The sequence below is a fragment of the Lawsonibacter sp. LCP25S3_E2 genome (genome assembly GCF_052117285.1).
GTDB lineage: Bacteria > Bacillota > Clostridia > Oscillospirales > Oscillospiraceae > Lawsonibacter.
In genome coordinates, this window is the sequence record NZ_JBQKJL010000001.1 from 1 (window position 1) to 55,218 (window position 55,218).

56 protein-coding genes, 1 pseudogene, 1 riboswitch and 1 other annotated feature (1 of these 59 only partly in view) are annotated in these 55,218 nt (G+C 59.5%); of the genes and pseudogenes, 19 read left to right on the plus strand and 38 right to left on the minus strand.

The features are described 5' to 3' along the window. Positions 1 to 382 precede the first annotated feature (382 nt). Positions 383 to 1,303, plus strand: coding sequence for a homoserine O-acetyltransferase MetA (metA, locus tag ACTQ3R_RS00005; RefSeq protein WP_441777742.1), 921 nt, complete (start codon positions 383 to 385; stop codon positions 1,301 to 1,303). Between the two features lie 223 nt (positions 1,304 to 1,526). Here metA and ACTQ3R_RS00010 read toward each other — a convergent pair whose 3' ends face one another. Beyond that, positions 1,527 to 2,048: a QueT transporter family protein gene (locus tag ACTQ3R_RS00010; RefSeq protein ID WP_441777741.1), complete on the minus strand. Its 522-nt coding sequence runs from the start codon at positions 2,046 to 2,048 to the stop codon at positions 1,527 to 1,529. 331 nt (positions 2,049 to 2,379) lie between these two features. On the opposite strand from ACTQ3R_RS00010, the gene ACTQ3R_RS00015 reads away from it, so the two are divergent. Next, on the plus strand, positions 2,380 to 2,820 hold the full coding sequence (locus ACTQ3R_RS00015; protein ID WP_441777740.1) for an SseB family protein: 441 nt from the start codon (positions 2,380 to 2,382) through the stop codon (positions 2,818 to 2,820). Between the two features lie 39 nt (positions 2,821 to 2,859). Here ACTQ3R_RS00015 and ACTQ3R_RS00020 read toward each other — a convergent pair whose 3' ends face one another. The 4 genes from ACTQ3R_RS00020 to ACTQ3R_RS00035 all read right to left on the minus strand — a co-directional run bounded on the left by ACTQ3R_RS00020 (position 2,860) and on the right by ACTQ3R_RS00035 (position 7,242). Further along, the gene (locus ACTQ3R_RS00020; RefSeq protein ID WP_441777739.1) at positions 2,860 to 4,152 is read right to left on the minus strand and encodes a M56 family metallopeptidase; all 1,293 of its coding nucleotides are present in this window, start codon (positions 4,150 to 4,152) and stop codon (positions 2,860 to 2,862) included. Between the two features lie 51 nt (positions 4,153 to 4,203). Beyond that, positions 4,204 to 5,499, minus strand: a complete 1,296-nt coding sequence (locus ACTQ3R_RS00025) for a M56 family metallopeptidase (RefSeq protein WP_441777738.1) — start codon at positions 5,497 to 5,499, stop codon at positions 4,204 to 4,206. Between the two features lie 81 nt (positions 5,500 to 5,580). Then, positions 5,581 to 6,885: a M56 family metallopeptidase gene (locus ACTQ3R_RS00030; RefSeq protein WP_441777737.1), complete on the minus strand. Its 1,305-nt coding sequence runs from the start codon at positions 6,883 to 6,885 to the stop codon at positions 5,581 to 5,583. A 3-nt stretch (positions 6,886 to 6,888) separates the two neighbouring features. Next, entirely contained in the window at positions 6,889 to 7,242 is a 354-nt protein-coding gene (locus ACTQ3R_RS00035) for a BlaI/MecI/CopY family transcriptional regulator (RefSeq protein WP_441777736.1), read from the minus strand. 347 nt (positions 7,243 to 7,589) lie between these two features. Between ACTQ3R_RS00035 and ACTQ3R_RS00040 the strand changes: the two genes are divergently transcribed. Beyond that, positions 7,590 to 8,534, plus strand: coding sequence for an L-lactate dehydrogenase (locus ACTQ3R_RS00040; RefSeq protein ID WP_441777735.1), 945 nt, complete (start codon positions 7,590 to 7,592; stop codon positions 8,532 to 8,534). Between the two features lie 85 nt (positions 8,535 to 8,619). Here the strand turns inward: ACTQ3R_RS00040 and ACTQ3R_RS00045 are convergent, their stop codons facing one another. Next, positions 8,620 to 9,054: an ACT domain-containing protein gene (locus tag ACTQ3R_RS00045; protein ID WP_441777734.1), complete on the minus strand. Its 435-nt coding sequence runs from the start codon at positions 9,052 to 9,054 to the stop codon at positions 8,620 to 8,622. 15 nt (positions 9,055 to 9,069) lie between these two features. Beyond that, on the minus strand, positions 9,070 to 10,371 hold the full coding sequence (locus ACTQ3R_RS00050) for a phenylacetate--CoA ligase family protein (RefSeq protein WP_441777733.1): 1,302 nt from the start codon (positions 10,369 to 10,371) through the stop codon (positions 9,070 to 9,072). 128 nt (positions 10,372 to 10,499) lie between these two features. Further along, positions 10,500 to 10,573: riboswitch (Fluoride riboswitch) on the plus strand. Between the two features lie 56 nt (positions 10,574 to 10,629). Here ACTQ3R_RS00050 and ACTQ3R_RS00055 point away from each other — a divergent pair. Beyond that, positions 10,630 to 11,826 (plus strand): cation:proton antiporter, encoded by a 1,197-nt coding sequence (locus ACTQ3R_RS00055; protein WP_441777732.1) that lies wholly within the window; start codon positions 10,630 to 10,632, stop codon positions 11,824 to 11,826. Between the two features lie 4 nt (positions 11,827 to 11,830). On the opposite strand, the gene ACTQ3R_RS00060 is transcribed toward ACTQ3R_RS00055, so the two are convergent. From ACTQ3R_RS00060 to ACTQ3R_RS00070, 3 genes are read right to left on the minus strand one after another with little or no spacing between them, the layout of a single operon-like run. Then, positions 11,831 to 12,403 carry an indolepyruvate oxidoreductase subunit beta gene (locus ACTQ3R_RS00060; RefSeq protein ID WP_441777731.1) on the minus strand — a complete coding sequence of 191 codons (573 nt, stop codon included), beginning with the start codon at positions 12,401 to 12,403 and terminating at the stop codon, positions 11,831 to 11,833. 3 nt (positions 12,404 to 12,406) lie between these two features. Further along, positions 12,407 to 14,149 (minus strand): indolepyruvate ferredoxin oxidoreductase subunit alpha, encoded by a 1,743-nt coding sequence (gene iorA, locus ACTQ3R_RS00065; protein ID WP_441777730.1) that lies wholly within the window; start codon positions 14,147 to 14,149, stop codon positions 12,407 to 12,409. Between the two features lie 32 nt (positions 14,150 to 14,181). Beyond that, positions 14,182 to 14,496 carry a YerC/YecD family TrpR-related protein gene (locus ACTQ3R_RS00070; protein ID WP_441777729.1) on the minus strand — a complete coding sequence of 105 codons (315 nt, stop codon included), beginning with the start codon at positions 14,494 to 14,496 and terminating at the stop codon, positions 14,182 to 14,184. 127 nt (positions 14,497 to 14,623) lie between these two features. Then, positions 14,624 to 14,879, minus strand: a binding site (T-box leader). A 201-nt stretch (positions 14,880 to 15,080) separates the two neighbouring features. Here ACTQ3R_RS00070 and ACTQ3R_RS00075 point away from each other — a divergent pair. Continuing rightward, positions 15,081 to 16,715, plus strand: a complete 1,635-nt coding sequence (locus ACTQ3R_RS00075; RefSeq protein ID WP_441777728.1) for a class I adenylate-forming enzyme family protein — start codon at positions 15,081 to 15,083, stop codon at positions 16,713 to 16,715. A gap of 64 nt (positions 16,716 to 16,779) precedes the next feature. On the opposite strand, the gene ACTQ3R_RS00080 is transcribed toward ACTQ3R_RS00075, so the two are convergent. The 21 genes from ACTQ3R_RS00080 to ACTQ3R_RS00180 form a co-directional block, all read right to left on the minus strand. Continuing rightward, positions 16,780 to 17,343: a DUF2313 domain-containing protein gene (locus ACTQ3R_RS00080; RefSeq protein WP_441777727.1), complete on the minus strand. Its 564-nt coding sequence runs from the start codon at positions 17,341 to 17,343 to the stop codon at positions 16,780 to 16,782. Beyond that, positions 17,340 to 18,395, minus strand: coding sequence for a baseplate J/gp47 family protein (locus tag ACTQ3R_RS00085; RefSeq protein ID WP_441777726.1), 1,056 nt, complete (start codon positions 18,393 to 18,395; stop codon positions 17,340 to 17,342). Before ACTQ3R_RS00085 ends, ACTQ3R_RS00080 begins: the two co-directional genes overlap by 4 nt. 16 nt (positions 18,396 to 18,411) lie before the next feature. After that, positions 18,412 to 18,753 (minus strand): hypothetical protein, encoded by a 342-nt coding sequence (locus ACTQ3R_RS00090; RefSeq protein ID WP_441777725.1) that lies wholly within the window; start codon positions 18,751 to 18,753, stop codon positions 18,412 to 18,414. A gap of 12 nt (positions 18,754 to 18,765) precedes the next feature. Next, a complete protein-coding gene (locus ACTQ3R_RS00095; protein ID WP_441777724.1) occupies positions 18,766 to 19,155 on the minus strand; it encodes a hypothetical protein in 390 nt (129 codons plus the stop codon). 11 nt (positions 19,156 to 19,166) lie between these two features. After that, positions 19,167 to 20,117, minus strand: coding sequence for a hypothetical protein (locus ACTQ3R_RS00100; RefSeq protein ID WP_441777723.1), 951 nt, complete (start codon positions 20,115 to 20,117; stop codon positions 19,167 to 19,169). After that, entirely contained in the window at positions 20,114 to 20,689 is a 576-nt protein-coding gene (locus tag ACTQ3R_RS00105; protein ID WP_441777722.1) for a LysM peptidoglycan-binding domain-containing protein, read from the minus strand. Before ACTQ3R_RS00105 ends, ACTQ3R_RS00100 begins: the two co-directional genes overlap by 4 nt. Positions 20,690 to 20,707: 18 nt before the next feature. Continuing rightward, on the minus strand, positions 20,708 to 21,259 hold the full coding sequence (locus ACTQ3R_RS00110; protein WP_441777721.1) for a hypothetical protein: 552 nt from the start codon (positions 21,257 to 21,259) through the stop codon (positions 20,708 to 20,710). Then, entirely contained in the window at positions 21,256 to 21,516 is a 261-nt protein-coding gene (locus ACTQ3R_RS00115) for a molybdopterin oxidoreductase (protein ID WP_441777720.1), read from the minus strand. Before ACTQ3R_RS00115 ends, ACTQ3R_RS00110 begins: the two co-directional genes overlap by 4 nt. Next, positions 21,510 to 21,893 (minus strand): hypothetical protein, encoded by a 384-nt coding sequence (locus ACTQ3R_RS00120; protein ID WP_441777719.1) that lies wholly within the window; start codon positions 21,891 to 21,893, stop codon positions 21,510 to 21,512. Before ACTQ3R_RS00120 ends, ACTQ3R_RS00115 begins: the two co-directional genes overlap by 7 nt. Positions 21,894 to 21,896: 3 nt before the next feature. Beyond that, positions 21,897 to 22,286: a hypothetical protein gene (locus tag ACTQ3R_RS00125; protein WP_441777718.1), complete on the minus strand. Its 390-nt coding sequence runs from the start codon at positions 22,284 to 22,286 to the stop codon at positions 21,897 to 21,899. 24 nt (positions 22,287 to 22,310) lie between these two features. Beyond that, positions 22,311 to 23,369: a phage tail sheath C-terminal domain-containing protein gene (locus ACTQ3R_RS00130; protein WP_441777717.1), complete on the minus strand. Its 1,059-nt coding sequence runs from the start codon at positions 23,367 to 23,369 to the stop codon at positions 22,311 to 22,313. Next, entirely contained in the window at positions 23,366 to 23,866 is a 501-nt protein-coding gene (locus ACTQ3R_RS00135; protein ID WP_441777716.1) for a hypothetical protein, read from the minus strand. The genes ACTQ3R_RS00130 and ACTQ3R_RS00135 overlap by 4 nt, the downstream gene beginning before the upstream one ends. After that, complete coding sequence (locus ACTQ3R_RS00140) at positions 23,863 to 24,186, minus strand: hypothetical protein (RefSeq protein ID WP_441777715.1); 324 nt, start codon at positions 24,184 to 24,186, stop codon at positions 23,863 to 23,865. The genes ACTQ3R_RS00135 and ACTQ3R_RS00140 overlap by 4 nt, the downstream gene beginning before the upstream one ends. Next, on the minus strand, positions 24,183 to 24,530 hold the full coding sequence (locus ACTQ3R_RS00145) for a hypothetical protein (RefSeq protein WP_441777714.1): 348 nt from the start codon (positions 24,528 to 24,530) through the stop codon (positions 24,183 to 24,185). The genes ACTQ3R_RS00140 and ACTQ3R_RS00145 overlap by 4 nt, the downstream gene beginning before the upstream one ends. Position 24,531: 1 nt before the next feature. Beyond that, entirely contained in the window at positions 24,532 to 25,545 is a 1,014-nt protein-coding gene (locus ACTQ3R_RS00150; RefSeq protein WP_441777713.1) for a phage major capsid protein, read from the minus strand. Positions 25,546 to 25,567: 22 nt separating this feature from the next. Continuing rightward, the gene (locus ACTQ3R_RS00155; protein WP_441777712.1) at positions 25,568 to 25,903 is read right to left on the minus strand and encodes a hypothetical protein; all 336 of its coding nucleotides are present in this window, start codon (positions 25,901 to 25,903) and stop codon (positions 25,568 to 25,570) included. Positions 25,904 to 25,970: 67 nt separating this feature from the next. Beyond that, positions 25,971 to 26,894 (minus strand): hypothetical protein, encoded by a 924-nt coding sequence (locus tag ACTQ3R_RS00160; RefSeq protein WP_441777711.1) that lies wholly within the window; start codon positions 26,892 to 26,894, stop codon positions 25,971 to 25,973. Continuing rightward, entirely contained in the window at positions 26,891 to 28,057 is a 1,167-nt protein-coding gene (locus tag ACTQ3R_RS00165; protein WP_441777710.1) for a serine/threonine protein phosphatase, read from the minus strand. Before ACTQ3R_RS00165 ends, ACTQ3R_RS00160 begins: the two co-directional genes overlap by 4 nt. A 30-nt stretch (positions 28,058 to 28,087) precedes the next feature. Next, a complete protein-coding gene (locus ACTQ3R_RS00170) occupies positions 28,088 to 28,339 on the minus strand; it encodes a hypothetical protein (protein WP_441777709.1) in 252 nt (83 codons plus the stop codon). Positions 28,340 to 28,354: 15 nt separating this feature from the next. Further along, positions 28,355 to 29,617 (minus strand): PBSX family phage terminase large subunit, encoded by a 1,263-nt coding sequence (locus ACTQ3R_RS00175; protein ID WP_441777708.1) that lies wholly within the window; start codon positions 29,615 to 29,617, stop codon positions 28,355 to 28,357. Between the two features lie 3 nt (positions 29,618 to 29,620). Further along, positions 29,621 to 29,923, minus strand: a complete 303-nt coding sequence (locus ACTQ3R_RS00180) for an XRE family transcriptional regulator (RefSeq protein WP_441777707.1) — start codon at positions 29,921 to 29,923, stop codon at positions 29,621 to 29,623. Positions 29,924 to 30,177: 254 nt separating this feature from the next. On the opposite strand from ACTQ3R_RS00180, the gene ACTQ3R_RS00185 reads away from it, so the two are divergent. The 6 genes from ACTQ3R_RS00185 (at position 30,178) to ACTQ3R_RS00210 (ending at position 40,283) form a co-directional block, all read left to right on the plus strand. Further along, positions 30,178 to 31,323 (plus strand): D-alanyl-D-alanine carboxypeptidase family protein, encoded by a 1,146-nt coding sequence (locus ACTQ3R_RS00185; protein WP_441777706.1) that lies wholly within the window; start codon positions 30,178 to 30,180, stop codon positions 31,321 to 31,323. Positions 31,324 to 31,561: 238 nt separating this feature from the next. Beyond that, positions 31,562 to 33,685, plus strand: coding sequence for a 1,4-alpha-glucan branching protein GlgB (gene glgB / locus ACTQ3R_RS00190; protein ID WP_441777705.1), 2,124 nt, complete (start codon positions 31,562 to 31,564; stop codon positions 33,683 to 33,685). An 80-nt stretch (positions 33,686 to 33,765) separates the two neighbouring features. Next, entirely contained in the window at positions 33,766 to 34,974 is a 1,209-nt protein-coding gene (locus ACTQ3R_RS00195; RefSeq protein ID WP_441777704.1) for a glucose-1-phosphate adenylyltransferase, read from the plus strand. Beyond that, positions 34,971 to 36,083 (plus strand): glucose-1-phosphate adenylyltransferase subunit GlgD, encoded by a 1,113-nt coding sequence (glgD, locus tag ACTQ3R_RS00200; RefSeq protein WP_441777703.1) that lies wholly within the window; start codon positions 34,971 to 34,973, stop codon positions 36,081 to 36,083. Before ACTQ3R_RS00195 ends, glgD begins: the two co-directional genes overlap by 4 nt. Before the next feature lie 79 nt (positions 36,084 to 36,162). Then, positions 36,163 to 37,599: a glycogen synthase GlgA gene (glgA, locus tag ACTQ3R_RS00205; RefSeq protein ID WP_441777702.1), complete on the plus strand. Its 1,437-nt coding sequence runs from the start codon at positions 36,163 to 36,165 to the stop codon at positions 37,597 to 37,599. Between the two features lie 248 nt (positions 37,600 to 37,847). Next, positions 37,848 to 40,283 (plus strand): glycogen/starch/alpha-glucan phosphorylase, encoded by a 2,436-nt coding sequence (locus tag ACTQ3R_RS00210; protein WP_441777701.1) that lies wholly within the window; start codon positions 37,848 to 37,850, stop codon positions 40,281 to 40,283. A 50-nt stretch (positions 40,284 to 40,333) separates the two neighbouring features. Here ACTQ3R_RS00210 and nrdG read toward each other — a convergent pair whose 3' ends face one another. The 3 genes and pseudogenes from nrdG to ACTQ3R_RS00225 form a co-directional block, all read right to left on the minus strand. Beyond that, the gene (gene nrdG, locus ACTQ3R_RS00215; protein ID WP_441777700.1) at positions 40,334 to 40,858 is read right to left on the minus strand and encodes an anaerobic ribonucleoside-triphosphate reductase activating protein; all 525 of its coding nucleotides are present in this window, start codon (positions 40,856 to 40,858) and stop codon (positions 40,334 to 40,336) included. Continuing rightward, a pseudogene (gene nrdD, locus ACTQ3R_RS00220) lies at positions 40,839 to 40,980 on the minus strand (anaerobic ribonucleoside-triphosphate reductase); the annotation flags it as partial. The gene nrdG and the pseudogene nrdD, both read right to left, overlap by 20 nt. A 57-nt stretch (positions 40,981 to 41,037) precedes the next feature. Continuing rightward, positions 41,038 to 43,314 carry an anaerobic ribonucleoside triphosphate reductase gene (locus ACTQ3R_RS00225; protein WP_441777699.1) on the minus strand — a complete coding sequence of 759 codons (2,277 nt, stop codon included), beginning with the start codon at positions 43,312 to 43,314 and terminating at the stop codon, positions 41,038 to 41,040. Between the two features lie 238 nt (positions 43,315 to 43,552). On the opposite strand from ACTQ3R_RS00225, the gene ACTQ3R_RS00230 reads away from it, so the two are divergent. Then, complete coding sequence (locus ACTQ3R_RS00230) at positions 43,553 to 44,329, plus strand: polysaccharide deacetylase family protein (protein WP_441777698.1); 777 nt, start codon at positions 43,553 to 43,555, stop codon at positions 44,327 to 44,329. A 47-nt stretch (positions 44,330 to 44,376) separates the two neighbouring features. Here the strand turns inward: ACTQ3R_RS00230 and ACTQ3R_RS00235 are convergent, their stop codons facing one another. Continuing rightward, positions 44,377 to 45,195, minus strand: a complete 819-nt coding sequence (locus tag ACTQ3R_RS00235) for a histidinol-phosphatase (RefSeq protein WP_441777697.1) — start codon at positions 45,193 to 45,195, stop codon at positions 44,377 to 44,379. A gap of 275 nt (positions 45,196 to 45,470) precedes the next feature. On the opposite strand from ACTQ3R_RS00235, the gene ACTQ3R_RS00240 reads away from it, so the two are divergent. Then, complete coding sequence (locus ACTQ3R_RS00240; RefSeq protein WP_441777696.1) at positions 45,471 to 46,799, plus strand: acetyl-CoA hydrolase/transferase family protein; 1,329 nt, start codon at positions 45,471 to 45,473, stop codon at positions 46,797 to 46,799. Positions 46,800 to 46,858: 59 nt separating this feature from the next. On the opposite strand, the gene ACTQ3R_RS00245 is transcribed toward ACTQ3R_RS00240, so the two are convergent. Both ACTQ3R_RS00245 and ACTQ3R_RS00250 read right to left on the minus strand, forming a co-directional pair. Beyond that, the gene (locus ACTQ3R_RS00245; protein ID WP_441777695.1) at positions 46,859 to 47,443 is read right to left on the minus strand and encodes an ANTAR domain-containing response regulator; all 585 of its coding nucleotides are present in this window, start codon (positions 47,441 to 47,443) and stop codon (positions 46,859 to 46,861) included. 42 nt (positions 47,444 to 47,485) lie between these two features. Beyond that, positions 47,486 to 48,700, minus strand: coding sequence for a glutamine synthetase family protein (locus tag ACTQ3R_RS00250; protein ID WP_441777694.1), 1,215 nt, complete (start codon positions 48,698 to 48,700; stop codon positions 47,486 to 47,488). A 338-nt stretch (positions 48,701 to 49,038) separates the two neighbouring features. On the opposite strand from ACTQ3R_RS00250, the gene asnB reads away from it, so the two are divergent. The 6 genes from asnB to ACTQ3R_RS00280 all read left to right on the plus strand — a co-directional run bounded on the left by asnB (position 49,039) and on the right by ACTQ3R_RS00280 (position 54,943). Beyond that, positions 49,039 to 50,616, plus strand: coding sequence for an asparagine synthase B (gene asnB / locus ACTQ3R_RS00255; RefSeq protein WP_441777693.1), 1,578 nt, complete (start codon positions 49,039 to 49,041; stop codon positions 50,614 to 50,616). 16 nt (positions 50,617 to 50,632) lie between these two features. Then, the gene (gene purC, locus ACTQ3R_RS00260; protein WP_441777692.1) at positions 50,633 to 51,346 is read left to right on the plus strand and encodes a phosphoribosylaminoimidazolesuccinocarboxamide synthase; all 714 of its coding nucleotides are present in this window, start codon (positions 50,633 to 50,635) and stop codon (positions 51,344 to 51,346) included. A 24-nt stretch (positions 51,347 to 51,370) separates the two neighbouring features. Continuing rightward, on the plus strand, positions 51,371 to 52,984 hold the full coding sequence (locus ACTQ3R_RS00265) for a CTP synthase (RefSeq protein ID WP_441777691.1): 1,614 nt from the start codon (positions 51,371 to 51,373) through the stop codon (positions 52,982 to 52,984). 99 nt (positions 52,985 to 53,083) lie between these two features. Further along, complete coding sequence (locus ACTQ3R_RS00270; protein WP_441777690.1) at positions 53,084 to 53,599, plus strand: DUF6512 family protein; 516 nt, start codon at positions 53,084 to 53,086, stop codon at positions 53,597 to 53,599. Positions 53,600 to 53,673: 74 nt separating this feature from the next. After that, positions 53,674 to 54,288, plus strand: coding sequence for a 4'-phosphopantetheinyl transferase family protein (locus tag ACTQ3R_RS00275; RefSeq protein WP_441777689.1), 615 nt, complete (start codon positions 53,674 to 53,676; stop codon positions 54,286 to 54,288). Further along, on the plus strand, positions 54,278 to 54,943 hold the full coding sequence (locus tag ACTQ3R_RS00280) for a trimeric intracellular cation channel family protein (RefSeq protein ID WP_441777688.1): 666 nt from the start codon (positions 54,278 to 54,280) through the stop codon (positions 54,941 to 54,943). The genes ACTQ3R_RS00275 and ACTQ3R_RS00280 overlap by 11 nt, the downstream gene beginning before the upstream one ends. A 50-nt stretch (positions 54,944 to 54,993) precedes the next feature. Here the strand turns inward: ACTQ3R_RS00280 and ACTQ3R_RS00285 are convergent, their stop codons facing one another. Next, a protein-coding gene (locus tag ACTQ3R_RS00285; protein ID WP_441777687.1) for a nucleotidyltransferase family protein crosses the window boundary here: on the minus strand, positions 54,994 to 55,218 show its final stretch. 372 nt of this gene lie beyond the right edge of the window; the window shows 225 of its 597 coding nt (coding positions 373-597); its start codon lies beyond the right edge, outside the window; the stop codon is at positions 54,994 to 54,996.

Here is a 55,218-nt window from a genome sequence, read left to right on the forward strand (position 1 = left end):
CGCTGCCCTCGCGGACAGCTTATAGAGGATATCACTGTCGGAATCATTTGTCAAGCACTTTTTTCAAGTTTTCCAAACTGATTTTCAAGTGCCGGACCGGTTTGATTCCCTACCGAAATCCTCAAACGCCTCTCTCCCAGGACTTTCAAGGCCCCGTGCCGGAAGCGCTCGCTTATAATAGCAAAATCTCTTCCGCTTGTCAACACCTTTTTTCAAGTTTTTTGATTTTTTTCCACATTCTTCGTGTTTCAGACAGTCCCACCTGCGAAATTCCACGGCTGGCGGACATTTGCCCGCAGGATTTCCTCTTGCGGAAGCACATTACTTGTGATACCCTTATTTTATCCACATTTATATATGTAAATCGGCAGGAGGGACCACCATGCCCATCAAGATTCCCGACTCTCTGCCCGCCAGAGCGACTCTGGAAGGGGAGAACATCTTTGTTATGACTGAGTACCGGGCCATCCACCAGGATATGCGCCCGTTAAATCTCTTAATTTTAAATCTCATGCCCACCAAAATCGTGACGGAGACTCAGCTGCTTCGAAAGCTGTCCAACACCCCTCTTCAGATTCAGGTAGAGCTGCTCCAGATGTCCAGCCACACCTCTCGCAACACCGACGCGGATCATCTCTCTTCCTTTTATACTACCTTTGACCAGATTCGGGAGCGGCGCTTTGACGGCATGATCATCACCGGTGCTCCGGTGGAGAACATGGATTTTACTGACGTGGATTACTGGCCGGAGCTGTGTGAGATTATGGAATGGACCCGCACCCATGTCCACGCTACTCTCCATGTGTGCTGGGGGGCCCAGGCCGGGCTTTATTACCACTATAATATTCCTAAATACTCCCTGCCCAAAAAGCTCTTTGGCGTATTCTCCCACACGGCGGTAAAAAAGCAGTCCCCCCTGTTCCGCGGCTTTGATGACGAGTTCTTTATCCCCCACTCCCGTCACACAGAGAACCATGTGGAGGATATTTTAAAGGTGCCTGAGCTGGAGCTGCTGGCTGTGTCCAAAGAGGCTGGAGTCTTTGCCGTGAAGAGCGAGGACAACCGCCGCTTCTTCATCACCGGCCACCCGGAGTATGACCAGGACACCCTGGCAAGGGAATATTTCCGGGACAAGGACAAGGGGCTGCCCATTGATGTGCCCAAAAACTACTTCCCCAACGATGATGCAGGTCAGGAGCCGGTGGTCCGCTGGCGCTCCTCCGGGCAGCTTTTCTACACCAACTGGCTCAACTACTACGTATATCAGACCACGCCCTACGACCTCAACCAGATCTCCGGCTGATCGCTGCCGTTCCAGCGCCCGTGCAAAGCAGACCCCGAACGGCAGGGCCAGCGCGGCATTCACCCCCACAAGGGAACAAACGAATTTTAGAAAACCAGGAGAGGCACCGCACAAGCGGTGCCTCTCCGATTATCATTTAAATCTTTTGCCAGGGGCTTCGTACGGCCCATGCAGTCCAAAGTCCGTACAAACTGCCGGCTGGGTAGTTTTTGTAACTTGTTCTTTACCGTAAGACAGCATGCAGCCGCTTTTCCGGAATATAGGGGCGCAGGGACTCCACTCTGGGCAGGGCGGACAGCAGCAGCTGGCCCAGGATAAAGCAGGCGGCCAGCTCACCCACGCCAACAGTCACAGCGTTAAAGGCGTAAGCAGACCAGAAGCCGGGGCCGAATCCAGTCTCAAACCAGGCAATCTCCGCACCCACGATGATCATATTGAACACCACCGGAGGCAGGGAGGCCAGATAGCGGTTGGGCATGCGCTGGGTGACCATGCAGGCCAGCAGGGTGGCCATGGAGCCGCACAGGATGTCCAGAGGATAGGGAGAAAACAGGTTGGCGATGAAGCAGCCCACAAAAAGCCCCGGCGTAGCGGCGGGGAACAGGAAGGGCAGTACCGTCATGGCCTCGGCCACCCGCAGTTGGATGGCTCCATACTGGGGAACCGGGAGGGCTACGGTCAAAACGGCGTATACCGCCGCCAGCACCGCGGCCAGGGTCAGGTTGCGAAGGGACATTTTGGACATAAAAAAACCTCCATTTTTTATTTAGAGAACGGCCCGTGGGCCGAACGAACACGCGGGGTTCTCCCCCGGTCACGCCTCACCTGCTCGCAACGCTCCCCTTCCCTCCGACTCAAACCAAAACCGGTCCGCCCCGGCGGCCCTGGGTTTTGGTTTTCGCTTCGGTCCAGGCTCGCTGCTCGCAACGGCTCAGACGCTTCGTGCTTGGACGAGATGGTATAAACTCGTCGCAGGTATCTTACCACAGCCAGCTCCCCTTGTCCAGGGGAAAATGGTTGTCCCAGGGCTCATTTCGTAGTACAATAAGGAAAAATCATCGTTGGGAGGTCCATTTATGGAGCAAGCAAAGCCCATCACCAACCCGGAGCTGCTAAGTGCCGTGGCGCGGATGAACCAGGAGCAGAGCCGGGAGAGCCGGGAGGCGGTACTGGATCTGGTCATTTCCACCGCCCGTTTTCTCGCCCCGGTGACCATCACCCCCGCTCCTGGGGAAGAAGCCCCCGGCCAGGAGGCCACCATTCAGTTCCAGCTGCTGCCCAACCAGAGCAATCAGCCCTTTTTCCCCGCCTTCACCAGCTGGGAGGAGCTTCGGAAGCTCTGTGGGCCCAGAAATCAGCAAACCCTGGTCCTCTCCTTTCTGGACTACGCCAAAATGGTCCTGCAAGACGGCCGGGCAGCGGGCTTTGTGATCGACCCCTTCGGCTGCTGTCTGTCCTTTGACCGGGCCATGATGGAGCACCTGGTCCAGCGCAGGCAGGAAAAATTCCCCGAATAACCAAGAAAGTCCCGAGAACCTATGGTTCTCGGGACTCTTTTATTCGTTTTGGCTCCACACAGCCGGGACACACCCCTCCAGCTCCGGGGCGCCGCTGCAACGGCTCAGGTGGGCCTCCACGCCGCCATGATAAAGGTATCTGCGCACCAAAGCCTGCCACCAGTTTCCGGCGCTGTCCGGAAAGTAGAGCGTGACAAAGACATGATCCCCCTCCATCCACACTGGGGTATTTTGCGCCAGCACAGCTCCCTCTTCCGCCAGCTCCTGCTCCAGCACGCTCCAGGCCCCAATCTCACGTAAATCCATCCACACATCCTGGGGCAGCACCTTGTCCCTCGGACTGCCCAGCGTAAGGGCAACGATCAGCGTGATCACTACCATCCAGCCGAAGATCCGCCGGGGTTCCAGCTTATCGCGCTCGTCCTCCGGCTCCCACCGGGTCACCTCCTTGACCCGCAGGGCAGCATCACACTCTCCAAAGGTGGTCAGCCCGCCGAACACAGGCTTGTCGCTGGCCAGCTCCACCAGAGTGCGGGCGTAGACCCGCCGCTCCTCCTCTTTCAAACGGCGGAGCACCCGCCGGTCGCAGGCCAGCTCCATGTCCCGCCGGGTGAAGTAATAGGCCGCCCAGAGGATGGGGTTCCAGAAGTAGAAGGACAGGGAGGTGGTCATCAGTCCCTGGAGCCAGGGGTCATGGCAATTCACATGCTCCCACTCGTGGAGGAGAACCAGGCGCATCTGCTCCCGGCTCAGCTCCCGCTGGAGGGCAATCTCATGTCTTCCCAAGCTGCGGATGACAAAGCTGGTGGGCAGGTTCGGGCACAGGCGGACGACGATATCATGGTCCTTTTCCATCCCCAGGCTGTCGTATTGTTCCCGGCTTAACGGTTCTCCCGACCGGGCCAGCCGCCGAACCCGCATGTCAACCCGGATGGAGCAGGCCAACACCCCCACCATGTAGAGGATTCCCAACACCCCCAGTACCAGAATGGTCCTGTCAGAAACGGAGACGGGCACCGCCGCTCCCCCAGGAAAAGCCACATGGTAGTCCCCAGCCTCCCGGATGAGGGGCAGAAACATGGGATATCCATTCTCCGCTCGGGGCACCACCAGGTCCGGAAAGGTGGGAAAGGGCAGTGGGAGCAGAGAGTAGATCAGCACCGAGTTTGGTGCAAAGCCCATAAACCACCCCGCTCCCCACAGAAAGGTGCGCTGTCCAGGGGTGAGCAGCCGCACTGTCACCGGCCGCAGCAGGAGCAGCACCCCCATGACCATCCCCACCAGCAAGCCGCAGTTCACGCACAGAATCAAAAACCATGAAAAAAACGCCACAGCCGTTCCCTCCTTATTCCTCGGAATCGTCTCGCACCCTGCGTCCCTTGTTCAGGCGATCCGGGTATAGCCCTCCAGGGAGGGCTGCTCTATCGGGGCGGTCTCAATGCGGCGGTAGTACTGTCCAGACCACCAGGAGAAGGTGACCGTATACCACTTGTCATCCTCCCCCAGTACCACCAGCTGCCGGTCCATGCGGCTCCAGACCTCCTTGGGGTCTCCCACCTGGTCGGGCACCGCCTGGGCCCAGACCCCTCCGGCTAAAAAGTCCGACCACGCCGGTTCCGCCGTTTTCTCCTCAATCCGTCGGTCATAAGAGGGGCTGCCGCAGAAGAAAAACACCGCCAAGACAACAGCCAGAATCAGGGAAGCATTCTGAACGAAAATCCCGCTGGGCTTCCAGTTCACCGCCCGGCGTACCCGCAGGGCGGCATCACACTCTCCGAAGGAGGTCACGCTCCCCCACAGGTGCCGCCCCGACCCCAGCTCCACCAGGGTACGGGCGTACTCCCGGCGCTGAGCGGGCTCCAACTCTTCCAGCACCGCCTCATCACAGGCCAGCTCCATATCCCGGCAGGTGAGCCGGTAGGCCAGCCACAGCACAGGGTTCCACCAGTAAAAAGCGGTCAGCACCGCCACGATGATCGTTTTGTACCAGGTATGGTGGAGGCGGATGTGTTCCATTTCATGGAGCAGCACCAAGCGGAGCTGCTGCTCCGGCAGCTCCTTCTGCAGGCAGATTACATTGCTCACCTTGTCTCCCCAGCCGGTGTCATGCCCTGCGCGGACAAAGCTGGCGGGCAGGCCCTCGCACAGGCGCACCGCCACCCGTTCTTCGGTAATGCCATACCGCTTCATGGTCTCCGGGTCCATCCGCTCCCCCTGTCGGCTCAGCCGCCGCAGCTTCCGCCCCTGTATTGTGTACCAGACCATAGTCGCAGTCAATGCGGTCACCCACACCACACCGACCACTGGCAGCAGCCGTTCAAAGAGGTCGGAGGACAGGGGAAACTCTGCGCCGCCGGGCAGCATAAGGGAGGGCGGTTCATTCCTCCCAACGGAAATATACATGGGGTAGTTGTAGAATCCCTGCTCCGCCACGCGTGGGGTCACCAGTGCCCGGAAGGTATAGGGGATGGGGAGCCACGAGCCCAGCGCATCAAACAGCGTAAACATATATCCCATATACCACCCCACAAACCACAGCCAAACCTGGTGCCGGGGCCGCAGGAGCCGCCTCGTCACCGGCCGCAGCAGGATCAGGGCTCCGAAGGCAAAACCCATGAACAATCCCACATTCACAATGGTAATTCCCATCCTCCCCACAGAGGAAAGCACGATGATCACAGCCTATCCCTCCCTGCGTTCCTGTGCCGGCGAATTGTACGGTTTCCTTGTTCCACCTTACTCCACAGCCTTACGCGCAGTTCACCCAAGCCGGGTATAGCCGTCGTGGAAGGCCCGCTCCATGGGATTGGCCCGGCCCAGGTAATATTCCTCCCCGTTCCAATAAAAGCCCAGGGAATACCACTGATCCTCTGTATCCAGCACCAGCAGCCGCTCCTCGGCCCGGCTCCAGATCTCCTTGGGCTGCCACTGGGGGTTTTCCAAAAACTCCTGTGTCTCTTCCACCCATACCATACTCTGGTAATAGGCGTTCCAGTCTTCCGTGGTGGCATCCACATACCCGCTGACGCTCACCGGGCCGCCGCAGTAGAAAAACAGCATCAGAGCCACCACAAGCATCGCGGACAGCCCCGTGCGGTTTTCCCCCCAGCGCTTCCAGACGGCCGCCCGGCGCACCCGCAGAGCGGCGTCACACTCCCCAAAGGAGGTAAGATTTCCCCACATGTGCCGTCCCGACCCCAGCTCCACCAGGGTGTGGGCATACTCCCGGCGCTGGGCAGGTTCCAACTGCTCCAATACCGCCTCGTCACAGGCCAGCTCCATGTCCCGGCAGGTGAATCGGTAAGCCAGCCATATCACAGGGTTCCACCAGTAAAAAGCGGTCAGCCCTCCTACGATAATAGATTTGTACCAGGCATGATGGAGGCGGATATGTTCCATCTCGTGGAGCAGAATCAGGCGGAGCTGCTGCTCGGGCAGCTCCTTTTGCAGACAGATGACAAAGCGCACTCCGTCTCCTATCCCCTTTTCATGGCCAAAGCGGACGAAGCTGGCAGGCAGGCCTTCACACAGGCGCACCACCACATTGTCCTGGAAAATGCCGTATTTGGCCATGGTCTCCCGGTCCATCTTCTCCCCCTGCCGGCCCAGCTGCCGCAGCCTCCGGTCCTGTACCGTGTACCAGACCGTGGCAGCCACCAAAACCACAAGCCAAATCACTCCGATTACAAGCAGAAGTGTTTCAAATACATCGTCCGGAAGGGATGCCTCCACCCCACCCGGCAAAACCAGCGTGGGCCCCTCCCCCGCTTGTTCCGCTATGTATAACGGCATCGCCCGGTCTCCGCCCCGCACCTGTACCCGTGGGATCACCAGGTCCCGGAACGAAAAGGGAAGGCGCACTCTCCGGCCCAAGATATCATAGAACTGAGCCAAAAAGCCCACATACCATCCCGCGAACCACAGCCACACCTGATGTTTGGGCCGCAGCAGCCGCCCGGTTACCGGCCGCAGCAGGATCAGGGCCCCAAAGGTAAACCCCAGGACGATCCCCATGTTCAGATAGGCAATTCCAAGCTGTCCCATAAACTGAAGAAAAGCCGTCACGGCCTAACCCTCCCCCATTTTTTCATCAATGAGGTTTTTAAGCTCCTCCGCCTCTTCTTTTGTCAGCTTTCGCCCGCTCAGAAAGGCGGTCATAAACAGGGACAGGCCGCCTACCCGCTCCACCAGCTCCTCCCCCTGGGCCTGGATGGCAGCCTGACGGGTGAGGACCGGGGTAACGGTGGCGTCCTCGTGGCGCACCGCCCCCTTGTGCTTGAGCTTGCGCAGGACGGTGTAAGTGGTGGACTTGTTCCACCCCAGCTTTTCCCGGCACAGCTCCACCAGACGGGTGGAATTCACTTCCCCGCTGTCCCACAGCACCTCCATGAGCTTATATTCCCCTTCAAAGAGCTTCTCCATGGTTCCACCTCCTCTAAGTTTATCCCAATAAACCTCTTGTTGCTTGAAGTTTATCAGAATAAACCTATTCTGTCAAGAGGAGCCAGCTCCGGGAGCTTCCAAATTTCGCCAGTCTTTTTTGTACACTCCCACATAACCCATCAAAATAGTAGGAAATTTTTGTAGGCTTTTTTCTGTATTTTCTCTTGCTAATTACCCACCATTTTGATAGGATATTTACAGAAAAGAATGAGCCGGAAAAAACCGGACAAACTAGATCAAACTGTACTATTTTTGTTTGCTTTGGACCATTCTGTAAGCGGACACACAACGTGACCGTAGGTTTACTTTAAAAGGAGCTGGGTACTATGGTAAATGTGAGAAAAGCGGCAGTCATTGGCTGTGGATTTGTGGGGGCGTCCATCGCCTTCAGTCTTATGCAGCGGGGCCTCTACTCCGAGCTGGTGCTCATCGACGCCAACCGGGAAAAGGCCGAGGGCGAAGCCATGGATTTAAGCCACGGCCTGCCCTATGCCGCCTCCATGAAGATCTATGCAGGCACCTATGACGACGTGGCCGACTGCGCCATGGTCATCCTCACCGCCGGAGCCAACCAGAAGCCCGGCGAGACCCGCCTGGACCTGATTGGCAAGAATGTGGCTATTTTAAAGAGCATTCTCCCCGAGCTCACCAGCCGGAACTTCCAGGGTATCCTTCTGGTGGTGGCAAACCCCGTGGATGTGCTCACCTACGCCGCCTGGAAGCTCTCCGGCTTGCCCGCCAACCGGGTGATCGGCTCGGGCACCGTGCTGGACACCGCCCGGCTCAAGTACCTGCTCAGCCAGGAGCTGGGAGTGGACAGCCGCAACGTCCACGCCGCCGTCATCGGTGAGCACGGAGACAGCGAGCTGGCCGTGTGGAGCAGCGCCAACATCTCCAGCATCGACCTGGACCAGTTCTGCCGCCTGAAGGGCATCGAAAACCGCAAGGAGCTGCTGGACAAGATCTACCACGAGGTGCGGGACAGCGCCTATGAGATCATCCAGCGCAAGGGGGCCACCTACTACGGCATCGCCATGGCCGTGGCCCGGATCGCCGAGTGCATTGTGAAAAACGAGCATGCCATGCTCCCCGTTTCCGTTCCCCTCTCCGGCCAGTACGGCCTGGAGGGTCTGTGCCTGAGTATCCCCTCCATTGTGGGCAAGGACGGAGTGGAGCAGGTGCTGGAGATCCCCCTGGACCGGGACGAACACCAGGCTCTTTTGGCCTCCGCCGCCCAGCTCAAGGAGGTCATTACCTCCATCGGGCTGTAAGCAAAACATAAAAGACGGCCGCCGGATCATCCGGCGGCCGTCTTTATGCTCTTAAACAAGTGGCTTGGCACTCATCTCAAATGATTTACAGGGTGTCCATTTCCTCCTGCTCCACGGTCTTAATGCCCCGTGCAGCCAGGGCGGCGGTGGCCGCCTCGTTGTTCTCCACCCGGAAGACCATGTAGGCGTGGTCGGCCTTCTTGCCCCCCAGGAAGGCATACATATACTCCACATTCACCTTCGCGTCCGTGAGCACCTGGAGCACCCGGTTGAGCCCACCGGGCACGTCGGCAATGGCCACCCCCAGCACAGGGGTGATGGAGTGGATGTAGCCCGCCTCCTTGAGGACGGTGGTGGCTTTGTACACATCGTCGGCGATCATACGCACGATGCCGAAATCTTTGGTCTCGGCCACGCTCAGGGCCCGCAGGTCTACCTGGTTCTGGGCCAGCACACCGGTCATGGCGTACAGGGCGCCGGGCTTGTTCTCCAAAAAGACAGAGATCTGCTTGATATTCATACTCGCTCCCCCTTTTTAAATCTTGCGCTTGTCGATGACACGAACGGCCTTGCCCTCGCTTCGGACAATGGACTTGGGAGCCACCAGGGTGACCTTGGCGGCCAGACCCAGCATGGAGCGCAGGCCGTCCACCAGCTCCTTCTGCCGGCGGTCGATCTCGCCCAGGTTGTCGGTGAACATCTCGGGGGTCATCTCCACCTGGACGTCCAGGGTGTCGGTGGACTTCACCCGGTCCACGATGATCTGGTAGTTGGCGGGATAGCCGTGGTTCAGGAGCACCGTCTCGATCTGGGACGGGAAGACGTTGACGCCCCGGATGATGAGCATATCGTCGGAGCGGCCCATGGGCTTGCACATCTTCACATGGGTACGGCCGCAGGAGCACTTCTCCCGTGTAAGCATGCAGATGTCGCGGGTGCGGTAGCGCAGCAGGGGGAAGGCCTCTTTGGTGATGGAGGTGAACACCAGCTCACCCTTGCTGTCCTCAGGCAGCACCTCCCCGGTCTCGGGGTCGATGATCTCGGCAATGAAGTGGTCCTCGTTGATGTGCATGCCGCTCTGGGCGGAGCACTCGAAGGCTACGCCGGGTCCGGACAGCTCGGTCAAACCGTAAATATCATAGGCTTTAATCCCCAGAGTATTCTGGATGTCCTGGCGCATCTCCTCGCTCCAGGCCTCGGCGCCGAAGATGCCCGCCTTCAGGGGGATCTGGTCGGGGGTGAGGCCCATCTCCTTCATGGTCTCGCCGATGTAGGCGGCATAGGAGGGGGTGCAGCAGAGGATGGTGGCGTTCAGGTCACGGATGAACATGATCTGCCGCTCGGTGTTGCCCGAGGAGGTGGGGATGGTGAGGCAGCCCACCTTGTGGCTGCCGCCGTTGAGGCCGGGGCCGCCGGTGAACAGGCCGTAGCCGTAGGACACCTGGCACACATCCTCGTCGGTGCCGCCGGCGGCCACGATGGCACGGGCGCAGCAATCCTCCCACAGATCGATATCGTGCTGGGTGTAGAAGGCCACTACGCGCTTGCCGGTGGTGCCGGAGGTGGACTGGATGCGCACGCAGTCCTTCAGAGGCTTTGCCACCAGTCCATAGGGATAAGCTTCCCGCAGGTCGGCCTTGGTCACAAAGGGCAGCTTATAGAGGTCATCCGTGGATTTGATGTCGTCGGGGGTCAGCCCCTTCTCCTCCATCTTCTTGCGGTAGTAGGGCACGTTGTCCCACACGTGGCGCACCTGCTTGACCAGGCGCTCGTCCTGCCAGGCTTTAATTTGCTCCCGGGAGGCGCACTCAATTTCAGGCTGGTAATATCTTTCCATGGGTATCAGTCCTTTCGGAATGGTTTATATATGTTCAGACCCCTTTTCGCTGGGAAACAGGATCCAAATATCCGTATTTCTGTTTGCCGGAAAAATAGGCTTGCTTTTTGCTTTGCTCCACGCTATAATGAAGCCTCGGGAATGAAGTACTCCCTTGGGAAACCTAAACCGCTTGCAACAAGCTGATGACTTCTGCGATGAAAATCGTGGGGTTATCAGCTTTTTTGTTTGCATTTTTGGAAAAAGGAGAACGAATCTATGCTTACTTCACTGGCCTTTGTCTTTCTGGCGGGACTGGCCGCCGCGGCCCTGTGCCAAAAAATCAAGCTGCCCCGGATCATCGGAATGCTCTTTGTGGGCATCCTCCTGGGGCCCTACGCCCTCAATCTGCTGGATGAATCCATCCTATCCATCTCCCCGGATTTGCGGCAGATGGCTCTGGTCATCATCCTCATCAAGGCCGGGCTCTCTCTCAATCTCACGGATCTGAAACAGGTGGGCCGGCCGGCGCTGCTCATGTCCTGTCTGCCCGCCACCTTTGAAATCGTAGGTTACACGCTGCTGGCCCCTGTGATCTTCGGCCTGAGCTGGGTGGAGGGGGCCGTCATGGGTGCCGTGCTGGGAGCCGTGTCCCCAGCGGTGGTGGTGCCCCGGATGGTCTCCCTCATGGAGGGCCGGTGGGGCACCCAAAAGAGCATCCCCCAGATGATTCTGGCGGGGGCCTCCATGGACGATGTGTATGTGATCGTCCTGTTCTCCACCTTCGCCGGAATGGCCCAGGGGGGCTCTCCCTCCTTGGGAAGTTTTCTGAGCATCCCGGTCTCCATTCTTCTGGGGCTGGCCGTGGGCGGCGGGGCCGGGGTACTCCTGGCCCAATTCTTCGAGGCCAACTATGCCCACAAGAACCCCATCCGCAACAGCACCAAGGTCATCATCATTCTGGGACTTGCCTTCCTGCTGCTGGCCGTGGAGGACTGGCTGGAGGGAATCGTCCCCTTCTCCGGCATCCTGGCGGTGACCGCCCTGGCCTGCGGCGTCCACCTGAAGGCTCCCAAGCCGGTATCGGACCGGCTGTCCCAGAAGTTCGGCAAGCTGTGGCTGGCCGCGGAGGTCATTTTGTTCGTCCTGGTGGGGGCTGCGGTGGACATCCGCTACACTCTGGAGGCCGGAGCCGGTGCGGTGGCCATTATCTTTGCCGCCCTGGCCATCCGGGCCCTGGGCGTGACTCTGGCCACCGCCGGAACCGCTCTCAATAAAAAGGAGCGGCTGTTCTGCGTCATTGCTTACCTGCCCAAAGCCACCGTCCAGGCGGCCATGGGCTCAGTGCCCCTGGCCATGGGGCTGAGCTGCGGAAAGCTTGTGCTGTCGGTAGCGGTGCTGGCCATCCTCATCACCGCGCCTCTGGGCGCCTTTGGGATGGACGCTACCTACCGGCATCTGCTGGAGAAGGAATAGCCCCTCAGGCGTTTTTGCCCAACTGGAAGGCCTTCTTGTTGAGCTCCAGGAACTTGGGGGGCACCATGGCCTCCAGGGAGGCCTGCCAGGCCTCCTCGGGCAGGTCAAAGTAGTGGGACAGCCGGCCCATGAGCACGATGTTCACCGCCTTGGAGGACCCGGCCTCCTCGGCCAGTTTCAGGCAGTCCAGGGCGTCTACCTTGGCTCCGGCGGCCTTCATCTTCTCCACCAGGTTCTCAGGGTACTGGGCGGCCCCGGTGATGACGGGCATGGGGTCGATCTGCTGGGTGGAGGTGACGATCTGTCCGTCCGGCTTTAAGTACTCCAGCCACCGGGCGGCCTCCAGCAGCTCAAAGGAGACGATGTAGTCGGCCTCTCCCTTGTCGATGACCGGGGAATTGACCTTGTCTCCGTAGCGCACATAGGTGACCACGCTGCCGCCCCGCTGGCTCATGCCGTGGACCTCAGATACCTTCACATCATAGCCCTGCTCCATCAGCAGGTGGCCCAGCAGCTTGCTGGCCAGCAGGGAGCCCTGGCCCCCCACGCCCACGATCATAATATTTTTGGTTTCCATCTCTTAACCCTCCTTGCCGGTACTCTCAAAGGCCCCCACGGGACACAGCTGCTCACACACGCCGCAGCCCACACACAGGGTGCTGTCCACATGGGCCTTGCCCTCCTTCATGGAGATGGCGGGACAGGCGATCTTCATGCAGCTCTTGCAGCCCACGCACTTGTCCACGTTGACCTTCAGGGGGGCGCTGTGCTTGACGTACTTGAGCAGAGCGCAGGGCCGGCGGGAGATGATCACCGAGGGCTCCTTGGCTGCCAGCTCCTCCTTCACCGCCTGGTCACAGGCCTTCAGGTCATAGGGGTCCACCACCCGCACCCGGTGAAAGCCCATGGCCTTGCACAGCTGCTCCAGGTCGATCTTGCCGGCGGGGTCACCCTTGATGTTATAGCCGGTGGTGGGGTTCTGCTGGTGGCCGGTCATGCCGGTGATGGAGTTGTCCAGGATGATGACGGTGGAATTGGACTGGTTGTAGGCAATGTTGGCAAGGCCGGTCATGCCGGAATGCATAAAGGTGGAGTCGCCGATGACGGCCACCGTCTTGCCCTCGCTCTCCTCCCCCAGGGCCTTGTTGAAGCCGTGGATGGCGGAGATGGAACCGCCCATGCACAAGGTCATGTCCATGGCGGACAGAGGGGCCACCGCACCCAGGGTGTAGCAGCCGATGTCGCCCAGGACAGTGCACTTGTTTTTATTTAAGGTATAGAACAGTCCCCGGTGGGGGCAGCCGGCGCACATGACCGGGGGCCGGGGCGGAATCACATCGGCGAGAGCCTTGCCGGTGTGGACTGTGCCGCCCAGCTTCTGGGCTACCAGATTCTGGGAGAACTCACCCTCCATAGGCAGGGCGTCCTTGCCGGTGACCTCCAGGCCCAGGCTGCGGCAGTGGGTTTCAATGATGGGGTCCAGCTCCTCCACCACCACAAGCTTCTCTACCTTGCTGGCAAAATCCCGGATAAGCTTCACAGGCAGAGGGTTGGCCATGCCCAGCTTCAGCACGGACACGCTGTCGCCGAAGACTTCCTTCACATACTGGTAGGAGGTGGAGGAGGTAATGATACCCATCTTCGTGCCGCCCATCTCCACGCGGTTGATGGGGGCGGTCTCCGCCCACTCCTGAAGCTTCCGGGTGCGCTCCTCCACCACCGGGTGGCGGCGGATGGCATTGCCGGGCATCATCACATACTTGGCGATGTTCTTCTCATAGGTCTTTACCGCCCGCTCCACACGGGGAGAAGTCTCCACCAGGGACTGGGAGTGGGCTACGCGGGTGCACATCTTCAGCAGCACAGGGGTGTCAAACTCCTCAGAGAGCTCATAGGCCAGCTTGGCAAACTCCAGAGACTCCTCAGAGTCGCTGGGCTCCAGCATAGGCACCTTGGAGGCGATGGCGTGGTGGCGGGAGTCCTGCTCGTTCTGGGAGGAGTGCATGCCCGCATCGTCGGCCACACCGATGACCATTCCGGCGTTCACACCGGTGTAGGACATGGTGTACAGGGGGTCGGCAGCCACGTTCAGACCCACATGCTTCATGCCGCAGAAGGAGCGCTTGCCAGCCAGGCACGCGCCAAAGGCCGCCTCCATGGCCACCTTCTCGTTGGGAGCCCACTCGCAGTAGATCTCGTCGTACTTGGCGGCCTCCTCGGTGATCTCAGTGCTGGGGGTGCCAGGATAGCTGGAGATCACACAGCACCCCGCCTCATACAGGCCTCGGGCAACGGCGGCGTTGCCCAACATCAGTTCTTTCATCTTGCTTCCCTACTTTCTAAACATCCGCAGATTTATTCCTCTTCCGTCTTGTTTCCTAGGCCCTCCCGAATGATGACCTCCTGCATGACCCCGCCCGCGCCGTTGTCCAGCATAGACCGGCGGACCCGGCTGATGGTGGCGCTGCTGGCGCCGGTCTTTTCCAGAATATCCAGATAGACCAGCCCCTGCTGGAGGTAGACTGCCACGTCAAAGCGCTGCTCTAAGGAGCGCAGCTCCGTGGGGGTGCACAGGTCGTCAAAAAACCGGCAGCACTCGTCCAGGTCCTTCAGCTTCAAAATGGTCTCATACAGGGCCATGCTTCTGGGGCGCTTATCCAATTTCGCCATGGTACCACTCCTTTTTCCCCTAGGGGTAATTTACTCCCTTAAAGTGTAGCACACAAAAGCGTAAAGGTAAAGGCCCTTTCCCGAAAATGGGTACAAAAAAACCCCTGCCTGATCCGCCATGGATCAAACAGAGGACGAGAAAATCCGTTCCCGCGGTACCACCTCTATTTGCCGCCCACTCACGAAGGCGACCTCAGCGGGTATCCAACAATACCCTGCCCCTGTAACGGGAGGCCCCGTTCCGCTCTACTTAGCCATCTGGCCGTTCCTCGGACAGCTCGGAAGATGAAATTTCAAACACACAGCCGCGCCCCTCGCACCAACCGGGAACTCTCTGATCAGCTGAATACTGCGTTCTACTTTGTCTTCGTCAACGCTTTTGATGGTTGCATTATACACCCCCAAAGTCATTTGTCAAGAAAAAATTTTAAATTTTTTTCGTGGGTACCGTCTTTTTTCCCTCAGTTTCTTCTCCAGGGGGCCTTGACATTTTGGAAAAAATCAGTTATGATACTTCAACGGTTTAAAGCTTAAACTCAGCGAAGTGTTTCCGGGCTCGCCCGGTTTGAAAGGAAGGATCGGCTATGCCTATTACCGATTTGCTGGAGCGCAACAGCAAGCTCTACGGCGAGGAAAGCGCCCTGGTGGAAATCAACCCCGAAATCCAGGAGCAGCAGCGGGTCACCTGGAAGGAGTACGAGCTCATCCAGCCCACCTCCTCCGCCCCCTACCGCCGGGAGATCACCTGGTCCGTCTTTGACGAAAAGGCCAACCGGGTGGCTAATATGCTTTTGAGTCGGGGCATCCGCAAGGGACAGAAGGTAGCCATTTTGCTGATGAACTGCCTGGAGTGGCTGCCCATCTACTTCGGTATTTTAAAGTCCGGGGCCATCGCGGTGCCCCTCAACTTCCGCTACACCTCCGAAGAAATCGACTACTGCCTGAAGCTGGCGGATGTGGACGTGCTGTTCTTCGGCCCGGAATTTATCGGCCGTGTGGAGACCATTGTCCCCAAGATCTCCCACCAGATGCTGCTCTTCTTTGTGGGCGACACCTGCCCCTCCTTTGCCGAGGATTACCACCGGGCCACCGCCAACTGCTCCTCCATGGCTCCCAAGGTGCTCATTGACGACGAGGATGAGGCCGCCATTTACTACTCCTCCGGCACCACCGGATTTCCCAAGGCCATTTTGCTCAAGCACCACGCCCTGGCCCAGTCCGCCCGGATGGAGGCCATCCACCACGAGACCTCCCACGAGGATGTATTTTTATGCATTCCACCCCTCTACCACACAGGGGCCAAAATGCACTGGTTCGGCTCCCTGTTTACCGGAAGCAAGGCCGTGCTTCTAAAGGGCAACTCCCCCCAGGCCATCTTTGAGGCCGTCTCCTCCGAACGGTGTACCATCGTGTGGCTGCTGGTGCCCTGGTGCCAGGACATCCTGGCCGCTCTGGACCGGGGGGATCTGAAAATTGAGGACTACCAGCTCTCCCAGTGGCGGCTTATGCACATCGGCGCCCAGCCGGTGCCCCCCTCCCTCATCAAACACTGGATGGGCTACTTCCCCCACCACAAGTATGACACCAACTACGGCCTGTCCGAGTCCACCGGTCCGGGCTGCGTCCACCTGGGCATGGATCACATTGACAAGGTGGGTGCCATCGGCGTACCCGGCTATGGCTGGAAGGTCAAGATCGTAGACGAACAGGACGTTCCCGTTCCTCAGGGTGAAGTGGGCGAGCTGTGCGTCAAGGGTCCGGGCGTGATGGTGTGCTACTACCACAACCCCGAAGCCACCGCCGAGGTCCTGAAAGACGGCTGGCTCCATACCGGAGATATGGCCCGCCAGGACGAGGACGGCTTCTACTTCCTGGTAGACCGGAAGAAGGATGTGATCATCTCCGGCGGTGAGAATCTCTACCCCGTACAGATCGAGGATTTTCTCTCCGCCTACCCCAAGATCCACGATGTGGCCGTCATTGGCCTGCCAGACAAGCGGCTGGGTGAGATCGCCGCTGCCATCATCCAAATCAAAGACGGCATGACCTGCACCGAAAGCGAAATTAACCAATTCTGCATGGACCTGCCCCGGTACAAGCGCCCCCGGAAGATCATTTTTGCCGACGTCCCCCGCAACCCCACCGGCAAGATCGAAAAGCCAAAGCTGCGGGAGCAGTACTGCGGTGTGCGTCTGGTGGAGGCCCAGAACAAGGCCTGATTTCTCTACATACAAAAATCCCGTGGAGCCCATAGCTCCACGGGATTTTTTCATAGAAAGGTGCTCAGTCCACGCTGGTCTCCAGATCATTCCAGCTAAACTTTTTCTCCTCAATGGACTGCCAGGTGGGGAATTTTTCTTCCAGCTCCTCCCAGGTGATAAACCAGAACTTATAAACAATCCCCAGATGGGCGGGCAAAATGTCCTCGATGATCACCTTCAGCTCCTGAAAGCCAGGAGGTTCTCCGGCAATCCCAGGGAAAAAGACGGCCACTTGCCCCACTCCCAGTTCCTTCACCAGGGCGGGCACCCCACAACCGGAGATCGTGTCGTTGATGGCCTCCAGGGTAAAGCTGTCCCCGCCAATGCGCAGCAGTGCAGCCAGAGCAGCACCCAAGGCACGGGGATCGGTGGCCACCGGCCGGCGTACCAGAAGCCGGGCAATGTGTTCCAGCCCCCAATCCTGGGCCGTCATCAGGGAGCTCTCCCTTTGGATCTCCTCCAGGCGCTGCATACACTGGTCCAGTGCCTCTCCCTGGGCATCCAGTTCCCCGCCGTTAAAGGGCGCGCTCAGGTCATAAACTCCCAGGGGGCGCAGCAGCTCCCGCAAATAAGCGGCGTGGCTCATGGCATCCCCTCCACCTGCAGCGTACCCAGTGTGGGCAGCACGTCCTTCTCCACCGCCAGATCGGCAGCCGGAGAAAGGATCGTATAATTTTCCACTCCTTCGCAATTATATACAATATTGCCCAGCCGGGCCAGCAGGATATCCTGGCCCAGAAGTGTTCCATCAAACCAGCTGCGCAGGGTCTGCTCTACCTGGGTTTTCACCTGCTGGCTGTCCCAGCCCCCTTTGGCGGCCACCTGAACGGACACATTCACCTGCTTTACCTGGGGGGCACGTACCTGAACATCCACGGCGATCTCCCGCCGCTGCTCAAAATACTCCTGGAGCTGCCCCAGAAGCTCCTCATCCGGCACCCCCGTCAGTGTGGCGGCCACCACGTCTACCGATCCCACACCGCGGGGTCTGGGGATGGCTACTGCTGCGGCCACCTGATCAAAAGACAGGGCACTCTGCTCATAAAAGGCGGCGTTGGCCCCGTTTGGCAGGCGGCGGAAGGTGTCCAGCACCCGCTCCCGCAGGACCGCATCCTCCTCTCCATCCGCTCCTCCGGCACAGGGCTGGGGATTGGTGCAGGCAGAGATGCCCACGGGTGCAATTGCCATGGATACAATGGTTCCCGCAGCTACATTGCCGGCCTCACCGGCCTCCAGGGCCCGAACAGGGGCCTCCACCGTCAGCTCCCCGGCGGACAAGATCACAGGTTTTGTGGTCTCAAAGCGGATCAGTCCCGCCGTCATGCATACCGTTCCCTGGGGGATCTCCCGGTCCGACTCTGATGCCTCCCCGGCGGAAAAACGCACCGTTCCCTGGGCGGCCACCGGAGCCTTTCGCTCCAAACTGCGCAGCTGGGCATGATAGTCCAGATATGCCCCTTCCGCCGTCTGGGGAAAGGCCTGCCTCACCACCCAGTCCGCCTGAATGTACAGCGAATAGATCTGGGCCGCCAGGGCATACATCCGGGCGGACAAGTCCGTCCCTTCCTTTGGCTCCAGGCCGGTGTATTCTTCAAAGCTGTTCAAAAGTTCTTGATAAATTTCCTCAATGGTTTTCACGCACTCTCTCCTCCCCTTACAGGGCCACCTGGCCAGTGAGGGTTTCCCCACGCCAAAGAAGCTTTACCGTCAGCAGTCCGCCCTCGCCTTGCTGCTGAAGCTCCACCGACTGCACGCTTACGTTCTCCTCCCCTAGCGCCTCAGCCACATACTGCTCGGCCAGGGCCTGTCTGACAGAAGGTTTTTCCCGGCAAAGCTCATAAAGCCGGCTGCCCAGCCCAGGCAGGAAGGGAAGCGCCCCCCTCCGGGCGGTCAGGCAAAACAGGGCTCGGGCCAGGACCTCCTCCCCGCCGCTGACGCTCCCCAGGCCGCCCGCCCCGTTGGGAACATAGTCCCCGTTTTCCAACATGCGCTCCATGCCATTCCCCCCTTATCCCACAATTTCCAGTACAATTTGGGTGATGATATCCTCCAGGGTCCGCCCGTTGATGATGACCTGGCCCTCCAGCTCCAGCTGTTTGGTTCCCAGGTGCAGGGAACAGTCCACCCCGCTCAGCTTTATTTCTCCCGGCCCCAGCTCGTCCATGTGCTGCTGTGTGCCCAGAATGCAGGGATTTTCCCTCTGGCCGCCTGTTTTTAATACCAGTACCTTGTCCCCTGCCGTGGGCCTCCAGCTGTAGCCTCCCGGTGTAAATACAGGTAGCCACCGCCGCTCGCCGCCCATCGTTACCCCAGCGGGATCACCCCCCAGGGTGACGGTGCCCAGCTCTGCGGGTGCCTCCCCTACGGGCTGCTTTCCACTCCGTTCCGATGTCCACATATGCCCTCACCTCATACTGTAAAATCCGGGTCTGCCAACTCCAGCCGGCTCCAATAGCCTCCTTCGTCCATACCTACACTCACCTGCACCGCCCGGTAAAGCCCGTTCCAGTCCCAGTGGCTGCGCTGCACCCGCACCAAGTCCCCCGGCCAGGCACAGAAGGGCTGGGCCACCGTAAGCTCCAGGCGCTGAAGCTCTGAGGCGGACTTATCCAGCTGAAACTGGCCGGAATACCGCATGGCCTGATAGCTGCTGCGCTCGGGCATGGTGATGACCCGCCTGGCCTGGCCGCCCTTGGCCAAAAACTCAGAATTATCTATGCGCTCCACCTGGCCGCTCCACCGGTCCCGGACCAGCATTTGGGACAGCACCCCGTACCGCCGGTCCCGCCGGACGAGAGCGGTGACAGGAGCCCCATCTCCCACCAGCCGCTCCTGGCTGTCTGACCATCCGGTAAGCACCAACCGCCCCAGCCGGTCAAACCGGGGTGCCACGCCCCCGTAGTACCGGGCAAACTCATAGACCACGGACCACTCACTGCTGCCTGTGGCCACCGAAAATTGCGACACCGCAGGCAGGCTCGCCCCCGGTGCCGTTTTGATCCCATACACTGTCACATGGTCCCGGAGAATATCTGCCTGGGTGGCGCAGATATAGTCCTGGCCCAGAGCCTCGTTATCCAGCAGCAGGGCAGCCATTCCCCGGCCCGACACCTCCAGCAGCCTTCCCTGCTGGGAGAGGGTGACCTCACATTCGTCCACCACCCCGCAAAAGACCTGTTCCCCCTCATGGAAGGCCTCAAAGCGCACCCAGTCTCCCGGATGGGTGGTGTTCTCCTCGTCCCAGGTACAGCGAAGCCAAAAGCTGTCACAGGGCACCCCGGCGGTGTAATCCAGCCGCCAGGCCATCAGATTGGGCAGCGTCCAGCGCGTTCCCTGGGCATCCGTTACATAGCCGGTCAACGCACCCGCACCTCCTCTCCCACCCGGATGAGGTTGGGATTTTTGATCTGAGGATTGAGGGCAATGAGCTCCGCCAGGGACAGGCCGTAGCGCAGCGCCAAATCCCACAGGGTATCCCCCTTCACCACCCGGTGATAGGCCGCATCTTCTGCCCCCGAAGCCGTCTGGCCGCCGCCGGTCTGGCTGGCGGCGGTATCCTGTACGGCAAGGCCGGTGTACCAGCTATCATCCTCCCAAAAGGCAAAGGAATAGCGCACATAGTCTGGTCTGGGCTCCTGTTCCAGCCGAAGGGAGACAAAGTAGGCGTTGGCCGCCTGCCACAGGGGATGGATCAAAAGTCCCGGCCCTCCCTCATAAAACACATTGGCCAGCTGGCCAAACTGGGCATAGGCTCCTTCTCCTACAAACTCCCCCTCGCCCTCCATGATTCGGTTGGTCCGGCCCAGATCCTGCAGCCGGAACAGGCCGAAGGGGGTTTTGTGTACCGCCATCTTTCGCTCGTAGTCGATGGAATACACCCTGGGGTTGTGGGGCCAGGTATAGCCCTTGTACCGCATGGGTGACAGGTCCATGGGCCTCTCCTCCTTTTCTTAATAGAGATAAAATCCGCTGTCATACCGGCGGCTGTCCCGGCGGAAGGCCCGGTCCGCCTGCTCTGCCCAGGTTAACGCACCACCGGATGGAAGGGGGCTTGGTTGTCTGAAAGCAGGATAGGATTCCCTTTGTGTCCCGGACAATAAGGCATCTGCAGCAGAAAGCCGGCCCGCCGCAGGAAGGTCGGAAGGCTTCCGTCCCGGTGTTCTTTCGATCATCTGAGCGGCAGGCTCCTTCCATCCCATATCACCCGCTTCCTCCATCCGCCCCCAGGTCCCATCCATTTGTCTCAGCTGGCCAAGCAGCGGGAGCTGCTGATTTTTGTCTTGCCGCTGCACCTGGGAGAGGAGGAAATCCTCCGCCGGGCCCCGGTCCGCTTCTTCCCCGCCGTTCCAGCTTTCCTCCCTGTGCTCCATCTGTTCCGCGGCACCCTCTGGGCCCTCTCCATTTCCCCGGACCGCCAATGCGGCCAGGGCCCGTTCCAGGCGCTTTGCCTGCTCCAGCAGGGCATTTTCCTGCTTCTCCGTCCCTTCCAGATAATCCGTCATGTACCGCCCCCTCCTTTCAGCTGCTCAAACCGTACCGGATCAAAGGAAGGATTCACCATCGCTTCTCTTTCTCCATGTTCCGGCTGGCCGCACACAGGGCATCGCTCCTCCAAGGCCCGCTGACGGCAGGCAGGGCAAAGCCGTTCCAGCCGCTCCTCCCCGTCCAGCAGCTCATTGACCAGGCACCAGAGGTAGTCCCGGTGTTTCATTTCCCTGGCGCGGGCTTCGGTGGGCAGGGCATGGAACGCCTTCAGCACCCGCCACCGAAGCCGCTCTTCCGGATCATCCCGGAGTTTTTTTTTAGCGTCTCCAGCTCCTCCTCCCCCAGACCGGGGCCTGGGTCGGATTCCCGGCTGAAGCAGCTCCATTTCTGGGCCAGCGCGGCAATCTCCTCCGCCGTCAGACCCGCCAGCACCGCTCGCCCATCGGGAAAGACGGGGGTGTGGTCCTCACTTTGCTCCAGGGCTCTGGCCAATAGGCAGGCGTTGGAACAAAGGGCACGCTCTCTCTCCTCCTGGGCCAGTTCCCCGGCCTCCCGCCGGGCCTGAAGGACCTCCAGGGCAGAGAGAAGGCGCAGATCCATGCCGTTTCCCAGACTCACACGGTCCCGACCGGCCAAAATGGACCAGGCCATCGCTTACACCTCCGTCTCAATGCGCCGGGAAGCTACCAGGGTAACCTTCTCCAGCACCATACTGCCGATGGTGGCGTTCTCCTGAATGGAGCTCCACTGGCAGTCGGAGTAAATGATCTTCCGGTCAGGCTTACAGATGACCAGGGAGAAGCCGTCCAGGGAATAAAAATCCACTCCATCCCGAATGGCCTCATCCGTGGCATACAGTCTGGTCAGCTCCACCACATGAGTAGCCTGGCCAGGGACAGTGGCCACCGGCTCCGACTCGCCAAAGGCCTCCACGGCAATGCTGCTCTTGGTGGTCTTGGCCGTGTAGCTCTGCACCACCGCCAGACGCACTCCGTCCGCCTCCAGATAGATATCGCTGCTGGTGGGAAATCCTGCAATGCTCATACGTTACCTCCTTCGTTTTCCGGCTTATACCGTAATGTGGGCCGTCAGCCAGATCTGGTTGAGGCCGTGGGCCACCGTGAAGGAGAACTCCACCAGGCATCGGGTGGCATCCTCCGGGTCCGCGTTTACCGCTACATTTTCATAGCCGGTGATGATCTCCCGGCTGAGCTTGTTTTCCAGCTCCAGCACCACCTGGGAACGGATGGCACCCCGGCTCTGCTGGGTATTTTTGGCCCGGCGGAACTTGCTGCGCAGGGCGGCGCGCAGTCCTGGGATCACATCGTCCACCACCCGGATGGTGGTCAGGTCCCGCCAGGTGCTGTCCGCGCTCTCCCCCGTCTGTGTGCGGGTGGTCACGCCCCGCACCACACTCACCGTGCCTCCCATGCTCTCCACGGGGGTGACGCCGCCCAGAATGAGCAGATCCAGATCGTTGTCCTCATACCGCTGGGAAAGGCCATACAGTCCCCTCAGCTCCGCTCCCCCCAGGGGAATGGCCGGGTCGGTCTCCCCGGCGATGGTTCCCGCCACCGCCGCTGCCAGGGAGAGGCCCGTGAGGCTCTCCCCCTCCCGGTCCACACAGCCGGGAGCCACCAGAATCATCCGCTCACAGTTTAGGTTTTTGGCCCGTTGGGTAAGCTCCTCCACGCTCTCACCCTTTCCTCCGGCTACCACGCCCAGCCGTTCCCGGCGCAGCTCCGAGGCGGACATGACGCTCTCCCTCAGTTTCTGCTGTACGTTCTCCTGGGTGCTGTCACAGACGATCAGAGCCAGATCCTCCATGCCCGCAAGCAGCTCAAAGGCACCCTCGTAGCCGCCCTCCTCTTCTACAGGCACTGCCACCACGCCGGAAGCGCCGTTTTTCAAAATCAGACGGATGAGCTCCGCCATATCCTCCCCACCGGCGGAGCCAAAGACAGTCACCGCCTTATCATAGCTGGTAATGGTCTGGGCTTGCCCCGCCTGGGCCACCGTATTGATGGCCACCAGGCCCACCAGTCTGCCGCTTCCGCTGCCGCTGACTGCCGTGGACGCGTCATAGGAGGAATAGACCCCTGGACGCTGATGTATCGTAATGCTCATGGTTTCACCACACCTCGCAATTCAAAGTCAACAAATTCGCCGCCGCTCTCTTCCACCGCGCTCAGATACACAGTACACACCGCCTGAACGGGCCGCCGAAGCCGCCGGCTCTCCCCGTCATACTCCGTCTGGCCGCAGGAAAATTCCTCCACCCGCATCCCCTGGGGTCCTCCCAGGATCAGTGCTCCGGCCAGTTGGTCAAAGGCCGTTTGAAGCTGTTGTCCGTCACCCCGCTGCGTGGCGTAGAGATCGAGGCCAAAGGTGATGTCCGCCTTTTTCCCAAACAGCTCCTCCCATTGGCCTGTCTGCTCATTGAACCGCTCTCCCAAATAGTCCTGGAAGCCGGCGCTTTTGGCCTGACAGCCCCGCAGGGACACCACCGCAACAGGCCCCTCCTCTTTCCGCAGAGTCTGAGGAAAGGCGGTGGCAGCCAGCACTCCGCATCTTGTCAGGTACTCTACCATCGCCTGGCACAGCTGCTGCGTTCCTCCGCTCATGCCCCCACCTCATCTCTGGGGCACAGCACCGCCCACCAGTAGGGGCAAATTCCCTGCCCAACGATATGGGCATTTCGTACCCGGTACTGCCTGCCCCCATATTCCACTAGGGTGTCCAAGTCCACCGGCTGATCCGGAGGCCCCAGATACAAAAGCTTCTCCTGGCTGCTCAATCCCAGGGCGGTAGGCAGCTGCTGGACCTTATGTTCCTCCCGCACCGGCTGTAAAATGGCCCGCAGGGGGACTTCCTCCTCCCCCCGGTACAAAATGACCTGCTGGCCATAGCGGTTTAAAATCCCCCGCCACTCCCGCTCCATCATCCTCGCACCCCCCGGAAGAAGAAGCCCGTGTCCCCCAACCAGGGAGACAGCAGGTTCAAAGCCTGTTGACTGCGCCCTTGCCCAGCCTTAGGCTCTCTATGGATGGTCAGCTCCCCGGCGGTAAAGGAGGTCACATCCCCGCTTCCGCCGCACTCCTCCAGCGCGTCCATCACCAGCATAGCGGCGGCCAGGGGAAAGGCGGCGGAGCAATCCTCGGGTGTCACCCCCGCCTTCAGCCGGCCCGCCAGCTGTTCCTCCACCGCCTGGGCCAGGAGGAGCAGCAGCTCCTCCCGGTCCTCCGGTGCGCCCATGGCCCTGCACAGGGCAATGATCCGCTGGGTCATGTTAAACCTCCAACACCCGGCTGGCCTCCGGGAATACTTTGGCAAAGCCGGCGATGGTGGTGATGGCTGCCCGCTCCAGCTGGCGGTCAATGAGCTTGTCGTACTCCACCATCACATCGCTGCCCTGCACCATCTCCAGGGCAAAGCGCTTGTCCAGACCGATGCAGGTGTTCTCCGGCAGCACGCTGGTGCGCAGCAAGGTGGCTCCCAGGGGGGTAGTCAGCTTGCCGGTGCCCTGGAAGTTCAGGCCGGTGAGGGGGTTCTGGAACTCGGTGAGCTTGAGAAGCTTCACCATCACGTCCCCGGACACCAGCAGGGCGTTCATCTCATAGGGGTCAAATTTGGCCCAGAAATTCACCAGGTCGTCATAGGTAAGGGTACCGCCGGCGGCCACATTGTCCACGGAAGCGGCGTTGTCGTTGCCGTCGCCGTTCATCAGTACATCCACCGCATCGGCGAGCAAAGTACGGGAGATGTGGGCGCCCATCTGGCGCAGGGTGACCGAGAAGAGATCCAGCTTCTGGTAGCGCACCGCCTCATAGCTGGCCACCAGCATTCTGCCCCGCTTGCGCAGCTTCACCAGGTTGGACTGGACCTTGATGGTAGTGGAGGGAATCTGAGCGCCCTCGTCCACATACCGCAGCTCCTTCTCCTCCCCACCGGCCTGGGCGGTAATGGAGCGGTAGTCCATGCCGTCAAAGCGGGTGGTGGCGGCAGTGATGTGGGGCAGCAGGTCCCCCTCCTCCATGCCCTGTCGGACGGTTCGGGCGATGTACTCAGGGAAAAGGACGGCGGAGTCGGCGGTGCGGAAGAACTTCTCCACCACGTCGCTGCCCGCGCCCTTCACCTTAATGTCAAAGCGCTTGAGCTGGCGCTGGAAGGCGTCCAGGCCCTCCAGGCTGGTACCCTTGTAGCGCTCACTGGGGTCCTGGCTCTCCAGCACCTGGGTAAAGGTGCGGCCAGCCTCCTGATACATCCCCTTGTCCAGCTTCAGATTGTCATAGGAAAAAGCCATGTTTCTTCGCTCCTTTCCGAATTTACAGACAGATGACGGCGCTGCCGTCCTCGTCTACGCTGATCACGGTGGCGCTTACACCCTCGGCGGCAGTCTTCACGCCGCCCTTGCCATCGGCAGCCAGGGTGGCCGCACCCAGGGACAGGCCGGTACCAGCCACTGTCATAAAGCCCTTCACCTGCACCCCGGCGATGCCTGCACGGGGCTCCAGGGCCACGCCGCAGAATTTGTCGCTGTCGGTACAGGGGCCCACCTGGCCGTTGCCGGTCAGCTTTACCACCTGGCCGCCCTTTACCCCCTCATCCGCGAGAAAGGTGGCCACCACGGCGCCAATGCCGTCAAAGGAACAATTGCTCATTTCATTACCTCCCATTGTTCATTTTGAGAATAACCGCCCTTTTTTCTTCCACGGGCGGGGCCTCACATCACACTAAAAAAGCCCGGTCCGTCTCCCGGAGCCGGGAATTCTTATCCCCGTAGGACAGTTGAGTCTTGATGGGGTAGCGCTCCTCCACCCGGCGGGCAAAGGATTTTCCAAACGCTTCCAGCTCCTCCGGGCTGAGCTTGGAACAGGCGGACTTGACCACCGCCTCCTCCAGGGTACCGTCGGCCAGCAGGGCCAGGCGCACCAGCTCCCCCCGGAGGTGTTCCAGATAGGTCCGGCCCAGTCGGGCCTCCCGTTCCAGCTGCTCCAGCTCACGCTCCCCGCCGGGGCAGCCCTTGGCCAGCTCCCGCCAGCTCCGGGCACTTTTTACCACCCCGGCCAAAGGCTGGGCCGGTACCGCTACAAAGGAAAACTCATAGGCGTCCTGCGCCCCCTCCAAGCTGGCATAGCACAGCTGTCCGCCATACTCCTGGCCCTTCTGGTGACCGCAGTCCCCCTGGTTTCGGTCGGCGCCGCATACCGAGCACACCGCCCGCTCTACGCTGCAGCCCACACTGACTTCCTTTTTGATGCCGCCCTCGATTTCAGCCACCAAATCACGGGTGCTGTGGGTACGCAGCATATAGGCGTAGCCCTTCAGCCAGCAATAGGGGTCCCCGGCGCGAGTCAGCCGTTCCTGTTCCCAGACCACTTCGGTTTTATAAATTCGGGCCGCCTGTCCTCGGGCTGACCACTGGTGGTCAAAGATGCCGCTCTTCCCCACAAAAAGCTCCGCCAGTTTTTCCAGAGTTTCAGGGGCAAAGCACTCATAGTCCCGGTCAATTTCGTTGTCGCACAGACGCACGGAAAAGGTATAGATCTCCTCCTCCTTAAGGGGTTTTCGGGCCAGGGCCCCGATCCGCTCCAAGTCTCCTTGCTCCAGGGCCGAGCTCTGTCCACCCTGAGCCTGCTTCATGACATTCATACCGTTCCTCCTTGTGTTGTGTCCTGAGCCGTTTCTTGTTTCAATTTTTCCGCCTGGGCCCGGTACAGCTCCGCCCGAGCCTCCTCCGTCAGGTCCTGGAGGTTAATGTCCTCCCACAGGATCTCCGCTCGGGGGTCATAGCCGTGGAGCTTAAGCCACAGCTCCGCTACCCGGCACAGGGCCGGCTCCACACTGCGGCGGATGGCGGTAATCTCGCTGGTGAGCAGGTCCGCCTGCTGGGTACTCATGCGCTCGGTGGAGGACCAGGACAGCCCCAGCATAAAGGGCGGAATTCCCGTGCGGGACACCAGCTGTTCCAAAATCTGCCGTACCGGCACCTGACTGTCCAGCACCTGGCTGTCCGCTCCGATGACCTTGATGTCCACATCGCCCACCGCCACAAAGTCTCTTACGCTTCCAGCCCGCCCGGCCTGCATAGCCTCGCTCCACTCCTCCGCCAACAGGCGGCAGCGCTCCTGGGCAAAGGCCTCCTCCCCCTCGCCGGGCTTGCATACCACGGCAAAGCGCAGGTTCCCCGCCCGCTCCCAGTTCTGCCCGGTGGCCTGAAAAATTTTCAGCAAAATTCCAGTCAAAAAGGGCATAGAGCGGAGCAGTGACACCCCGCAGGGGGCATCGCTGGTGGGCTGAAAGGGGGTAAAGAGGAGCAGCTGCTGCCAGGGCAGCTCCCGTTCCTCCCCCACGCCGGTCCGGCACAGCCGGAAATCCAGGGGACTGTCCCCCACCTTCACCTCCACCTGCTCCGGGTCGGCACACAGCAGCGCGGCAATGTCCCTCCCCGTCTGATCCAACACAATTTCCCCCAGAGCGTGTCCGCAGGTAAACAGGTCGTCCAAATACCGGTCTAAAAAGGACTGCACGCCCCGCTGCCCCCAGCCGGTATCCACCGTCCGGAAAAACTCCTCCAGGCCCTTTTGGGCCCGCCCATCCCGACAATGGACGCGGAAACCTCCGCACAGTCGGGTCAGCTTCCAGATGGCAGCGTCCACGATCGGGACTCCCTCCCGGATGGCCCGGTACAATGCCATTTCCCCGGTGTGCAGAGGAATGTACCTCTCCAGCACCCCAAAGGGGTGCCCGGAACTTTGCCGCACCTGGACCACCGGCGCAGCAGGCTCCTTTCGCCTGCGTTCCCACCACTTCATTGCCTTGTCTCTCCCTTCCATGTTTCTTGCTCAAAACCGTCCCCGCTCCACTGTCCCGGCGTAAATTCCCCCGGCCAGCTTCCCCTTTGCCGCCACCGTGGCGGCAAAGTAGCGGATAAACGTCCATAGCGTGGTCGTATCTCCCCACCCGGCAAGCCGGGCGGGGGCCCCTTTTCTTTTTCTTCCTCGGGCGGAGTAAATCCGCCCTGCGGAAATTCTCCGGGTCACGCCCGTCGAATTTACGGCGCTTATCGCGCCGCCCCGCTCAAAGCGGGGTCCCAAAGAACACGCCCACGCTTAAAAGCTTCTCCGTTCCACCGTCCCGGCGTAAATTCCCCCGGCCAGCTTCCCCTTTGCCGCCACGGTGGCGGCAAAGTAGCGGATCTCGTCCATAGCGTGGTCGTGTTCTTTTTTCACCTTGTCCTGCCCCTGGCTGTCCTCGTCCCAGCGGTAGAGACCAAATTCCCGGACCGCGTCCCTGCAGCCCTCACAGATCACCATCCGCCCGCTTTTCAGCATCTGGGCGGTAAGGCGGATGCCCGAGAGCACCTGGTTGTCCGCCTTTTTTACCCGCCAGCCCCGGCGGCGCAGGGTTTCGCAGAAGCTGGCCGCCGAGGGGTCGGCCACCACCGCCTGAATGTCTCTCCCTCCGGCCAGATGTTCCAGCGCGTCGGCATACTCCTCGTCCGTTTTCTGCCTGTGCTGCTCCCGTGCGTCGTAGTAGTACTCCGCCACACGGTACCACACGTCTTTCTGAAGTCCCCAAAGTCCCATAGAGGTGGGGTTGGAGGTGCCGTAGTCACAGGAGATGTACCACCGTTCCATTTCCCCTCCCGGTTCCGGTTTGACAAAGCTTTCGTCAAAAAAGTCATATACCAGCCCCTCGGCCGCCACCCACTCTCCCAGCACAAACCGCCGGTAGAAGGTCCCCTGAAAGGTGTTGGCATAGCGCTCCCGCACCTGTGGGGACAATCCGGGGTTATCCAGCATGGTAAACTGCAGGCGCAGGGTGTTTTTTTCCTCCGCCTTGAGCACCCACTCCTGGTAAAACCAGTGGGCGGGGGACTCGGGGTTGCAGGAAAACCACAACCGGCTCCCCGTCACCGAACACCGGGCCGCCGTCTGTTCCACAAAGGAGCGTGGCATAAGGGCCACCTCGTCCAGCAGCGCCCCCGCCAGCGTCATGCCCTGAATGAGGGCAGCGGAACTCTCATCCTTGCCGCCAAAGAGATAAAACAGGTTTTTGCGTTTCCCCAGCCGCACCTCGATGAGGTTTTTGGATAGCTTCTGCCTGCAGGAAAACCCCATAGCCTCCAGCATAGGCAGCAGCTCCGAGAGAAGATTTCGCCGCACCGACTGGATCGTCCGGCCGCACAGGGCGAAATTTTTCTCCCGAAAGCTGCTCATGGCCCAGCAGAAAAAGGAAAGGCCGGTGCATAGGGTCTTCCCGCTGCGCACCGCCCCATCGCAGATGATGGCCTGCCTGTCCCGATCCGGGGACGTGGGCCGCCACCAGGTGAGCACCCGGCGCTGCTTGGGGGAAAATACCATTGCCCCCATTTCTTATCCCTCCTGCTGCTCCATGGCCTGGAGGAAGCGGTCCACCTGCTCCTCTCCGCTGCGGTCCACCGCATCCAAAAGCCGCTCCAAAAGCCTGGCCCGGTCGGCAAATTTCAGCTCAATGACCCCGTTGCTTCCCCGCTTGAATTCCGTCAGCGCATCCAGATCGAGGCCGTCCAGCCCGCTCCACTCCTCCTGGGGAAAGCAGGCCAGCTTCACCGCATCTCCCGCCCCGGCGTTGGCCAGCTGCCACATTCGTCTTAAAATCTGCTCCCGGTCCGGGAGCTTCCACCCTCTCTTCACCATATCCCTCCTCGCCCTTAGGCAGCTTTTGGGGAAAAGTTGTACGTTTGCGTCCTCCTAACCAAAAATTTTTTCGACGGCCGGTGGAACAGCTCGTCCTTTTTCGCCTGGTTTTTCTCCTTTGCCGTATTACACTGTGGCTGTTCCGGGTAAAAGAAAAATTTACCGCCCAAATTTTCGCATAGAAAACCTTCCCGCTCCACATGCTGGCCATATCCACATAGCCCAACCAAATGGACGAGGAGGAACCCTTTGCTATGAAACGATTTTTATCCCTGCCGCTGGCCCTGCTGCTCTTGGTAGGGGCCGTTCCCGCTGCCCACGCTCAGGGGGACAGCCCCCTGTCCCTGTCCTGTGCCTCGGCGGTCCTTATGGAGAAAGAAACCGGCACCCTGCTGTTTGAGCAAAACGCCCACGAAAAGCTGGAGCCTGCCAGCGTTACCAAAGTCATGACCCTGCTGCTGGTCATGGAAGCGGTGGACTCCGGCCGTATCACTCTGGAGGACACCGTCACGGTCTCCGCCTATGCCGCCGGAATGGGTGGCTCCCAGGTCTACCTGGAGGAGGGGGAGCAGATGTCGGTGGGTGAAATGATCAAGTGTGTCACGGTGGTCTCGGGCAACGACTGTGCCGTGGCCCTGGCCGAGCACCTGGCGGGCAGTGAAACCGCCTTTGTCACCCTGATGAACCAGCGGGCCCAGGAGTTGGGCATGGCAGACACCACCTTTCTCAACTGTACCGGACTGCCTGCCCAGGGACATGTGACAAGCGCCTATGACATCGCCCTCATGTCTCGGGAGCTCATCCGGAACCATCCCTCCATCCGCCAGTACACCACCATCTGGATGGACTCCATTCGTAACGGTGAATTTGGCCTGACCAACACCAACCGGCTCATTCGCTTTTATCCAGGGGCCACCGGACTAAAGACCGGCTCCACCGACGCGGCCCTTTACTGCATGTCCGCCACTGCAGAGCGGGATGGGATGGAGCTCATCGCCGTGGTGATGAAGGCCCCCTCCACCAGCCAGCGGTTTGAAGATGCCAAAGCCCTGCTGGACTATGGTTTTGCCAACTACGCCCTGGCCAGCGTCTACCCAGACGAGCCTCTGGCCCCGGTGGACGTGATCCTTGGCGATGCAAAACAGGTCCAGCCTCAGCTTCAGCGGGAGTGCCGCCTGCTGGTGAGCAAGGGAGAGGAAAAGCAGATCTCCACCCGTCTCAGCCTGGCCGAAAACGTGGAGGCCCCGGTGGACGAAGGGCAAATCCTGGGCGAGCTCCAGGTCTATGTGGGGGACGAGCTTCGGGACACGGTTCCCATCTTGGCCGCCCACGGGGTGGACCGGCTGTCCGTTCCCGGTATTTTCTCCCAGCTTCTCAGCCAATTATTTATGGGAAACTGACCAAAAATTTTTACCCCGCCTCCCAAAATTTCCCTTTGAGGAGGCGGGGCTGATTGTTCCAAAACGGCCTGAAATTTGCCCGGATTTAACCTGGATTTCCGGAGAGTTTTCTAGTATTTTACTTGACGCTCGTGCAAGCCCGTTGTATAATTTATACGAATATCTGAAATTACTTTCGGCACCCACTTGTTGGTTTTAGCCGATGCCCATACCCAAATGATATCTTGAGGTGATGAAAATGTCTAAATACCAGGAAAAGCTTTCCCCTTCCGATCTCTTTTTAGAGTTGGAGTCCTTTTCTGAGGGCCGTTCCACCCATGCGTGGAAGTGCTTTGGCGCTCATCCCGCCAAGGCTCCCGACGGGACCGAGGGTTATCTCTTCCGTGTCTGGGCTCCCAACGCCCCCAAGGTAACGGTCATCGGCGATTTCAACGGCTGGGACCTGGAAGCCACCCCCATGGAGCGGGTAGAGGGGGGCATTTGGGAAGCCTTTGTCCCTGGCCTCAAGCGCTATGATGCATACCAATACGCCATACATAGAGAGGACGGCACCTTTGTGGGCAAGGCCGACCCCTACGGGTTCCATGCTGCCACGCGGCCGGACGTGTCCACCAAGATTTATGACCTGGATACGGGCTATCAGTGGGGGGATCAGGACTGGCTGGAGTACCGCTCCAAAAATCCCCCCTATCGCCGTCCCATGAATATTTATGAGTGCCACCTGGGCTCCTGGCGGCGCACGGGAGAAGGGGAATTTCTCAGCTATCGGGATATTACCTCCTATCTGGTGCCCTATGTGAAGGAGATGGGCTTCACCCATGTGGAGTTGCTCCCCGTCACCGAGCATCCCCTGGATGCGTCCTGGGGCTATCAGTGCACCGGCTACTTTGCCGCCACCAGCCGCTTTGGTATCCCTGACGATCTGAAGTACATGATCGACCAGCTCCACCAGGCGGGCATCGGCGTCATCATGGACTGGGTCCCCGCCCATTTCCCGCGGGATGCCTTTGGCCTTTATAATTTTGACGGCACCCCCACCTATGAGTACGCCGACCCCCGAAAGGGCGAACATGCTGACTGGGGCACCAATGTCTTTGACCTGGGCCGCAACGAGGTGCGCTCCTTCCTCTTCTCCTCCGCCATGTTCTGGCTGGAGGAATACCATATGGACGGCCTGCGGGTAGATGCGGTGTCCTCCATGCTCTACCTGGACTACGGCCGGCAGGATGGGGAGTGGATGCCCAACATCAACGGCGGCAAGGAGAATCTGGAGGCCATCGAATTTTTTCAGAAGCTGAATACCGCCATCTTCGCGGCCCATCCCGATGTCCTCATGGTGGCCGAGGAATCCACCGCCTGGCCGAAGGTGACTTATCCTGTGGATCAGGGCGGTCTGGGCTTCAACTTCAAGTGGAACATGGGCTGGATGAACGACATCTGCCACTATATCAAGCTGGACCCCTACTTCCGGCAGTTCAACCACCGGGATATTACCTTCTCCTTGATGTACGCCTTCTCGGAAAACTACATTCTGCCCCTCTCCCACGACGAGGTCGTCCATATGAAGGGCTCCTTCTTCGGGAAGATGCCGGGGGACAACCCCATGAAGTTTGCCGGTGTCCGGGCCTTCTATGCCTACATGATGACCCATCCCGGCAAAAAGCTCACCTTCATGGGGGCGGAGCTGGGCCAGTGGAACGAGTGGCACTATGAATACTCTCTGGACTGGCATCTGCTCCAGTACGCGCCCCACCGCCAGACCCAGGAATTCTTCAAGGCCATGAACAGCTTCTACCTGGAGCAGCCCCCGCTTTGGGAACAGGATGACTCCTGGCAGGGCTTCCAGTGGCTGTGTGCCGATGATAACCAGGCCAATACCGTGGCCTTCCTGCGCTGGGACCGGAAGGGTCAGCCTCTCATCGTGCTGTGCAACTTCTCTCCCGAGCACCGCAATGGCTACCGGGTGGGCGCTCCCTTTGCGGGCACTTGGGCCGTGGCCTTCAATACCGATGATGCAGTCTTTGGTGGCAACGGCTTTGGGGACAAGGCTCCTTTGAAGACAGAGAAGATCCCCTGCCACGACCAGCAGCAGTCCTTCGTGGTGGACCTGCCTCCCATGTCCACGGTCATCTACCGCTGCACCCGGAAAAACCCGGTGCGCAAGCCCAAGGATGACTCGGGCAAGGCCAAGAAGGCCCCGGCCAAAAAGGCCGCCGGAAAAAAGGCTCCCGCCAAAAAGGACGAAACCACCGCTCTCGTAAAGGAAACGGCCGGCCGTTCCCTGGTCAAGGCCGAAGTCCCCAAGACCCCTGCCGTACGCAAAAAGCCTCAGGTTCCGGCCAAAAAGGCCGAGGCAAACTAAAGGGATATCTCGGGACGCAAGTCCCGGTTCCATAATCGCGTTTTCCCGCCCCCGTTGAAATAGACAAGAGGTGAAGTAACATGAAAAAAGAAGTTGTGGCCATGTTGCTGGCCGGTGGACAGGGCAGCCGTCTCTATGCCCTCACCAGCCATGTGGCCAAACCCGCCGTTCCCTTCGGCGGAAAGTACCGTATCATTGATTTCCCCCTCTCCAACTGTGTCAATTCCGGCATCGACACCGTAGGTGTCCTGACCCAGTATCGCCCCCTGGAGCTGAACAGCTACCTGGGCAACGGCCAGCCCTGGGATCTGGACCGCTCCGATGGCGGCGTACATATCCTGCCCCCCTACCAGAGGGAAGGCGACCAGGGTACCTGGTACAAGGGAACCGCAAACGCGATTTATCAGAATATCGGTTTTTTGGATCTCTACGATCCTGAGTATGTGGTAGTCCTGTCCGGCGACCACATCTATAAGATGGACTACTCCGAGATGGTGGCTCAGCACAAGAAGACGAAAGCCGCCTGCACCATCTCCGTATTGGAGGTCACTCTGGAGGAGGCCAAGCGCTTTGGCATCATGAACGCCAATGCCGACGGCCAGGTCTATGAGTTTGAGGAAAAGCCCCAGCACCCCAAGAGCACCCTGGCCTCCATGGGCATCTATGTCTTCACCTGGTCTAAGCTTCGCCAGTATCTCATTGACGATGAGGCCGACCCCAACTCCTCCAATGACTTTGGCAAGAACATTATCCCCAATATGCTTGCCGCTGGGGAGAAGCTCATGACCTACCGCTTCTCCGGCTATTGGAAGGACGTAGGCACCATCGACTCCCTGTGGGATGCCAACATGGACATGCTGGCCCCCAACAGCAGCATTGACCTCTACTCCACCGAGTGGCCCATCTACGCCCGCACTCCCATCAAGCCCCCCCATGTGACCGGCCCCAACGCCCATATCTCCCACTCTCTGGTCACCGGCGGCTGCAAGGTGGACGGCAAGGTGGAAAACTCCGTCCTCTTCCACTCCGTGGTGGTGGAGGAGGGGGCCGAGGTGGAATATTCCATCCTCATGCCCGGCACCGTGGTCAAGGCCGGTGCCAAGGTCTCCTACGCCATTGTGGCGGAGGATGCCGTGGTGGAGGCCGGGGCCGTTGTGGGCGCGCCTCCCAGCGATGACCCCAAATGGGGCATTGCCGTGGTAGCCGGCGGCGTCACCGTGGGTGAGAAGGCCACGGTCGCTCCCAGCGCCATGGTCCGCGAAGATGTGAAAGGAGGTGAGCAGGCATGAATGACCTGCACGGCATTCTCTTTGCCTATCGCTCCAACACCAATCTGGGTGAGCTGACCCGTCCCCGGAACACCTGCTCCCTGCCCTTTGGCGGGCGGTATCGTCTGGTGGACTTTATGCTCTCCAACTATATTAACGCCGGCATCACCGACGTAGGCATCATCGTCCACGAGAGCTATCAGTCCCTTTTGGACCACCTGGGCTCCGGCAAGGACTGGGAGCTCAGCCGCAAGCACGGCGGCCTGCGTATTCTGCCCCCCTTTGGCTATGAGGGCAAGGGCGGCGGCGAGTACCGTGGCAACATGGAGGCCCTGTCCGGGGTCTACTCCTATCTGCAGAATATCCGCCAGGACTATGTGATCCTGGGCTGGGGTGATATGGCCGTCAACCTGCCTGTGGCCGAAATCTACCAGCAGCACCTGGACACCGGCGCGGACATCACCATGGTCTGCACCACCCATTATTGCAGCACTCCCGGCAACTGTGAGTATGTCACTCTCAGCGACAACGGCCAGGTGAATGACCTGGCCATCCACCCCGCCACCGCTTCCGGGCTGGAATCTCTGGAGCTGTATGTGATGTCCAAGCAGCTTCTGCTGGACATTGTGGAGTACTGCACCACCCACAACATCTATCACTTCAGCCGCGGCGTGCTTCAGCCCCGCCTGCACACCATGAAGATCATCCCCTATGTCCACAAGGGGTATGTGGCCCGCTTCCCCTCTGTCAGCGGCTACTTCAACGACTCCATGGACCTGCTGGACGAAAAGGTGCGCAACGATCTCTTCAACCCCGACCGTCCCATCCGCACCAAGGACCAGTCCAACCCCTCCACCTACTACGGCCCCGGTTCCGTCTGCAAGCACTCTCTGGTGGCGGACGGCTGCTTTATCGAGGGTGAGGTAGAAAATTCCATCCTCTCCCGTGGGGTCATTGTGGAAAAGGGCGCCAAGGTGTCCAACAGCGTGCTCATGCAGGGCACGGTGATCAAGGCGGGGGCCTCCCTGTCCTACGTCATCACAGACAAGAATGTGAAGGTGAATGAGGACCGTATGCTCATGGGCCACAGCACCTATCCTCTGGCCATCTCGAAAAATTCCATCGTCTGACCGATCCCCACAGACGCCTTCCCTCCCAGGGGGGAGGCGTCTGTCCCCACATTGAATTGTCTTGGAAAAGAGGTACACTATGAAAATTTTATTCGCTTCTTCCGAGGTAGCCCCTTTCATCAAAACCGGCGGTCTGGCCGACGTGGCCGGCTCCCTGCCCCAGGCCCTGTCCGCGGCGGGGCATGAGGTCAAGGTCATCCTGCCCCTTTACGAGGGAATTGGTCCGGAGTGGCGGGAGCAGATGACCTTCCTGCAATATTTCAACGTCACTCTGGCCTGGCGCCAGGTCTACTGCGGCATCTTCCAGTTGGAGCGGGATGGGGTCACCTACTGGTTCGTGGACAACGAATACTACTTCAAACGCTGGCAGATTTACGGCCACTTTGACGACTGCGAGCGCTTTGCCTATTTCTCCCGCGCCATCATCGAGACCCCCGGCCACCTGAACTGGGCGCCCGATATTATCCACTGCAACGACTGGCAGACCGCACTGGTCCCCGTCTACCTGCTGGAGGAAAAGTACCGCATTCCTCAGCTTGGCGGTGCCAAGAGCGTATTTACCATCCACAATATCGAGTATCAGGGCCGCTACGGCGACCAGGTCCTGCAGGATGTCATCGGCCTGGATAAGAGCTACTTTAACGAGGGGATGCTGGCCTACCACCGGGATGTAAACCTGATGAAGGGCGCCATTATGGCCTCCAACTTCGTCACCACCGTCTCCCCCACCTACGCCCAGGAGCTGCGCACCCCCTTCTACGCCCACGGCCTGGATGGGGTGATCAACCAGCAGAGCTTTAAGCTGGAGGGTATCCTCAACGGCATCGACACCGCTCTCTATGATCCGGCCACCAACCCCAGCCTGGCCGCCAACTTCTCCGTCAAGTCACTGGTCAAAGGGAAGGCCGCCTGCAAGCAGGCCCTGCAGCAGGCGGTAGGCCTGCAGGAGAATCCGGACGTGCCCATCATCGCCTGCGTCTCCCGTCTGGTGGGGCACAAGGGCTTCTCCCTGGTCACCGACGCCCTCCACGACATTATGGGCATGGACGTGCAGATGGTGGTGCTGGGCACCGGCGACTGGCAGTATGAGGAAGCCTTCCGCCACGCCCAGGGTCAGTATCCCGGCCGCTTTGCCGCCCAGCTGACCTACTCCGCCCCTCTGTCCAATATGATCTACGCCGGCGCGGACATGTTCCTCATGCCTTCTGTCTCCGAGCCCTGCGGTCTCTCCCAGATGATCGCCATGCGCTTTGGCACCATCCCCGTGGTGCGGGAGACCGGCGGACTGAAGGATACCGTCACTCCCTACAACAAGTTCGAGGGTACCGGCCGGGGCTTTACCTTTGCCAACATCAGCGCCGGGGATATGACCTGGGTGCTCCGGGAGGCTGTGGATCTCTTCTACAACAACAAAAAGGCCTGGCGCGGCCTGCAAAAGGAGAGCATGACCGCCGACTTCTCCTGGGACAACTCCGCCAAGCAATATCTGGACATCTACCAGCGCATCCTGGGCTGAGTAGCGCCGTATCCCGCTGTTTTTGGAAACACTTTTTCAATCGGACGGGCGGCCTCCGTCACATGGGACGGAGGCCGCTTTTCTCTGCTTTTCTTGTGAAAACCGTAGGGAAATTCCCTGTTCCGCAGACATCTTAATGGGTTTTTACAATTGACGGACATTGGGAAATCTGCTAGAATTGAAACGGTTTCCAATTGAATTTTGCAAGTTTTCCTTCGTGAACTTGCTTTGATTTAGGAGGCATCCCAATGGCTGAATATACCAAATCCCAGCTGACTGAGATGATCATTGGAAAGCTCCAGCGCAACTTTGGCCGCACCGTGGACGATGCCACGCCCACCCATATGTTCAAGGCCTGCGCCTTGGTGCTCCGGGACATCATGTCTCAGCGTCAGATTGAGACCAGCAATCAAATCTGGGAGGAGCAGCAGCGCCAGGTCCACTACCTGTCCCTGGAGTTCCTCATGGGCCGTTCTCTGGAAAAGAACGCCTTTAACCTGGGGCTTCTGGGCACCCTGCAGGACGCTCTGGAGGGTCTGGGCTTCTCCGCGTCCGATCTCTTCGAGCTGGAGCCTGATGCGGGCCTGGGCAACGGCGGCCTGGGCCGTCTGGCGGCCTGCTACCTGGACTCCATGACCACCCTGGAGATCCCCGCCACCGGCTATTCCATCTGCTACGAGCTGGGTATCTTCAAGCAGAAGATCATCGACGGCAAGCAGGTAGAGCTGGCCGACAATTGGCTGGGCCTGGGCGACGCCTGGCTCATCCCCAAGCTGGATGAGACTGAGGAAGTCCGTTTTGGCGGCAAGATCGAAGACCGCTGGGATGAAAATGGTATTAACCACCCCGAGCACGTGGGCTACACCACCGTGCTGGCCATCCCCCGTGACATGGAGATTGCCGGTTATAAGACCAAGCACACCAACACCCTGCGTCTGTGGGACGCCAAGAGCCCTGTGCCCGTGGATATGTCCCTCTACTCTCGGGGCGAATATCTGAAGGCGGTGGAGCAGCAGGCTATGGCCGAGGTCATCGCCAAGGTCCTCTACCCCGATGACAACCACTACGAGGGCAAATCCCTGCGTCTCAAGCAGCAGTACTTCTTCGTCTCCGCCACCGTGCAGTCCATCGTGCGCAAGCACCGGGCCCAGTACGGTACCCTCCGCAACTTCCACGAGAAGCACGTCATCCAGATCAACGACACCCACCCCACCCTGGTCATCCCCGAGCTCATGCGCATCTTGCTGGATGTGGAGGGCTACAGCTGGGATGAGGCCTGGAACATCGTCACCCACACCGTCTGCTACACCAACCACACCGTCCTGGCCGAAGCCCTGGAGCGCTGGCCCCAGACCCTCATCGAGACGCTCCTGCCCCGCATCTGGCAGATTCTGAAAGAGATCGCCCGCCGGTATCAGGAGGAGCTGCAGTACCGCTACGGCAACGACATGGGCAAGATCGCCCATATGGCCATCATCTGGGGCGGCGAGGTGCGCATGGCCAACCTGTGCATCTGCGCCTGCCAGGCCATCAACGGCGTGTCCGCCCTTCACTCGGAAATTCTCAAGCGGGAAGTGTTCTGTGACGCCTATCAGGCCCAGCCCGATAAGTTCAAGAACGTGACCAACGGCATCGACCACCGCCGCTGGCTGTCCCAGATCAACCCCAAGCTGGACGCCCTGATCCGGGACTGCACCGGCAAGGATAAGTACCTCCTCCACCCCGAGGCCCTGCGGGACCTGGAGAAGTACCAGAACGATAAGTCTGTCCTGAAGCAGCTGGAGACCATCAAGCAGGAAAACAAGCGCCGCTTTGCCAGCTATCTGGCTCGGGAGTCCGGCGTCATCCTCAACACCGACGCTATTTTCGATGTTCAGGTCAAGCGCCTGCACGAGTATAAGCGCCAGCTTCTGAACGTGCTGCACATTGTCCACCTCTACAACCAGCTGCGGGACAATCCCAACATGGACTTTGCCCCCCAGACCTTCCTTTTCGGCGCCAAAGCCGCCCCCGGCTACCATGTGGCCAAGGAGATCATCCATCTCATCAACTCCCTGGCTGACCAGATCGCCAAGGACCCCATCTGCAAGGATAAGCTTCAGGTGGTCTTTTTGGAGAACTACCGGGTCTCCCTGGCCGAGAAGCTCATGCCCGCCAGCGAGCTCTCCGAGCAGATCTCCACCGCCGGCAAGGAGGCCAGCGGCACCGGCAATATGAAGTTTATGATGAACGGCGCTCTGACCATCGGCACACTGGACGGCGCCAATGTGGAGATGCATGAACAGCTGGGCGATGAGAACATCTTCCTCTTCGGCCTCACCGCGGAGCAGGTGAACGACTGCAAGCGCCAGGGCTACCGTCCCCTGGAGATCTACCAGCACAACCCCGCCCTCAAGCGGGTCATCGACCAGATCTCCGCCGGTTTCAGCGATGGTGTGTCCTACAGCACGCTGACCAACCGCCTGCTCTTTGGGGCCGGCGGCAGCATGGCCGACGAGTATATGCTCCTGGCCGATTTCGACAGCTATTGTGCCGCCCACAAGCGCTCTCTGGAGGCCTACGCCGACCGTCCGCGCTGGGATCAGATGTCGCTCATTAACATTGCCCGGTCCGGCATCTTTGCTGCCGACCGTTCCATCCGGGACTATGCCAACGATATCTGGCACGTCCCCACCCGGAAATAAGTTCTGCCATAAAAATGCCCCCGGAACCAACTTGGTTCCGGGGGCATTTTTTAAAGATATTCCAGATCAAGCAATATGATTTCTCCCGCTTCACGGGTCTTGTTCAGGTCGATGACCCGCTGGTTCTCGCTGCCCCGGAAGAGAAGGGTCAGGTCCCGCAAGCTCTCCTCATACCGGCCGTCCACCAGAACGTCGGACACTTCCAGCAGCTCCTTCACCTGGGGGTCCTCCATCTCCTGAAGCTGTTCCAAAGTATAGCCGGTGTAGGTCATCACCGTTTTCCCCAGGGACTTGACCTTCCGGCCCAGCTCCGCCAGGGCCCCCGGCTGGCAGAAGGGCTCTCCGCCGGAGAAGGTCACCCCCGCCAGATGGGGGTTCTCTTTCACCGCCTGGAAAAGCTCATCCACACTCACCTCATAGCCTCCCTCAAAGGGGTGGGACTGGGGGTTATGGCAGCCGGGGCAGTGGTGGGGGCAGCCCTGGGTAAACACCACAAAGCGGAAGCCGGGGCCATCCACGATGGACTCCGGCTCCGTGCCGCAAAGACGCAGTCTGTCAGTGGGTAAGGGTGCCATTTTTGCTCAGTCCGTGCTTCACACGGTCCTCCACCTCGGCGCGCTTGGCATCGTTAAAACGGTCCAGTGTTCCCACCAGATAGCCAGTGATCCGGCGGATGCGCTCAAAGTCCATACCTTCGCCCACTTTTCCGTTGATATTCTTCACTTGTGTATTCATCGCTCATTTCTCCTTTTCCTTAGTGGTTGCAGTCGCAGGGGACCGGCATATTGGGATATTTCTTTCTCAGCTCATTGAGCCGTTCAATGCTCACAGGCTCTCCCGCCCGCCGTCCGCACCGGGGGCACACGTCATCAATGACGCCGGTATAGCCGCACACCGGATCCCGGTCTACCGGGTGGTTCACTGAGCCATAGCCAATGCCGTTTTCCTTCATGCAGCGGATGATCTCCTCAAAAGCCTGGGGATTCTTGCAGGTATCCCCATCCAGCTCCACATAGCTGATGTGACCGGCGTTGGTCAACGCGTGGTAGGGGGCCTCGATCTCGATCTTGGCAAAGGCGCTGATGGGGTAGTAGACGGGCACGTGGAAGGAATTGGTGTAGTAGTCCCGGTCCGTGACCCCAGGGATGATGCCGTACTTCTTCTTATCAATGCGGACAAACCGGCCGCTCAGGCCCTCGGCGGGGGTCGCCAGGAGGGTAAAGTTCAGTCCTGTCTCCTCGGACTTTTTGTCGCAGAACTCCCGCATGTGGGTGATGATCTCCAGTCCCAGCTTCCGGGAGGCCTCGCTCTCGCCGTGGTGCTTGCCGGTAAGGGTTTTCAGGGTCTCAGCCAGGCCGATGAAGCCAATGCTCAGCGTCCCGTGCTTCAGAACCTCAGCCACACTGTCCTCGGGCCCGATTTTGTCCGAATCGATCCAGACTCCTTGTCCCATAAGGAAGGGATAATTTTTCCCCTTTTTGGAGCACTGGATCTTAAAGCGGTGGAGCAGCTGCCGGGAAACCAGCTCCATCATCTCATCCAGCTTCTTATAAAAGACCTCCAGGTCCCGGTGGGCCTCAATACCCAGGCGGGGCAGGTTGATGGAGGTAAAGCTCAGGTTGCCCCGGCCGCAGGTGACTGCCTTGGAGGGGTCATGGTGGTTGGCCATCACACGGGTCCGGCAGCCCATATAGGCCACCTCAGTGTTGTAATCACCGGGCTTATAGAAGGGGAGGTTAAAGGGGGCGTCGATAAAGCTGAAGTTGGGGAACAGGCGCTTGGCACTGGTGCGGATAGCCAGCTTAAACAAGTCATAGTTGGGGTCACCGGAATTGTAGTTGAGCCCCTCCTTGACCTTGAAGATCTGCACCGGGAAAATAGGCGTCTCGCCGTTGCCCATGCCCGCGTCGGTGGCCAGCAGGAGATTGCGCACCACCATCCGCCCCTCGGCGGAGGTGTCGGTGCCGTAGTTCACCGAGCTGAAGGGCACCTGTGCCCCCGCACGGGAATTCATGGTGTTCAGGTTGTGGACCAGTGCCTCCATGGCCTGATAGGTGGCCTTGTCAGTTTTGATGTAGGCGGTCTTGGCGGCATTCTTGTGGCCGGAGAGCAGGACCTCCTTGTCCGCCCCGTAGTGATCCAGCGCCTCATCATACCACTTCTCCAGCTCCTGGGCATAGTTGGCGGCGTTGCTGATGGTGGGGTTGGGAACCTCTTTGGCGATCTTCTTGGCCATGTCCATCGCCTCATCATAGGGAAGTCTCTGCTTCAGGGCGATGATCTGGGCCAGAGCATCAAAGTACTCCTTGACAAAGGTCTTGGCCACACCTGGAGCCATGGCATAGTCAAAGTTGGGCACGCTCTGTCCGCCGTGCATCTCATTCTGGTTGGCCTGAATGGCAATACAGGCCAGGGAAGCGTAGCTCATTATGGACTGGGGGGTACGCAGATAGCCATGCCCGGTGCAAAAGCCGTTTTCAAACAGCTTGATGAGGTCGATCTGGCAGCAGGTCTCGGTGAGCATGTAAAAGTCCTTGTCGTGGATGTGGATGTCTCCGTTGATGTGGGCCTTGGCAATATCCTTTGGAAGGATATAGTTGTCCACATAGTACTTCGCACCTTCGGAGCCATACTTCAGCATGGTGCCCATGGCGGTGTCACCGTCAATATTGGCGTTCTCCCGCTTCAGATCCGCATCCTTAGACTCGGAATAAGTCAGCTCATTGTAGATGTGCATAAGGTCAGACTCTGCCTCGCGGATCTTGGCATGCTCCGCCCGGTAGAGGATATATGCCTTTGCGGTCTTCTCATAATCATAGCGGATCAGCATAGACTCTACAATATCTTGTACCCGCTCCACAGTGCAGTCATCGTCGGGAATGGCGGCGCACACCTTTTTGGTCAGGTACTCAAAGTCAATGCTGACCATAGGCTCGTCCTTGACCGCCTTGTTGGCCGCATAAATGGCGTTATAGATCTTGGATTCATCAAAGGGAACCAATTCCCCATTTCTCTTACGGATCTGCTTCATGCCGCTACCCCTTCTCGACTACACCTCGCAGAAAACTGCAATATCTTGTGTCGTATTTTTTCATGCGTGACTATATATAGTTATAGCTCCAAACATCTTGTTTGTCAAGGCAAACAATGGAAGCTTTCCATGCCGTTTTTTTCTGCCCCGATCGGATTAAATGGTCGAAAAATCTCCGTATGTTCCCGTCCGGCGGCACATATAGATGGAATATCTTACATAACGGGAGTTGCTAGCCATGTTCCGATTGAAAAAAGGCATCCGTTTTTTCTGTGTCAAAAAGGCCTGGTGGACCGGAGCAGCCTGTCTGTGCGCGGCGTGTCTGATGTTCTACGTGGTCAATTATCCCGCCGCCGTGGGGGCCTCCGCCACCACCCGGCAGCTGCCCATCTACTGTGTCCAGCGGGAGCAAAAATTGGTTTCCATCTCTTTTGACGCCGCCTGGGGCAATGAGGACACCCAGCAGCTCATTGACATTCTGGGCCAGTACCAGGTACCCGCCACCTTCTTTGTGGTGGGGGAGTGGGTGGACAAATACCCGGAATCCGTGAAGGCTCTTTTTGACGCCGGCCACGAGGTCATGAACCACTCCAACACCCACGCCCACTACCCCCAGCTCTCCGCCCAGGAGGTGGTGGACGACCTGAACGCCTGCAACGACAAGATCGAAGCGGTCACCGGCGTGCGTCCCACCCTGGTCCGCCTGCCCTACGGGGACTATGACGACTGCTCCATCAACGCGGTGCGCTCCATTGGTATGGAACCCATCCAGTGGGACGTGGACAGCCTGGACTGGAAAGATATTTCCGCCGGGGAGATCACCAAGCGGGTGACCAGCAAGGTGCAGCCCGGCTCCATCGTTCTCTTTCACAATGCCGCCCTCCACACCCCCGAGGCCCTGCCGGATATCATCCAGTGCCTGCTTCAGGAGGGATATACCTTTGTGCCCATCTCCCAGATGATCCTCTCCGGGGAATATACCATTGACCACACCGGCCGCCAGTGCCCGGCCTAGCTTCTTTCGGCGCAGAAAGAGGGAGCCCCATAGGGGCTCCCTCTTTGTTATGCCTCATCCGGCAGCGGACCAGGCAAAAATCCCGTCGAAGTGAGATACATGGCCTCCTGATAGCCGCAGCTTCGCGCCAACGCAGCCGCCTGGTCAAACGCGTACCGTAAATGCCGGACACTGTGGGCATCGCTGGTGATGCAGATGGGCAGGTCCAGCTCCCTGGCCCGCTTTAAAATCCAGGTCTCCGGGTAGGGTGCGGTGCGGTATCCCCGAGATATGGCCCCGGTGTTGATCTCCAACATGACCTTCTGTCCCTTCAGCCGCTCCAGGGCCCCCAGAGCCGCCGCGCGGTAGCGGGGGTGCCCGGTGTCAAAGAGGCAATTTCCCTCATTAAACTTACATATCAAATCAAAATGTCCTACAATCTGACAGCCGGTTTTCTCTGCCACCCTTCCCACCTGCCGGTAATAAGCCTCCGCAAAGGCCAGAGGATCTCCCCCAAACCACTGCTCCGTACCCCGGCGGAAGGTCTCCGGACTCTCATCCACACTAAGCCTCTCTCCCTCCCGCTCCAGCATGTGGACCGAACCGATGAGGTAGTCGTAGGGTTCCTCCGGCAGCGGAGACAGAATATCCTGCTCCAGTCCCAGAAAAACATCCAGCCTTCCGGCATATTGTTCCCGCAGGGCCAGGATCTGCCGGCGGTAGCGCGGCACATCCGCCGCTTCCATAGCCCAGCACTCTCCCACCAGAGGGGAATGGCCGGAAAAGCCCAGGGAATCCATTCCCTGCTCCAGGGCAGCCAGAATCATCTCCTCCGCAGTATTTTTTCCGTCACAAAAGGTGGTATGGGTGTGCAGATTCTGTCTCATTGTGTCATCCTCTCCTGTCTCCCCTTATGGCCGATGCGGTGACGCCGGCTCAGCTTTTCCGTCACACGGTCCAGCGCGATGCCGCCCTTGTCGTACATACCATTCCATGATACATGAGATGGGTTATTTCGTAAATAGCCTCCTTTCGGTCCGGAACCTTTGGATTTGAATTTATTTTTTCTTTGCGCCATGGTCCAATCAGCGGTATAATGATAAAAATACGCTTTTTCTCACACAGTCTGTCCCCATCCATTTCCCATTTAGGAGGCGTCCCCATGAACCAACACTACATGCAGAAATTTCTCACCCCCGACCAGGCAGTGGAGCGGGCCGTCCAGTCGGGCGACTGGATCGACTATGGCTTTGGGGCCGGGTTCCCGGAGCTGCTGGACCAGGCTCTTGCCCGGCAGAAGGGCCGGCTGAAGGACGTAAAGATCCGGGGTGGTCTGGTGATCCGTCCCCGCATCGAGGCGGTGGAGTGTGACCCAGAACAGGAGAGCTTCCACTACTATAGCTGGCACATCGGCGACTATGAGCGCAAGCTCCAGTCCCGCGGGCTGGTGGAGTTTCTCCCCGTAGCCCTTCGGATGCTGCCCACCCTCTACCGGGGGCAGATCCGTACCGACGTGGCCTTTGTCCCCGTCTCCCGCCCGGATGCCGAGGGCTACTGTGGCCTTGGCATTTCCAACTACACCTGGCGTGTGATCTTTGAGCACGCCCGTACGGTTATTTTTGAAATCAACGAGCACTACCCCACCCTCCAGGGGGTAAACGGCTCCCACCGGGTCCACCTGTCCGAGGCGGACTATATTGTGGAGGGAGTTCACGAGCCCCTGCCGGTGCGCAGCTACAAAGACCCCTCCCCCACCGATATGGCCATCGCCAGACGGGTGGTAGAGGAGATCCCCGACGGGGCGGTGCTGTCCCTGGGGGTCGGAGGTGTCCCCTTCACTGTGGCCAACCTGCTGGCCCAGTCCGACCGGAAGGACCTGGGCTGCCACACGGGCACCATCAGCGACGCCTACCTGGCCATGTATGAAGCGGGAAAGCTCACCAACGCCCGCAAGGAATTGGACCGGGGCCTGAGCACCTGGAACCTGGCCATGGGCTCCCAAAAACTTTACGACTGGCTTCAGGACAATCCCGGCCTCTTCCACCCCGGCGATCTGGACTATGTCCACTGCCCCCAGCGCATCGGCTCCATGTCCAATGTCATCAGCATCAACGGCGGGGTACAGCTGGACCTGATGGGCCAGGAGAACGGGGAGAGCGCCGGGTACCGGCAGCTTTCCGGCATCGGCGGCCAGATGGACTTTCTGGAGGGAGCCTACCGCTCTCCGGGCGGAAAGGGATTCATTTGCCTCAACTCCTCCCGGATGACCAAGGAGGGCGTGCGCAAGTCCAACATCGTCCCTGTCATTTCCGGCGGCAGCGTAGTTTCTGCCCCCCGGACCATGGTCCAGTATGTGGCCACCGAGTACGGTGTGGTGTGCCTGTCCGGCCTGTCTCTGCGCCAGCGGGCCCAGGCCATGGCCTCCATTGCCCACCCCGATTTCCGGGAGGAGCTGGAGCGGTATGCTCGGGACGAGATGAAGCTGGGCTGACATTCTTTCCAAAACCAACGAGGGGAGGACCGATTCGGTCCTCCCCTCGTTTTCTGAGGTCAGGAATAGAGTGAAATGATCTCCTGGGCCACTTTTCCTTTGGGCAGGCACCGGTTCATGGCCTGTCGCTCAATGTAGTGGTGGGCATCCGGCTCGCTCATGTTCAGTTGGCTGATCAGCAGCCACTTCGCCCGGTTGACCAGCTGAATTTCCTCCATGCGCTTTTCTAAAGGCTGAATTTTGTCACTGACCTTTCTCAGCCGCTCCCGTGCGCTGATCAGCCAACTCAGCGCCTGGAGCACTGCCCCTCTGGGCGAGGGCTTTGCCAGGGTAAATACGCCCTGTTTCGCCACCCGGTCGTGGACCTGGTCGTGCAGCTCGCTGCGCACCAGCATCAGCACCACCGTCTCCCGGTTGGCGCAGCTGTTTACGGAAAACCGCAGGCCTGGGTCGTCGGGCAGGGGAGAATTGACCAAAATGCAGTCAAAGCTTCGCTCCGCTGTCATGCGTTCGGCGGCATTGATGCTGCCAGCCACACATACGGGGTCAAAGGGCAGCTGCATCAGCATCTCTTTCATGGCGGTGTTAAACCGCTCAGAGGCCGAAACCAGCAGCACACTGTACACCTGTTCCTCCAACGCCATATGTTCTCCCCTCCTCTCCCGTTGTATTCCGTGCGCGGATGGTTACAGGCCCTTGCAGTAGCAGCTTCGGATCCCCTCCGGGACGCAGCCGCGGATAAATTCACTCTCTGCCGCCGCTTTGCGGGCCACAGCCAGATTTTGCGGCAGCCGGCGGAAGGCCGACAGGGTCTGTGCATCGGCCTGGTAAAGATTCAGGTCCGCGGGCTGGGGCAGTACCAGTTCCTGCTGAATTCCATAAAGCCCCGCCTCAATCATCAGGGCAAAGGCCAGATAAGGATTGGCCATGGGATCGGGGGAGCGCAGCTCCGCCCGCCGGTATTCCCCCACCGCTGCCGGCACCCGCACCAGCTGGGACCGGTTTTCCTTGGACCAGGAGATGTAGCTGGGGGCCTTGCTGCTGCCAAATCGGGCATAGGAGCTCTCCGTGGGGTTGAGAAACACCGTCATCTCCCCCACCTTGTCCAATACTCCGGCAATCACCTGCCACAGGTGATCTTTGCCCTCTTGGGCGCGGACCGAAAGGTTAATATGGAAGCCGCTGCCCGGCTTCCCCTCCAGAGGCTTGGGGCTGAAATCGGCGTACAGGCCGTTTCGGTGGGCCACCATCTTCACAATAGTCTGGAAGGTCATCACATTGTCCGCTGCAGTAATGGGGTCGGAATAGCGGAAATCGATCTCGTTTTGTCCCGGTCCCTCCTCGTGGTGGGCGCTCTCCGGCCGGATCCCCATCTGCTCCAGCGTCAGGCAGATTTCTCTTCGAATCGCTTCTCCCTTGTCCTCGGGGGCCGCATCCATATAGCTGGCCCAGTCATAGGGCTCTCGGGTGGGCTCTCCCCGCTCATCCAGCTTGAAGAGGTAAAACTCCTGCTCCGCCCCAAAAAGAAACTCCAGTCCTCGTTCTTTGGCCTGGGCCACCGTGTCCTTCAGCAGCTGTCGGCAGTCGCATTCAAAGGGCCGTCCGTCCGGGTAGACGATTTTGCAGAACATCCGCACCACCTGTCCCTGTTCCGGCCGCCAGGGCAGCAGCATCAGCGTCTCCGGGTCAGGCTGCAGCAGCAGATCCGAGTGGGTCTCATCCCCAAAGCCCGCAATGGCCGAGGCATCAAAGGCGATGCCATATTCAAAGGCACGCTGCAGCTCAGTGGCCGCAATGGAGATATTCTTCTGCCGCCCAAACACATCGCAAAAGGCCAGACGGATAAACTTGATTTCTTCCTCCTTGACATATTGGATGACATCGTTTGCCGTATATTTCATAGGTCCACCCACTTTCTTTGTGCTTGTCCTGCGGGCCGCGCCGGTTTTCGCGCCCGGTTCCACAAATTTTGTGGAAATTATACCACGCAGGTTTTTCTTTTTCCACCATTCGGGGCACAACAAATTTGTTTTGTCTATTTCAGCCATGCTTGGGAACCAATTTGCCCGCTTTCTTTGGGTTTCGTCACAGGATTGGAAAAAAGGCCGCGTTCCTATTGACAAAGGGGCTCTTTTCGGTTTATAATGCGCCCCGTAAAGGCAAAGACGTCTTTCAGATTCGGATTCTGAAGGCGTCTTTGCCTCTTTTTTATGTTTACGCAGGGAAAGGGTGTATGCTCATGTGTTCCATTATTGGCTACTGTGGCCCGGTGATCGACTCCGCCGCGTTTGATGCGGCCTTTCAGCGCACATTGTCACGGGGCCCTGATCAGAGCCGGGTGGTCAAAGCCGGCAGCGGTGTGCTGGGCTTTCACCGGCTGTCCATCATGGGGCTGACCCCCTCCGGCATGCAGCCTTTCTCGTTAAACGGCAGCTTTGTGGTGTGCAACGGAGAAATCTACGGCTTTGAACAGTTCAAGGCCGCCCTGGCCGACCAGTATTCCTTCCAGAGTGACTCCGACTGTGAAATTTTGCTGCCCCTGTATCGGGAATACGGGGTGGACATGTTCGCCATGCTGGATGCAGAGTTCGCCTGTATCCTCTACGACGCCCAGACAGACGAGTTCATCGCCGCTCGGGACCCCATCGGGATCCGTCCTCTCTACTACGGCTATGACACCCGTGGGACCATTGTCTTTGCCAGCGAACCCAAAAACCTGTTGGGCCTGGTGGGGGAAATTATGCCCTTCCCACCCGGACACTACTACAAGGACGGAGCCTTCATCTGCTACCGGGACATGTCCAAGGTCACGCAGGTGTGCCGGGATGACCTGGACACCGCCTGCCGGAACATCCGGGAAAAGCTCATTGCCGGGGTGGAAAAGCGCCTGGTGGCCGATGCAAAGGTGGGCTTTCTCCTCTCCGGCGGTCTGGACTCCTCCCTGGTGTGCGCCATTGCCGCCCGAAAGAGCGCCGCTCCCATCCAGACCTATGCCATCGGCATGGATGTGGACGCCATCGACCTGAAGTATGCCCGTCAGGTAGCCGACTACCTGGGCAGCGACCACCACGAGGTCATCATCACACGGGAGGATGTCCTTTCCGCTCTGGAGACGGTCATCGAGGTGCTGGGTACCTACGACATCACCACCATTCGGGCCAGCATGGGCATGTACCTGCTGTGCAGGGCCATTCACCAGCAAAGCGATATCCGGGTGCTGCTCACAGGGGAGATCTCTGACGAGCTCTTCGGCTATAAATATACCGACTTTGCCCCTTCTCCCGAAGCGTTCCAGCAGGAGGCGGAAAAGCGGGTGCGGGAGCTGCACATGTACGATGTGCTCCGGGCCGACCGGTGCATCTCCGTCAACTCCCTGGAAGCACGGGTTCCCTTCGGCGATCTGGAGTTTGTCCGCTACGTCATGGCTCTGGACCCGGCGTTGAAGGTGAACACCTACGGCAAGGGCAAATATCTCCTGCGCCGGGCCTTTGAGGGGGACTACCTCCCCCAAGCCATCCTCTGGCGGGAGAAGGCCGCCTTCTCCGACGCGGTGGGCCACTCCCTGGTGGACGACCTGAAAGAGTACGCCGAGGAACACTACACCGATGCGGAATTTGAGGCCCTGCGCCGCAAGTACACCCACGCCCAGCCCTTTACCAAGGAATCTCTTCTCTATCGGGAGATATTTGAACGCTACTACCCCGGCCAGAGCCAAATGGTCACCGACTTCTGGATGCCCAACAAAAGCTGGGCAGGCTGTGACGTCAACGACCCCTCTGCACGGGTACTGGCCAACTACGGCGCCAGCGGCATATAAGGAAGGAGTCATCGAAATGGAACACAACAAGCTTTTATACGAAGGGAAGGCCAAAAAGGTCTACGAAACCGAGGACCCTGAGCAGCTCATCGTCTCTTACAAGGACGACGCTACCGCCTTTAACGGTCTGAAGAAAGGGACCATCGGCGGCAAGGGCGTCATCAATAACCAGATGACCAACCTGCTTATGAAGCGTCTGGAGCAAGTCGGAGTCCCCACCCACCTGATTCGGGAGCTCAGCTCTCGGGAAACCCTGGTCAAGCGGGTGTCCATCATTCCCCTGGAGGTCATTGTGCGCAACCTTGCCGCCGGCTCCTTCTCCAAGCGCTACGGGGTGGAGGAGGGTGTGGTCTTTGACCAGCCCACCCTGGAGTTTTCCTATAAGAATGACGCGCTGGGCGACCCGCTCATCAACCGCTCTCACGCCATCGCCTTAAAGCTGGCCACACCGGAGGAGCTGGACACCATCCGCCGCTATTCCTTTGCCGTCAACGACTTTTTGAAGGGCCTGTGGGCGGAGTGCGGCGTCATTCTGGTGGATTTTAAGCTGGAATTCGGCCGTCTGGCTGACGGCACTGTAGTGCTGGCCGATGAGATCAGCCCCGATACCTGCCGCCTTTGGGACGCCAAAACCCATGAAAAGCTGGATAAGGACCGCTTCCGCCGGGATTTGGGCGGAGTGGAGGACGCCTATCAGCAGGTGATGCGCCGCCTGCTGGAGCACCGCTGACGCCGGAAAGGGGAAGTAAGGTCTATGGCCGCAAAATATATTTTTGTCACCGGCGGTGTGGTATCCGGTCTGGGTAAGGGAATCACCGCCGCTTCCCTGGGGCGGCTTCTCAAACAGCGGGGACTGCGGGTGAAGGTGCAGAAACTGGACCCCTATCTCAACGTGGACCCAGGCACCATGAGCCCCTATCAGCACGGCGAGGTCTTTGTCACCGACGACGGGGCAGAAACCGACCTGGACCTGGGCCACTATGAGCGCTTCATTGACGAAAATCTCACCTGCCACAGCTCCGTCTCCTCGGGCAAGATCTACTGGGATGTGCTCAGCCGCGAGCGGGCGGGGGACTATCTGGGGGGCACGGTCCAGATCATCCCCCACGTCACCGACGAGATCAAAGCCAACATCTATGCCCTGGACACGCCGGACACCGATGTGGCCATTGTGGAGATCGGCGGCACCGTAGGCGATATCGAAAGCCAGCCCTTCCTGGAATCCATCCGCCAGGTGGCCGCCCAGCGGGGGCGGCAGAATGTGATGTTCCTCCACGTCTCCCTCATTGTCTCCATCCCCGGCACCGGGGAACTGAAGAGCAAGCCCACCCAGCACTCCGTCAAGGAGCTGCTCGCTCTGGGCATCCAGCCCGACGTGATCATCTGCCGCAGCGACTATCCTATTTCCCAGGAGATGCGGGAAAAAATCTCCCTGTTCTGCAACATCCCTGCCGACCACGTGATTCCCAATCTCACCGCTCCCATTCTCTACGAAGTCCCTCTCATGTTGGAGCGGGAGGGGCTAGCCGATGTGGTGGTGCGGCGGCTGGGGCTCGTCTGCTATGCCCCCGACCTCACCGAGTGGGCCACCATGGTCCACCGGGCCAAACATCCCGCCGGACAGGTGGAGATCGCTCTGGTGGGCAAGTATGTCTCCCTCCACGACGCCTACCTGTCGGTGGTGGAGGCCCTGGCCCACGCTGGCATCGAAAACGGAGTGCAGGTCAACATCCGCTGGCTCAGCAGCGAGGAGCTTACCGACGAAAACGCCGCCCGGCTTCTCGCCGGTGTCAGCGGCATCCTGGTTCCCGGAGGCTTTGGCAGCCGAGGAATCGAGGGGAAAATATCCGCCATCCGCTATGCACGGGAATGCAGCATTCCCTTCTTGGGCATCTGTCTGGGAATGCAGATGGCCGTGGTGGAATTTGCCCGCCATGTGTGCCATCTGGCGGGGGCCCACTCCAGCGAGCTGGCTCCCGACACCCCCCATCCGGTCATCGACCTTATGCCCGACCAGCGGGGGATCACCGCAAAGGGCGGCACCATGCGCCTGGGTGCCTATCCCTGTCATATCACCGGAACGGATACCTTTGCCTTCCATGCCTACGGGACGGAGGAGATTCAGGAGCGCCACCGCCACCGCTACGAGTTCAACAACCAATACCGGGACCTTCTTACGCAGGCAGGGCTTCGGCTGTCCGGTCTGTCCCCCGACGGACGGCTGGTGGAGATGGTGGAGCTGCCTGACCACCCCTGGTTTGTGGGGGTACAGTTCCACCCGGAGCTGAAAAGCCGCCCCAACCGGGCTCATCCTCTCTTCGGTGCCTTTCTTGCCGCCGCCAAGGCCTACCAGGCCTCAACGCAATAAAACAGCGGGCCCCGGACATCCTCCGGGGCCCGCTTTTCTGCGCTTCGTTGGCATAACTTCCCCCAGCCCGGCATACAGTAGAGCAAGGTGGTGTGTGTCATGTATTATGGGAAACGCTCGTTGATCCTCACTTGTCTGGCCGCCATTTTGGCCGGAACCCTGCTCCATTTTCTCTACTCCTGGGTGCCCTGCGCCATTACGGCTCTCGTTTCTCCGGTGAATGAGAGCCTGTGGGAACATGTCAAAATTGTCTTCTGGCCCTACCTGGCCGCCGCGGTGCTGCTCAACCGGGGCCGCCCCGGCGGGATTTACCCCTGGCTGCTGACTGCACCCATGATCTGTGCCGCCATGCTGGCCATGGGCTATCTCTACCACATCTGCCTGGGGGGCGAGGCCATGTGGGTGGACATTGCCATCTACATCGCGGTCATGGCTCTGGGCTTCTGGCTGCCCACAACCTTTTCCCAGCCCTTTTCCACCCGGCGCAAGGTACTCAGTGTGCTGCTCACCCTGATGCTTTTGGGCATGGTAGTGGTCTTTACCCTCTATCCCCCCCACCATATTCTTTTTGCAGACCTCTCTGCGGCAGGGGCCTGGTTCCCTCTTCCCTGCTAAAATTTGATTTGGCTCTAGCCAGCGCTCCCCTCCGTCTGTTATAATGAGAAAAACATCAGGCGGGGGGGAGCGCTGTGGTTTTATACGGAGTGGACGGCCTGGAAACGCGCGCCCAGGCCTATGGCCTGCTGGCCATAGCCGCCAAAGAGCACTGGGGCCTGTCCCCCCTGCCTCAGTTGGTGCGCACTCCGCTGGGAAAACCGGCCTTTTCCCACCTTCCGGGCCGGGAATTCAACCTCAGCCACAGCGGCACGCTGGCCCTGTGCGCCCTGGACAGCGCCCCTGTGGGGGTGGACATTCAGCTGGTCAAGTCCTGGCGGCCCTCTCTGCCCAGGCGCGTGTGTGCTCCGGAGGAGCTGGCCTGGCTGGAACGGCAGAGCGACTTTTGGCAGAGCTTCACCACTCTGTGGGCCCTGAAGGAGAGCCGCTCTAAGCAGAGCGGCCAGGGTCTGCGCGGCTCCATTGCCGCCATCTCCGTCCCGCTTCCCCATCCGGGAGAACTTTTCTATGTCCACCAGGGTCTCTGCTTCCAGCTTTTCTTTGGCCCTGACTGGGTAGGCGCCGTGTGTGGGACAACCTCCGCGCCGGTCAAAATCCGTTGGCGGGACCTTTCTCAAGCGCCCTCCGTCTGCGCGGTTTGGGCATGTACTGATGAAGCAAAAAAGGATGCGAGCAGTCATGAGCTTTGATTTACATAGTCTATCCTTTCTCACTGAGATCGTGGGTACCATAGCCTTCTCCATCTCCGGAGCCATGCTGGCCATTGAGCGCAACCTGGACCTGTTCGGCGTGGTATTCCTGGGGGCCGTTACCGCCATCGGCGGCGGCATTATCCGGGACCTGCTCTTGGGGCAGATCCCGCCCCAGGCCTTTCTCAACTATGTCTATCTGCTGTTCGCCGTACTCACCGCCCTGGTGGTCTTTGTCATCGCCCACTGGAGGGCCCGCCGGGGAAAATCCATTCCGTTTATCAACGATACCGCCCTCAATATCTTTGACGCGGCGGGTCTTGGCATCTTCTCGGTCATTGGTGTGCAGAACACCATCGACGCCGGTTTTGGAGAGAACGCCTTTTTCTGTGTCTTTCTGGGGCTCACCACCGGCGTGGGGGGCGGCATGCTCCGGGACGTGCTCAGCCGCTCCACTCCCGCCGTTCTGCGCAAGCATATCTACGCCCTGGCATCCCTGGCCGGCGCGCTGTGCTACTACCTGCTGCAGCTCTATGCCCCTGCCATCTCTATTTTTATGAGCACGCTGCTGGTGGTCATTCTCCGGGTTCTGGCCAGTCACTACCGCTGGACTCTTCCCCGCATTCCCATTCAACGGGATGAGCACTCCCTTTAAATCCACTGATACATAAAAAAGCGGTTCCCCTTCAGCGGGGAACCGCTTTTTTATGGTTGGGCCAAGCGCCGCTTGACCAGCTGCGCCTCTAGTTTCTCCAGCTCCGCTCTTGTATCTACATCCCAGAGCTCTGCCTCCTCCTTTGCCTGGATCAAACGGATCGGCACATCCAGCCCCTTTAGCACGGACATTCCTCCCTGTTCTCCCGTGAGGCTTTGGAATTTTTGGAAATACTTTTGGGGGAACAGCACCGGGCTGCACGGGGTCTCCCCCCA

Bases quoted from the DNA above. Each gene is read 5' to 3' on its own strand.
- metA (WP_441777742.1), top strand. From the start codon at position 383: ATGCCCATCAAGATTCCCGACTCTCTGCCCGCCAGAGCGACTCTGGAA.
- ACTQ3R_RS00010 (WP_441777741.1), bottom strand. From the start codon at position 2,048: ATGTCCAAAATGTCCCTTCGCAACCTGACCCTGGCCGCGGTGCTGGCG.
- ACTQ3R_RS00015 (WP_441777740.1), top strand. From the start codon at position 2,380: ATGGAGCAAGCAAAGCCCATCACCAACCCGGAGCTGCTAAGTGCCGTG.
- ACTQ3R_RS00035 (WP_441777736.1), bottom strand. From the start codon at position 7,242: ATGGAGAAGCTCTTTGAAGGGGAATATAAGCTCATGGAGGTGCTGTGG.
- ACTQ3R_RS00040 (WP_441777735.1), top strand. From the start codon at position 7,590: ATGGTAAATGTGAGAAAAGCGGCAGTCATTGGCTGTGGATTTGTGGGG.
- ACTQ3R_RS00045 (WP_441777734.1), bottom strand. From the start codon at position 9,054: ATGAATATCAAGCAGATCTCTGTCTTTTTGGAGAACAAGCCCGGCGCC.
- ACTQ3R_RS00050 (WP_441777733.1), bottom strand. From the start codon at position 10,371: ATGGAAAGATATTACCAGCCTGAAATTGAGTGCGCCTCCCGGGAGCAA.
- ACTQ3R_RS00055 (WP_441777732.1), top strand. From the start codon at position 10,630: ATGCTTACTTCACTGGCCTTTGTCTTTCTGGCGGGACTGGCCGCCGCG.
- ACTQ3R_RS00060 (WP_441777731.1), bottom strand. From the start codon at position 12,403: ATGGAAACCAAAAATATTATGATCGTGGGCGTGGGGGGCCAGGGCTCC.
- iorA (WP_441777730.1), bottom strand. From the start codon at position 14,149: ATGAAAGAACTGATGTTGGGCAACGCCGCCGTTGCCCGAGGCCTGTAT.
- ACTQ3R_RS00070 (WP_441777729.1), bottom strand. From the start codon at position 14,496: ATGGCGAAATTGGATAAGCGCCCCAGAAGCATGGCCCTGTATGAGACC.
- ACTQ3R_RS00075 (WP_441777728.1), top strand. From the start codon at position 15,081: ATGCCTATTACCGATTTGCTGGAGCGCAACAGCAAGCTCTACGGCGAG.
- ACTQ3R_RS00080 (WP_441777727.1), bottom strand. From the start codon at position 17,343: ATGAGCCACGCCGCTTATTTGCGGGAGCTGCTGCGCCCCCTGGGAGTT.
- ACTQ3R_RS00090 (WP_441777725.1), bottom strand. From the start codon at position 18,753: ATGGAGCGCATGTTGGAAAACGGGGACTATGTTCCCAACGGGGCGGGC.
- ACTQ3R_RS00095 (WP_441777724.1), bottom strand. From the start codon at position 19,155: ATGTGGACATCGGAACGGAGTGGAAAGCAGCCCGTAGGGGAGGCACCC.
- ACTQ3R_RS00105 (WP_441777722.1), bottom strand. From the start codon at position 20,689: ATGGACCTGTCACCCATGCGGTACAAGGGCTATACCTGGCCCCACAAC.
- ACTQ3R_RS00110 (WP_441777721.1), bottom strand. From the start codon at position 21,259: ATGACGGATTATCTGGAAGGGACGGAGAAGCAGGAAAATGCCCTGCTG.
- ACTQ3R_RS00120 (WP_441777719.1), bottom strand. From the start codon at position 21,893: ATGGCCTGGTCCATTTTGGCCGGTCGGGACCGTGTGAGTCTGGGAAAC.
- ACTQ3R_RS00125 (WP_441777718.1), bottom strand. From the start codon at position 22,286: ATGAGCATTGCAGGATTTCCCACCAGCAGCGATATCTATCTGGAGGCG.
- ACTQ3R_RS00130 (WP_441777717.1), bottom strand. From the start codon at position 23,369: ATGAGCATTACGATACATCAGCGTCCAGGGGTCTATTCCTCCTATGAC.
- ACTQ3R_RS00135 (WP_441777716.1), bottom strand. From the start codon at position 23,866: ATGAGCGGAGGAACGCAGCAGCTGTGCCAGGCGATGGTAGAGTACCTG.
- ACTQ3R_RS00140 (WP_441777715.1), bottom strand. From the start codon at position 24,186: ATGATGGAGCGGGAGTGGCGGGGGATTTTAAACCGCTATGGCCAGCAG.
- ACTQ3R_RS00145 (WP_441777714.1), bottom strand. From the start codon at position 24,530: ATGACCCAGCGGATCATTGCCCTGTGCAGGGCCATGGGCGCACCGGAG.
- ACTQ3R_RS00150 (WP_441777713.1), bottom strand. From the start codon at position 25,545: ATGGCTTTTTCCTATGACAATCTGAAGCTGGACAAGGGGATGTATCAG.
- ACTQ3R_RS00155 (WP_441777712.1), bottom strand. From the start codon at position 25,903: ATGAGCAATTGTTCCTTTGACGGCATTGGCGCCGTGGTGGCCACCTTT.
- ACTQ3R_RS00160 (WP_441777711.1), bottom strand. From the start codon at position 26,894: ATGAATGTCATGAAGCAGGCTCAGGGTGGACAGAGCTCGGCCCTGGAG.
- ACTQ3R_RS00165 (WP_441777710.1), bottom strand. From the start codon at position 28,057: ATGAAGTGGTGGGAACGCAGGCGAAAGGAGCCTGCTGCGCCGGTGGTC.
- ACTQ3R_RS00175 (WP_441777708.1), bottom strand. From the start codon at position 29,617: ATGGGGGCAATGGTATTTTCCCCCAAGCAGCGCCGGGTGCTCACCTGG.
- ACTQ3R_RS00180 (WP_441777707.1), bottom strand. From the start codon at position 29,923: ATGGTGAAGAGAGGGTGGAAGCTCCCGGACCGGGAGCAGATTTTAAGA.
- ACTQ3R_RS00185 (WP_441777706.1), top strand. From the start codon at position 30,178: ATGAAACGATTTTTATCCCTGCCGCTGGCCCTGCTGCTCTTGGTAGGG.
- glgB (WP_441777705.1), top strand. From the start codon at position 31,562: ATGTCTAAATACCAGGAAAAGCTTTCCCCTTCCGATCTCTTTTTAGAG.
- ACTQ3R_RS00195 (WP_441777704.1), top strand. From the start codon at position 33,766: ATGAAAAAAGAAGTTGTGGCCATGTTGCTGGCCGGTGGACAGGGCAGC.
- glgD (WP_441777703.1), top strand. From the start codon at position 34,971: ATGAATGACCTGCACGGCATTCTCTTTGCCTATCGCTCCAACACCAAT.
- glgA (WP_441777702.1), top strand. From the start codon at position 36,163: ATGAAAATTTTATTCGCTTCTTCCGAGGTAGCCCCTTTCATCAAAACC.
- ACTQ3R_RS00210 (WP_441777701.1), top strand. From the start codon at position 37,848: ATGGCTGAATATACCAAATCCCAGCTGACTGAGATGATCATTGGAAAG.
- nrdG (WP_441777700.1), bottom strand. From the start codon at position 40,858: ATGGCACCCTTACCCACTGACAGACTGCGTCTTTGCGGCACGGAGCCG.
- ACTQ3R_RS00225 (WP_441777699.1), bottom strand. From the start codon at position 43,314: ATGAAGCAGATCCGTAAGAGAAATGGGGAATTGGTTCCCTTTGATGAA.
- ACTQ3R_RS00230 (WP_441777698.1), top strand. From the start codon at position 43,553: ATGTTCCGATTGAAAAAAGGCATCCGTTTTTTCTGTGTCAAAAAGGCC.
- ACTQ3R_RS00235 (WP_441777697.1), bottom strand. From the start codon at position 45,195: ATGAGACAGAATCTGCACACCCATACCACCTTTTGTGACGGAAAAAAT.
- ACTQ3R_RS00240 (WP_441777696.1), top strand. From the start codon at position 45,471: ATGAACCAACACTACATGCAGAAATTTCTCACCCCCGACCAGGCAGTG.
- ACTQ3R_RS00245 (WP_441777695.1), bottom strand. From the start codon at position 47,443: ATGGCGTTGGAGGAACAGGTGTACAGTGTGCTGCTGGTTTCGGCCTCT.
- ACTQ3R_RS00250 (WP_441777694.1), bottom strand. From the start codon at position 48,700: ATGAAATATACGGCAAACGATGTCATCCAATATGTCAAGGAGGAAGAA.
- asnB (WP_441777693.1), top strand. From the start codon at position 49,039: ATGTGTTCCATTATTGGCTACTGTGGCCCGGTGATCGACTCCGCCGCG.
- purC (WP_441777692.1), top strand. From the start codon at position 50,633: ATGGAACACAACAAGCTTTTATACGAAGGGAAGGCCAAAAAGGTCTAC.
- ACTQ3R_RS00265 (WP_441777691.1), top strand. From the start codon at position 51,371: ATGGCCGCAAAATATATTTTTGTCACCGGCGGTGTGGTATCCGGTCTG.
- ACTQ3R_RS00270 (WP_441777690.1), top strand. From the start codon at position 53,084: ATGTATTATGGGAAACGCTCGTTGATCCTCACTTGTCTGGCCGCCATT.
- ACTQ3R_RS00280 (WP_441777688.1), top strand. From the start codon at position 54,278: ATGAGCTTTGATTTACATAGTCTATCCTTTCTCACTGAGATCGTGGGT.